The sequence below is a fragment of the Cellulomonas sp. ES6 genome (genome assembly GCF_030053835.1).
Classification (GTDB): domain Bacteria; phylum Actinomycetota; class Actinomycetes; order Actinomycetales; family Cellulomonadaceae; genus Cellulomonas.
This window is the reverse complement of the sequence record NZ_CP125655.1, coordinates 57051-114721: the sequence shown is the minus strand read 5'-3', so window position 1 is coordinate 114721 and position 57671 is coordinate 57051. Positions and strand designations below refer to the sequence as shown.

47 protein-coding genes (2 of these 47 cut by a window edge) are annotated in these 57671 nt (G+C 75.5%); 20 read left to right on the top strand and 27 right to left on the bottom strand.

Annotated elements, in window-relative coordinates; all coding sequences use genetic code 11:
• Window positions 1–2400, top strand: the 3' portion of a protein-coding gene (treY, locus tag P9841_RS00500; RefSeq protein WP_283320190.1) for a malto-oligosyltrehalose synthase. Its footprint begins 132 nt before the window's first position; the window shows 2400 of its 2532 coding nt (coding positions 133–2532); its start codon lies off the left edge, out of view; it ends in the stop codon at window positions 2398–2400.
• On the top strand, window positions 2397–4253 hold the full coding sequence (treZ, locus tag P9841_RS00495; protein WP_283320189.1) for a malto-oligosyltrehalose trehalohydrolase: 1857 nt from the start codon (window positions 2397–2399) through the stop codon (window positions 4251–4253). The genes treY and treZ overlap by 4 nt, the downstream gene beginning before the upstream one ends.
• 19 nt (window positions 4254–4272) lie before the next feature.
• Here treZ and zapE read toward each other — a convergent pair whose 3' ends face one another.
• Window positions 4273–5328, bottom strand: coding sequence for a cell division protein ZapE (gene zapE / locus P9841_RS00490; protein WP_283320188.1), 1056 nt, complete (start codon window positions 5326–5328; stop codon window positions 4273–4275).
• A 359-nt stretch (window positions 5329–5687) separates the two neighbouring features.
• Between zapE and P9841_RS00485 the strand changes: the two genes are divergently transcribed.
• The 3 genes from P9841_RS00485 to P9841_RS00475 all read left to right on the top strand — a co-directional run bounded on the left by P9841_RS00485 (window position 5688) and on the right by P9841_RS00475 (window position 9629).
• The gene (locus tag P9841_RS00485) at window positions 5688–6476 is read left to right on the top strand and encodes a dihydrofolate reductase family protein (protein ID WP_283320187.1); all 789 of its coding nucleotides are present in this window, start codon (window positions 5688–5690) and stop codon (window positions 6474–6476) included.
• Between the two features lie 10 nt (window positions 6477–6486).
• Window positions 6487–6972, top strand: a complete 486-nt coding sequence (locus P9841_RS00480; protein ID WP_283320186.1) for a hypothetical protein — start codon at window positions 6487–6489, stop codon at window positions 6970–6972.
• Between the two features lie 86 nt (window positions 6973–7058).
• Complete coding sequence (locus tag P9841_RS00475) at window positions 7059–9629, top strand: helix-turn-helix transcriptional regulator (RefSeq protein ID WP_283320185.1); 2571 nt, start codon at window positions 7059–7061, stop codon at window positions 9627–9629.
• A gap of 52 nt (window positions 9630–9681) precedes the next feature.
• Here P9841_RS00475 and P9841_RS00470 read toward each other — a convergent pair whose 3' ends face one another.
• The 13 genes from P9841_RS00470 to gnd form a co-directional block, all read right to left on the bottom strand.
• Window positions 9682–9969 (bottom strand): ferredoxin family protein, encoded by a 288-nt coding sequence (locus P9841_RS00470; protein ID WP_283320184.1) that lies wholly within the window; start codon window positions 9967–9969, stop codon window positions 9682–9684.
• Window positions 9966–11261 carry an FAD-dependent oxidoreductase gene (locus P9841_RS00465; RefSeq protein ID WP_283320183.1) on the bottom strand — a complete coding sequence of 432 codons (1296 nt, stop codon included), beginning with the start codon at window positions 11259–11261 and terminating at the stop codon, window positions 9966–9968. The genes P9841_RS00470 and P9841_RS00465 overlap by 4 nt, the downstream gene beginning before the upstream one ends.
• The gene (locus P9841_RS00460; protein WP_283320182.1) at window positions 11258–12199 is read right to left on the bottom strand and encodes an electron transfer flavoprotein subunit alpha/FixB family protein; all 942 of its coding nucleotides are present in this window, start codon (window positions 12197–12199) and stop codon (window positions 11258–11260) included. Before P9841_RS00460 ends, P9841_RS00465 begins: the two co-directional genes overlap by 4 nt.
• A gap of 16 nt (window positions 12200–12215) precedes the next feature.
• Complete coding sequence (locus P9841_RS00455; protein ID WP_283320181.1) at window positions 12216–12998, bottom strand: electron transfer flavoprotein subunit beta/FixA family protein; 783 nt, start codon at window positions 12996–12998, stop codon at window positions 12216–12218.
• Between the two features lie 31 nt (window positions 12999–13029).
• Entirely contained in the window at window positions 13030–14412 is a 1383-nt protein-coding gene (locus tag P9841_RS00450) for an MFS transporter (RefSeq protein ID WP_283320180.1), read from the bottom strand.
• On the bottom strand, window positions 14403–15275 hold the full coding sequence (locus tag P9841_RS00445; RefSeq protein ID WP_283320179.1) for a MaoC/PaaZ C-terminal domain-containing protein: 873 nt from the start codon (window positions 15273–15275) through the stop codon (window positions 14403–14405). The genes P9841_RS00450 and P9841_RS00445 overlap by 10 nt, the downstream gene beginning before the upstream one ends.
• A 48-nt stretch (window positions 15276–15323) precedes the next feature.
• On the bottom strand, window positions 15324–16934 hold the full coding sequence (locus tag P9841_RS00440) for an AMP-binding protein (RefSeq protein WP_283320178.1): 1611 nt from the start codon (window positions 16932–16934) through the stop codon (window positions 15324–15326).
• A gap of 42 nt (window positions 16935–16976) precedes the next feature.
• On the bottom strand, window positions 16977–18191 hold the full coding sequence (gene caiB, locus P9841_RS00435) for an L-carnitine CoA-transferase (protein WP_283320177.1): 1215 nt from the start codon (window positions 18189–18191) through the stop codon (window positions 16977–16979).
• Window positions 18188–19321: a crotonobetainyl-CoA dehydrogenase gene (caiA, locus tag P9841_RS00430; protein ID WP_283320176.1), complete on the bottom strand. Its 1134-nt coding sequence runs from the start codon at window positions 19319–19321 to the stop codon at window positions 18188–18190. Before caiA ends, caiB begins: the two co-directional genes overlap by 4 nt.
• On the bottom strand, window positions 19306–20331 hold the full coding sequence (locus P9841_RS00425; protein WP_283320175.1) for an alpha/beta hydrolase fold domain-containing protein: 1026 nt from the start codon (window positions 20329–20331) through the stop codon (window positions 19306–19308). Before P9841_RS00425 ends, caiA begins: the two co-directional genes overlap by 16 nt.
• Entirely contained in the window at window positions 20331–21695 is a 1365-nt protein-coding gene (locus P9841_RS00420; RefSeq protein ID WP_283320174.1) for an MFS transporter, read from the bottom strand. The genes P9841_RS00425 and P9841_RS00420 overlap by 1 nt, the downstream gene beginning before the upstream one ends.
• Window positions 21696–22092: 397 nt before the next feature.
• Entirely contained in the window at window positions 22093–23364 is a 1272-nt protein-coding gene (locus P9841_RS00415) for a carboxylate--amine ligase (RefSeq protein WP_283320173.1), read from the bottom strand.
• A complete protein-coding gene (gene gnd / locus P9841_RS00410) occupies window positions 23361–24803 on the bottom strand; it encodes an NADP-dependent phosphogluconate dehydrogenase (RefSeq protein ID WP_283320172.1) in 1443 nt (480 codons plus the stop codon). Before gnd ends, P9841_RS00415 begins: the two co-directional genes overlap by 4 nt.
• Before the next feature lie 123 nt (window positions 24804–24926).
• On the opposite strand from gnd, the gene P9841_RS00405 reads away from it, so the two are divergent.
• The 4 genes from P9841_RS00405 (at window position 24927) to P9841_RS00390 (ending at window position 29956) form a co-directional block, all read left to right on the top strand.
• Complete coding sequence (locus P9841_RS00405; RefSeq protein WP_283320171.1) at window positions 24927–25508, top strand: DUF3000 domain-containing protein; 582 nt, start codon at window positions 24927–24929, stop codon at window positions 25506–25508.
• 161 nt (window positions 25509–25669) lie between these two features.
• Window positions 25670–26278: a response regulator transcription factor gene (locus tag P9841_RS00400; protein ID WP_283320170.1), complete on the top strand. Its 609-nt coding sequence runs from the start codon at window positions 25670–25672 to the stop codon at window positions 26276–26278.
• A 77-nt stretch (window positions 26279–26355) separates the two neighbouring features.
• Window positions 26356–27606, top strand: coding sequence for an HRDC domain-containing protein (locus P9841_RS00395; RefSeq protein ID WP_283320169.1), 1251 nt, complete (start codon window positions 26356–26358; stop codon window positions 27604–27606).
• Window positions 27607–27709: 103 nt separating this feature from the next.
• A complete protein-coding gene (locus P9841_RS00390) occupies window positions 27710–29956 on the top strand; it encodes a 3-hydroxyacyl-CoA dehydrogenase NAD-binding domain-containing protein (protein WP_283320168.1) in 2247 nt (748 codons plus the stop codon).
• 30 nt (window positions 29957–29986) lie between these two features.
• On the opposite strand, the gene pflA is transcribed toward P9841_RS00390, so the two are convergent.
• From pflA to P9841_RS00370, 4 genes are all read right to left on the bottom strand, one after another.
• Window positions 29987–30916, bottom strand: a complete 930-nt coding sequence (gene pflA / locus P9841_RS00385; RefSeq protein WP_283320167.1) for a pyruvate formate-lyase-activating protein — start codon at window positions 30914–30916, stop codon at window positions 29987–29989.
• A gap of 89 nt (window positions 30917–31005) precedes the next feature.
• The gene (gene pflB / locus P9841_RS00380) at window positions 31006–33273 is read right to left on the bottom strand and encodes a formate C-acetyltransferase (RefSeq protein WP_283320166.1); all 2268 of its coding nucleotides are present in this window, start codon (window positions 33271–33273) and stop codon (window positions 31006–31008) included.
• Window positions 33274–33462: 189 nt separating this feature from the next.
• Window positions 33463–35367, bottom strand: coding sequence for a 1-deoxy-D-xylulose-5-phosphate synthase (dxs, locus tag P9841_RS00375; protein WP_283320165.1), 1905 nt, complete (start codon window positions 35365–35367; stop codon window positions 33463–33465).
• A 131-nt stretch (window positions 35368–35498) separates the two neighbouring features.
• Window positions 35499–37565, bottom strand: coding sequence for a glycogen debranching N-terminal domain-containing protein (locus P9841_RS00370; protein ID WP_283320164.1), 2067 nt, complete (start codon window positions 37563–37565; stop codon window positions 35499–35501).
• A gap of 200 nt (window positions 37566–37765) precedes the next feature.
• On the opposite strand from P9841_RS00370, the gene P9841_RS00365 reads away from it, so the two are divergent.
• Genes P9841_RS00365 through P9841_RS00345 form a run of 5 tightly spaced genes read left to right on the top strand, consistent with a single transcriptional unit; the run spans window position 37766 to window position 43735 of the window.
• A complete protein-coding gene (locus tag P9841_RS00365) occupies window positions 37766–38812 on the top strand; it encodes a LacI family DNA-binding transcriptional regulator (RefSeq protein WP_283320163.1) in 1047 nt (348 codons plus the stop codon).
• Between the two features lie 41 nt (window positions 38813–38853).
• Window positions 38854–40122, top strand: coding sequence for a sugar ABC transporter substrate-binding protein (locus P9841_RS00360; RefSeq protein WP_283320162.1), 1269 nt, complete (start codon window positions 38854–38856; stop codon window positions 40120–40122).
• A gap of 2 nt (window positions 40123–40124) precedes the next feature.
• Window positions 40125–41333: a carbohydrate ABC transporter permease gene (locus P9841_RS00355; RefSeq protein ID WP_283320161.1), complete on the top strand. Its 1209-nt coding sequence runs from the start codon at window positions 40125–40127 to the stop codon at window positions 41331–41333.
• Window positions 41330–42226, top strand: a complete 897-nt coding sequence (locus P9841_RS00350; protein WP_283320160.1) for a carbohydrate ABC transporter permease — start codon at window positions 41330–41332, stop codon at window positions 42224–42226. The genes P9841_RS00355 and P9841_RS00350 overlap by 4 nt, the downstream gene beginning before the upstream one ends.
• Before the next feature lie 54 nt (window positions 42227–42280).
• Entirely contained in the window at window positions 42281–43735 is a 1455-nt protein-coding gene (locus tag P9841_RS00345) for a GuaB1 family IMP dehydrogenase-related protein (RefSeq protein WP_283320159.1), read from the top strand.
• Window positions 43736–43813: 78 nt separating this feature from the next.
• On the opposite strand, the gene P9841_RS00340 is transcribed toward P9841_RS00345, so the two are convergent.
• Together P9841_RS00340 and P9841_RS00335 are read right to left on the bottom strand one after the other, a co-directional pair.
• On the bottom strand, window positions 43814–44905 hold the full coding sequence (locus P9841_RS00340; RefSeq protein ID WP_283320158.1) for an App1 family protein phosphatidate phosphatase: 1092 nt from the start codon (window positions 44903–44905) through the stop codon (window positions 43814–43816).
• Window positions 44906–44976: 71 nt separating this feature from the next.
• Window positions 44977–45393, bottom strand: a complete 417-nt coding sequence (locus P9841_RS00335) for an LbetaH domain-containing protein (RefSeq protein WP_283320157.1) — start codon at window positions 45391–45393, stop codon at window positions 44977–44979.
• 213 nt (window positions 45394–45606) lie between these two features.
• Between P9841_RS00335 and P9841_RS00330 the strand changes: the two genes are divergently transcribed.
• From P9841_RS00330 to P9841_RS00315, 4 genes are all read left to right on the top strand, one after another.
• Entirely contained in the window at window positions 45607–46368 is a 762-nt protein-coding gene (locus tag P9841_RS00330) for a DeoR/GlpR family DNA-binding transcription regulator (RefSeq protein ID WP_283320156.1), read from the top strand.
• A 47-nt stretch (window positions 46369–46415) separates the two neighbouring features.
• A complete protein-coding gene (locus tag P9841_RS00325; RefSeq protein ID WP_283320155.1) occupies window positions 46416–47456 on the top strand; it encodes a zinc-dependent dehydrogenase in 1041 nt (346 codons plus the stop codon).
• A 201-nt stretch (window positions 47457–47657) separates the two neighbouring features.
• The gene (locus P9841_RS00320) at window positions 47658–49166 is read left to right on the top strand and encodes a PTS mannitol transporter subunit IIBC (RefSeq protein WP_283322029.1); all 1509 of its coding nucleotides are present in this window, start codon (window positions 47658–47660) and stop codon (window positions 49164–49166) included.
• Window positions 49163–49600, top strand: a complete 438-nt coding sequence (locus P9841_RS00315; RefSeq protein ID WP_222169559.1) for a PTS mannitol transporter subunit IIA — start codon at window positions 49163–49165, stop codon at window positions 49598–49600. The genes P9841_RS00320 and P9841_RS00315 overlap by 4 nt, the downstream gene beginning before the upstream one ends.
• A 61-nt stretch (window positions 49601–49661) precedes the next feature.
• Here P9841_RS00315 and P9841_RS00310 read toward each other — a convergent pair whose 3' ends face one another.
• The 4 genes from P9841_RS00310 to P9841_RS00295 are packed head-to-tail and all read right to left on the bottom strand — an operon-like array spanning window position 49662 to window position 52527.
• Window positions 49662–50546, bottom strand: coding sequence for a LysR family transcriptional regulator ArgP (locus P9841_RS00310; protein ID WP_283320154.1), 885 nt, complete (start codon window positions 50544–50546; stop codon window positions 49662–49664).
• Between the two features lie 12 nt (window positions 50547–50558).
• Window positions 50559–51275, bottom strand: coding sequence for an ABC-2 transporter permease (locus P9841_RS00305; RefSeq protein WP_283320153.1), 717 nt, complete (start codon window positions 51273–51275; stop codon window positions 50559–50561).
• Window positions 51272–52141: an ABC transporter ATP-binding protein gene (locus P9841_RS00300; RefSeq protein ID WP_283320152.1), complete on the bottom strand. Its 870-nt coding sequence runs from the start codon at window positions 52139–52141 to the stop codon at window positions 51272–51274. Before P9841_RS00300 ends, P9841_RS00305 begins: the two co-directional genes overlap by 4 nt.
• The gene (locus P9841_RS00295; RefSeq protein ID WP_283320151.1) at window positions 52138–52527 is read right to left on the bottom strand and encodes a GntR family transcriptional regulator; all 390 of its coding nucleotides are present in this window, start codon (window positions 52525–52527) and stop codon (window positions 52138–52140) included. The genes P9841_RS00300 and P9841_RS00295 overlap by 4 nt, the downstream gene beginning before the upstream one ends.
• A 160-nt stretch (window positions 52528–52687) precedes the next feature.
• On the opposite strand from P9841_RS00295, the gene P9841_RS00290 reads away from it, so the two are divergent.
• On the top strand, window positions 52688–53308 hold the full coding sequence (locus P9841_RS00290) for a LysE/ArgO family amino acid transporter (protein ID WP_283320150.1): 621 nt from the start codon (window positions 52688–52690) through the stop codon (window positions 53306–53308).
• A gap of 11 nt (window positions 53309–53319) precedes the next feature.
• Here the strand turns inward: P9841_RS00290 and P9841_RS00285 are convergent, their stop codons facing one another.
• A complete protein-coding gene (locus P9841_RS00285; protein ID WP_283320149.1) occupies window positions 53320–55020 on the bottom strand; it encodes a BCCT family transporter in 1701 nt (566 codons plus the stop codon).
• 134 nt (window positions 55021–55154) lie between these two features.
• Between P9841_RS00285 and P9841_RS00280 the strand changes: the two genes are divergently transcribed.
• A complete protein-coding gene (locus P9841_RS00280; RefSeq protein ID WP_283320148.1) occupies window positions 55155–56516 on the top strand; it encodes a Fic family protein in 1362 nt (453 codons plus the stop codon).
• A 54-nt stretch (window positions 56517–56570) separates the two neighbouring features.
• Here P9841_RS00280 and P9841_RS00275 read toward each other — a convergent pair whose 3' ends face one another.
• Complete coding sequence (locus P9841_RS00275) at window positions 56571–57443, bottom strand: TrmH family RNA methyltransferase (protein ID WP_283320147.1); 873 nt, start codon at window positions 57441–57443, stop codon at window positions 56571–56573.
• Between the two features lie 25 nt (window positions 57444–57468).
• Window positions 57469–57671 carry the 3' portion of an amidohydrolase gene (locus P9841_RS00270; RefSeq protein WP_283320146.1) on the bottom strand. Its footprint extends 1099 nt past the window's final position, so only the last 203 of its 1302 coding nucleotides appear in the window; the start codon falls outside the window, past its right edge — the gene reads right to left on this strand; the stop codon is at window positions 57469–57471.

Sequence of the window (57671 nt, the reverse complement as noted above, 5' to 3'; positions counted from 1 at the left end):
GTGCCGTACCTCGCCGACCTCGGGGTGACGCACGTGTACCTGTCGCCGGTGCTGACCGCCGCACCCGGCTCCACCCACGGCTACGACGTCGTCGACCACGACACCGTCTCCCCCGTCCTCGGCGGTGAGGACGGGCTGCGCCGCCTCGCGGACGCGGCCCACGCCGCGGGCCTGGGGCTCGTGCTCGACATCGTCCCGAACCACATGGCCGTCCCCACCCCGGCGTGGCACAACCGCGCGCTGTGGTCGGTGCTCGCCGAGGGACCCGCGTCGCCGTACGCGTCCTGGTTCGACGTGGACTGGTCCGCGGGCGAGGGCGACGTGCTCATGCCCGTGCTCGGCGACCGGATCGGCGCCGTGCTGGCGTCCGGCGAGCTGCGGCTCGAGCACGAGGTCGTCCCGGGGCACGGCGAGGAGCCGCAGCCGGTGCTGCGCTACTACGACCACGTGTTCCCGGTCCGCCCGGGCACCGAGGCGCTGCCGCTGGCCGAGCTGCTCGAGCGGCAGCACTACCGGCTCGCGTACTGGCGGGTGGCCGACGAGGAGCTGAACTACCGCCGGTTCTTCGACGTCGGCACGCTCGCGGCCGTCCGCGTCGAGGACCCCGACGTGTTCGACGCCACGCACGCCCTGGTGCTGCGCCTGCTCGACGAGGGCGTCGTCGACGGGCTGCGGATCGACCACCCGGACGGCCTCGCGGACCCCGGCGGCTACCTGGACCGGCTGCGGGAGCGGTCCGGCGGCGCGTGGGTCGTCGTCGAGAAGATCCTGCAGGGCGAGGAGGAGCTGCCCGCGGACTGGTCGACGGCCGGCACCACCGGCTACGAGGCGCTGTGGCGCATCCAGCAGACGTTCGTCGACCCGGGCGGCGGCGCGCGCCTGGGCGCCCTGCTGCACCGGCTCTCCGGCGACACGTCCGACGCGCTGCCCGAGATCGTCGACACCGCCAAGCGGCAGATCGTCGACCGGGCCCTGTACGCCGAGGTGTACCGCCTGACCGAGCTCGCGGCGGAGGTCTGCCGCGACGACCTGCGGCTGCGGGACCACACCTGGCGGTCCCTGCACGACTGCCTGGTGGAGCTGCTGGTCGCGATGGACCGGTACCGGGCCTACGTGGTGCCGGGCCGGACGCCGCACCCGGCGGACGTCGAGGTGCTCGAGCACGCCGCGCGCACCGCCCGCGACCGGCTCTCCCCCGAGCGCGCCGCGACCATGGACGTGCTCGTGGACCTGCTGCTCGGGCGCGAGGTCGGCAGCGCCGGCCGGACGCGCGACCCGCGCCGGGACGAGCTGGTCGTGCGGTTCCAGCAGACCTGCGGCGCCGTCATGGCCAAGGGCGTCGAGGACACCGCGTTCTACCGCTGGACGCACCTGGTCTCGCTCACGGAGGTCGGGGGCGAGCCGGACCGGTTCGCCCTGTCGCCCACCGAGCTGCTCGCGTGGGCCGCCCGCGCCCAGCAGCAGACGCCGCTGGGGATGACGACCCTGTCGACGCACGACACCAAGCGCAGCGAGGACGTGCGCGCCCGCCTGGGGGTGCTGTCCGAGCTGCCGGTCGAGTGGGCGGACCTGGTGGGACGGCTGCGCGCCGCGTCCGCGCCGTACCGGTCGTCCCTGCTGGACGGCCGCACGGAGAACCTGCTCTGGCAGACGCTCGCCGGCACGTGGACCGCGGACGGGCCCCTCGCCGGCGACCGGCTGGCGGAGTACCTCACGAAGGCGGTGCGGGAGGCGAAGGACCGCACCTCCTGGACCGCGCCCGACGAGGCGTACGAGCGGGCCGTGCTGGACGCCGCGTCGCAGGCGCTGGCCGACGACCGCGTCGCCGGGCTGTTCGCCGAGTGGGAGCACCGCACCCGGACCGCCGTCCGCGCGGCGACGCTCGGGCAGAAGCTCGTGCAGCTCACGCTGCCCGGTGTCGCCGACGTGTACCAGGGCACCGAGGTCCCCGCGGTGGCCCTCGTCGACCCGGACAACCGGCGGCCCGTCGACGCCGAGGCGCTCGCCGCGCGGCTCGCCCGGCTGGACGAGGGTGCCGGCGCGCGCGACCTCGCGGACGAGAAGCTGCTGGTGACCTCGCGCGCGCTGCGGCTGCGCCGGGACGTGCCGGAGGCCTTCGTGGGGCCGGGCGCGGGCCTCGTGCCGCTCGCCCACTCGTCCGGCCACGTGCTGACCTACGCGCGCACCGCCGACGGGGAGCCGCGGGTCGCGGTGCTCGCGACGCGCCTGGCCGCGACGGTCGACCGGCTCGGCGGCTGGGACGACCACACCGTGGCGCTGCCCGAGGGCGAGTGGCACGACGTGCTCGCCGACCGCAGCGTGCCCGGCGGGGTGCAGCAGCTCGCCGGCCTGCTCGACCGGATGCCGGTCGCCCTGCTCGTGAGGAGGACGGACGCGTGAGCGCGACCACCCCGGCACCCTCCCCGCGGCCCGCTGGCGCCGTCTGGGCGCCGCACGCCGGCAGCGTGGCGCTGCACCTGCCCGCCGCGGACGACGGCGGCGCGGAGACCGTGCCCCTCACCCGCGGCGCGGACGGCTGGTGGACCCCCGACCGGGACCTGCCGCACGGCACCGACTACGCCTTCGTGCTCGACGGCGGGGACCCGCGCCCCGACCCCCGCAGCCCCTGGCAGCCGCACGGCGTCCACGGGCCCAGCCGGGTGTTCGACGCGACGCGCCACGACTGGTCCGACGCCGGCTGGGCCGGGCTCGACGTGCGCGGCGCCGTGCTCTACGAGCTGCACGTGGGGACCTTCACGCCGGAGGGCACGCTCGACGCGGCCGCCGCCCGGCTGGAGCACCTGGCGGGGCTCGGCGTGCAGGTCGTCGAGCTGCTGCCGGTCGCGCCGTTCAACGGCGTGCACGGCTGGGGCTACGACGGCGTCGGGCTGTACGGGGTGCACGAGCCCTACGGCGGGCCCGCCGCGCTGCAGCGCTTCGTCGACGCCGCGCACGCCGCGGGCGTGGCTGTCTGCCTCGACGTCGTCCACAACCACCTGGGGCCGTCCGGCAACTACCTCGGCGAGTTCGGCCCGTACTTCACCGAGGCGCACCACACGCCCTGGGGCGCCGCCGTGAACCTCGACGGGGACGACGCCGGCGAGGTGCGCCGCTGGATCCTCGACAGCGCGCTGCGGTGGCTGCGGGACTTCCACGTGGACGCCCTGCGGCTCGACGCCGTGCACGCCCTCGTCGACGAGTCCCCGCGGCACGTGCTCGCGGACCTGTCCGACGAGGTCGCCGCGCTGGCCGCGGAGGTGGGCCGGCCGCTGTCGCTGATCGCCGAGGTCGACCTCAACGACCCCGTGTCCGTGACGCCCACGGCGGACGGCGGCTGGGGCATGACCGCGCAGTGGGCCGACGACGTGCACCACGCGCTGCACGCGCTCCTGACCGGCGAGCGTCACGGGTACTACGTCGACTTCGGGTCGCCCGCGACGCTCCGCAAGGCGCTGCGCGACGTGTTCGTCCACGACGGGACGTACTCGACCTTCCGGGAGCGCGACTGGGGGCGCCCGGTGCCGCCGGACGTCGACGGGCACCGGTTCGTCGTGTTCGGGCAGGACCACGACCAGGTCGGCAACCGCGCGCTCGGCGACCGGCCGTCCGCCGCGCTGGACGACGGCGCCCTCGCCGCCGAGGCCGCGCTCGTGCTGCTGTCCCCGTTCACGCCGATGCTGTTCATGGGCGAGGAGTGGGGCGCGCGCACGCCCTGGCTCTACATGACCGACCACCCGGAGCCCGAGCTCGCCCAGGCCGTCCGCGAGGGCCGCGCCCGGGAGTTCGGCGGCCACGGCTGGGCCGCGATGTACGGCCGGGACGAGGAGACGTTCCGCGTGCCCGACCCGCAGGACCCCGCGGGCGTCGAGGCCAGCCGCCTCGACTGGGACGAGCCGGCGCTGCCCGGCCACGCGCGGATGCTCGACTGGTACCGGCGGCTGGTGGAGCTGCGGCGGGAGGTCCCGGACCTGGGGTCGGGCGACCGCGCCGCGACGGACCTCACGTGGGCGCCGGAGGGCGCGGACGCACCCGGTGGCGCCGACGGCCCCTGGGGCGACTGGCTCGTCCTGCACCGCGGGGGCGCCCGGGTGGTGGTGAACCTCGCGGGCACTGAGCGCGTCGTCCCCCTGGGCACCGACCGCGCGGACCTGCGCGTCCTCGCGACATGGGCGACGGCCCGGCTGCTGTCCCCCGCCCCGGACGGCACCGCCCAGGTCGTCGTGGGCCCGCGCTCGGTGGCCGTCCTGGCCTGACCCGGCCCGGGGGTCCGGGCTACGCGCGGGCCGCGGCCTCCTCGCGGCCGCGCTCCGCCAGGGCGCCCAGGCGGGACAGCGCGCGGAAGTACTTCTTGCGGTACCCGCCCGCGAGCATCTGCCCGGTGAACAGCGCCGACTCCCCCGCGCCGCCCAGCAGCACCGGGACGTCGCGGTCGTACAGCCGGTCCACCAGCACCACCAGGCGCAGGGCCACGTCCTGGTCCGGCACCGGCCCGACGCCCGTCAGGCCCACCAGGTCCACACCGTCCAGCAGCGCCCCGTACCGGGACGGGTGCACGGTGGCCAGGTGCCGCAGCAGCGACCCGAAGTCGTCGAGCGTCGCGGCCGGCGCCCCGGCGACCGCGTCCCGCACCGCCGCGTCGTCCAGCCCCGGGGCGTCCGTGACGACCGCGCGCTGCCGGTAGTCCTGCCCGTCGATGCGCAGCACCTCGAACCGCCCGGCCAGGTCCTGGATCTCCCGCAGGAAGTCGTCGGCGGCGAACCGGCCCTCGCCCAGCGACTCCGGCAGGGTGTTCGACGTGGCCGCCAGCGCCACCCCGCGGTCGGTGAGCTCGCGCAGCAGCCGGGACATGAGCACCGTGTCGCCGGGGTCGTCGAGCTCGAACTCGTCGATGCACACCAGGCGCCGGGTCGCGAGGGCGTCGACGGTCGGCCGGAACCCGAGGGCGCCGACCAGGTTCGTGTACTCGACGAACGTGCCGTAGGCCGAGGCCTCCGAGCCGACGGCGGTGGCCAGCGACGCCAGCAGGTGCGTCTTGCCGACGCCGAACCCGCCGTCCAGGTACACCGCGGGCACGGCCGCGGGACGGCGCCGCAGCCGGCGCAGCAGGCCCCCGCCGCCGTCGCCGCCGGCGAGCGTCCCCGCGACCTCGCGCAGCCGGTCGAGCGCCGCCTGCTGGCTCGGGTAGCGCGCGTCGGGCCGGTAGGTGTCGAACGACTCGTGCGCGAAGTGCCGCGGCGGGACGCGCTCCGCGAGCAGCCGGTCGGGTGCCACCTCGGGTCGGCGGTCGGCCAGGCTCGCGGTGGTCGGCGTGGCGGGGGTGGAGGTCACGGCCGCACAGCCTAAGCCGGGACCCGGCGCGCGGCGAGACCGCGCCCGCGGGCCGCACGCGGGCCGGGGCCACGCCCGGCTCACGCGGCCCCGGCCCACGCCCGCCCCGCCCGGCCAGCTCGCCCCTCCCGGCCCTCCCGCACCGCCCGGGCCCGCCCGCACCGCCCGGCCCCCCTTACGCCGAGAGGCCAGGACACGCCCGGGATCTCGCGCGACGCCCGGCGTGTCCTGGCCTCTCGGCGAGCATGCGCCCGCGGGGGGCTCGGGGGCGGGGCGGGCGGCGTCCACACAGGGGCACGCGGGCCGGACGGGCGCCGGGCGCGGTGGCCGGGCGGGGCGGCCCCGCTAGCCTGGCCGGCATGCCTCGCGAGCTTCCGCCCCTGGACGTGCTGCTGCCGCTCGACTGCGCCGGCGCGGTGCTCGCGCCCGGCGGCGACGAGCCGGAGCTGCACGCCCTGTACGCCCACCCCGACCCCCGGGACGGGCGCCCGGCGGCGGTGCGGGCGAACATGATCGCGACGCTGGACGGCGCCGCGCAGGGGCCCGACGGGCGGTCGCGGAGCATCAACGGCCCCGCCGACTGGCGCGTGTTCCGGGTGATGCGGGCGGTCGCGGACGTGGTGCTGGTCGGTGCCGGCACGGCGCGCGCGGAGGGGTACACGCCGCTGTCCGTGCCCGCGGACCTGCGCGCGGCGCGGGCGGCCCGGGGCCAGGACCCGGCCCTGGCGCTGGCGGTGGTGTCGGCGTCCGGCGTGCTCCCGGAGGGCCTGCGGGGCACGGACCCGCCGCCGTACGTCGTGACCTCGGCGGCGTGCCCGCGCCTGGACGCCCTGCGCGACGAGCTCGGGCCGGAGCGCGTGCTCGTCGCGGGCGACGACCACGTCGACCTGGCCGCAGCGCTCGCGGCCCTCGCCGGGCACGGCCTCACGCGCGTCCTCGCGGAGGGCGGCCCGCGGCTGCTGACGGACCTGGTGCGCGCCGGCCTGGTGGACGAGCTCTGCCTGACGACGAGCCCGCTCGTGGTCGCGGGTCCCGCGCTGCGCGCCGTACAGGGGCCGGACTGGGTCGGCCCGCTCGCCGCCCGCCCCGAGCACCTGCTGCACCACGACGGGATGCTGCTCGGGCGCTGGACGCTCGCGCGGCGATAGTCTCGACGGCGTGACCGACACCATCCTCGTCCTCACGGAGGACACCCTGGCCTCGGCGGACGTCGCCCACATCCTCTCGCTCCACGACGGCGAGACGCTGGCGTACCGCGTGCTCGTGCCGGCCGACACCGAGCGGAACGTGCTCGTGTCCCTCGTGGACCAGCTCAGCCTCGGCGAGCTCCGCGAGGCGCTCGACACCGTGCTCGGTCGCGAGCCGCAGCCGGCGGAGGCGACGGCGGACGCCGCCGAGCAGCTCGCCGACAGCCTCGCGGCCTTCGCGGCGGCCGGCGTGACCGCCACGGGCACCGTCGTCGACGACGACCCGCTGCCCGCCCTGCGCTCCGCTGTGGCGTCGGAGGGCGCCCGCGAGGTCGTCGTCGTGACCTACCCGCACGCGCTGGAGGACACGTTCCACCGCGACTGGGCCTCCCGGGCGCGCGACGAGCTGCACGTGCCGGTGCTGCACCTGTACTCGGGGACGTCCGAGCTGGGCTGAGACCCCGCCCGCAGCACCCGCACGCGACCGGTGCCCCGGACCTTGGACACGGTCCGGGGCGCTCCCCCGTCACTAGCGTGACGGGCGTGAGAGACGACGTCGTGCTTCACCCGGACACCGTGTCCCGCATCGTCGGCTACCTGCAGGACGGGACGCACGTCCAGGTGGTCGGGATGCGCGCGGCGGGACGCTCGTGCGTGCTCGACCAGGTGGCCGACCGGCTCGCGACGCTCGGGGTCGGCACGGTCCGGCTGCGCGGCGTGCGCGCCCTGCGGGACCGCACGCTCGGCGCCCTCGCCGTGGCCGGCGTCGCGCTGCCGAGCGCACCCCAGCAGCTGCGGGTGCTCAGCGCCGCGGTGGAGTCGCTGGAGCAGCTGCTCGCCGCACCCGGTGCGGTGCTGCTGGTCGACGACGCGGACGACCTGGACAGCGGCACGGTCGGCGCGGTGCTCGCGGCCCGGGCGCGACTGGGCACCCGCGTCGTCATCGCGTGCGGCCGGGGCGGCGGCACCGCGGCGGCGCTGCTCGCGGACGGCCTGCAGCCCGCGGCCCGCGTCACCGTCGACCCGCTGTCGTTCGCCGGCGTGCACCAGCTGCTGCACACGATGCTCGGCCGGGGCGTGGAGCCCGCCGCGGTGGCGCGCGTCGCCGCGGCCACGGGCGGGCTGCCCGGCCTGGTGCAGGCGCTGGTGGACACCGCCCGGCGCGAGAACCGCCTCGTCGTGCGCGACGGCCTCTGGGTGGCCCGGGGCGACCTGTGGACCACGTCGCTGGCGCAGACCGTCGAGCCGTTCCTCGCCGACCTCGACGACGACCTGCGCGACGCGCTGACGGTGCTGGCGTTCGCCGGGACGGTGTCGCTGGCCGCGGCGGGCCGGCTCGCGGGCACCGCCGCGCTCGTGCGGCTCGAGGAGTCCGGCCTGGTGCAGGTGGCCTCCGACGGCGAGCACGCGCTGGTCGGGGTGTTCCCGCCGCTGCTCGCCGACTACCTGGTGCAGGAGAGCGCCACGACGCGCGGCCTGCTGGTGCGGGCGCGCGTCGCCGAGGAGCTCCAGGGCGAGGACCCGGCCCCCGCCGGCGTGCGGACCGCCGCGCCGCTGGCCCGCCGGCTGATCGCGCAGCGCTGGGAGCAGCGCCGCCGCGACGCGCGCCGCCGCTGGGAGGCCGACCCGGACGCCGCGGCCGGCGCGGAGCTGCTGGAGGCGATGCTGCTCACCCACGCCCGCCCGCACCAGGTCGAGCACGTGCTGGAGCGCACCCGCGCCGACCGGGGCAACCCGGACGAGCGCGCGGCGTTCCTGGCCACCCACGCCGTCTACCGGGGACGCGAGTCCGGCTCCCCCGCCGCGGCCGCCCTGGTGGTCGCGGAGCACGGCGCCGACCTGCCCGAGCACGGGCCGGCGCTGGGCGCCGTGCTCGACCACCTGGCGCTGACGAGCGGCTCCCCGGTGTCCCCGGACGCCGGGCCGGCGCCGGTCGTGGCGGCCGCGACCGCCGCGGTCCGGGCGCCCGCTCCCTCGGACGGGCTCGCGCGCGCCGTGCGGGCCGAGACGCTCGTGGCCGCGGGACGCGCCCGGGAGGCGCTGGAGCTGCTGGACGGGCCCGAGCCGCGCGACCCGCGGGCCCGGTGGATCGCCGGCACCGCCCGCGGCCTGGCGCTGCTCTACACGTGCGACGTCTCCGCCGCCGCCGCGACCGCGCTGGCCGGCGTCGAGCGCGCGCGGCAGGAGCTGGACCCCGTCTCGCTGCTGGCGCACGCCTCGGTCGCGGGTCTCGCGCTCGCGGTGCAGGGGCGTGCGATGGAGCTCGACGCCCTGACCTGCGACGCCCTGGCGCTCAGCACCGCGTGCCCGCAGGAGCCGCAGCTCGTCACGGGCCTGATCGCCCTCGCGGCGGAGGCCGCGACCTGGCAGGGGCACCGGGAGTTCGCGGAGTCGCTGGCGGTGCAGGCGCGCTCGGTCCCGGCACGCCGCGGGCCGCACCCGTACCAGTCCAGCGACCTCGTCGCCCCGCTGATCCAGGACGAGGACGACCCGGCCGTCGCGGCCGGGACGGCGGACCGGATCTGGCAGGTGGCCGTCGAGCGGCTCGACGCGGGGTACCTGCCCGCGGGCGTCGTGGCGGGGGTCGCGGCGGTGGAGCGGCGCCCCGACCCGGCGCGCGCCGCCCACCTCGCGGAGGCCGCCTCGCGCAGCGACGCGCCGCTGCTCACGCACCTCGCGGGGTTCGCCACCGCCGTCGCGTCGGGCGACCCGGAGCGCCTCGCCGCGCTCGAGCCGGAGCTCCGGCGCGCGGGCCTGCGGCAGTTCGCGGTCCGCGCCGCCGTGGCCCGGGCGGTGCGGCTGCTCGCCGACGGGCAGCCGGCCGCGGCCATCGAGCGGGCGGACACCGCGTGGAGCCAGGGCGGGCTGCGCGGGCGCGACCTGTGCGGGCTGTTCCTGCCGTTCGACCGGGCGGTGCGGCTGACGTCGCGGGAGCGCGAGGTCGCGGTGCTGGTGGCGCGGGGCCTGTCCTCGCCCGAGATCGCGACCCGGATGGTGCTGAGCGCCCGGACGGTCGAGCACCACATCCTGTCCGCGTGCCGGAAGGTCGGTGTGAACTCCCGGGAGGGGCTCGCGCGGGCCGCGCGCACCTGGCTCACCTGCGCGCAGCGCTGAGCCCCCGGCCGGGGCGGGGCGTCCCCGCGACGAGACGCCCCGCCCCGGCTGCTCAGCCCTCCCGGAACGCGACGCCGAAGCCGCCGCGCGGGTAGGTCCACTCCAGGACGCCGGGGTCGGCCACCGCGAGGCACGCGCCGCACTCGAGGCACGCGGCGTGCTCGACGCCGATCGTGCCGTCCGCCTCGCGGGAGTAGACCTTCGCGGGGCAGACGGCGATCAGCCGGTCGCCGCAGCCGGTGCGGCGCGCGAGCTCCTGGTCGACGCGGATGTGCGGCTGCTCCTCGTCGGTGACGTAGCTGTTGGCCGCGAGACGGTCCGGGACCGAGGTCGTCCTCACAGCGCCCGCACCCCCGCCAGGCCGTCGCGGACCAGGTCCCGCACCCGCACGGGCGAGCGCCGGAGCTCGGCACGCGCCACGTCGAGCAGGTGCCGGCGCGGCGTCAGGTCGTGGTCGTACACGCGGTGCAGGACGTCGCCCAGCAGCGCTCCGTAGTCGTGGTACATCCGCTCCCTCTCCAGGAAGGCCGGCGCCTTGGCGTAGGTCTGCAGGTCGCGCCCGGCGGTCGAGCCGAGGAGCTCCCGCCGGTACCCCGCCAGTCCGTCCCGCGAGGTGTCGCCCGCGTCGAGGGCCCGGCCGACCGCCGACGCCGCCGCCACCCCGGACGCGACCGCGAGGTCCATCCCGCGGACGGTGAGGCCGGTGTTGATGGTCAGCCCCGCCGCGTCGCCCACGACGACCATGCCGTCGGTGACGACCTCGCCGAGCATGGCCAGGCCGCCCTCGGCGACCAGGTGGCTGCCGTACTCCACCACCTCCCCGCCCTCGAGCAGCGGCGCCACGAACGGGTGCGCCAGGAAGTGGTCGAACACCGCCGCGGAGTCCTCGCCCTTCGCGACCAGGTCGTCCAGGCGCAGCACCACCCCGACGGACAGCGACGCGCGGTTCGTGTAGAGGAACCCGCCCCCGCCGACCCCGCGCGTGCAGTCCCCGACGACGGCGTACGCGACGCCCTCGTCGCCGGTCAGGTGGAACCGCTCGCGCAGCCGCTCCTCGGGCAGCGCGACGACGGCCTTCACCCCGAGCGCCAGGTGGTGCAGCGGCTCGCGGCCGCGCAGGCCCGCGCTCCGGGCGAGGAACGAGTTCACCCCGTCCGCGGCCACGACGACGTGCGCCCGCAGCTCGTCCTCCCCGGCGCGGACGCCGACGACGCGGCCGTCCTCGCGCAGCACCCCGTCGACGCGGACGCCGCTCAGCAGGTCGGCGCCGGCCTCCTCGCACTGCTCGGCGAGCCACGGGTCGAACCGGGCGCGCAGCACGGTCACCGCGTTCACGGGCTCCGCGAGCCGGCGGTCCTGGTAGTCGATGCCGACCGCGGACTCCGCGTTGAGGAGCTGGAGGTAGTTGCGGGTGATGCGGCGCTCGATCGGCGCGCGCTCCAGCAGGTCCGGGAAGACCTCCTCCAGGCCGCGCGAGTACAGCACCCCGCCGGACAGGTTCTTGGACCCCGGCGCCGCGCCGCGCTCGACGAGCGCCACCGACCGGCCCGCCTGCGCCAGCCGGTAGGCCGTGACGCAGCCCGCGATGCCCGCGCCGACGACGACGACGTCGAAGTCCGGCTCGGCGGTCACGACGCGGCCCCCGGGCCGGGCGCCGCCAGCGCCGCGGTGAGCGCCGGCAGCACCTCGTACAGGTCGCCCACCACGCAGTAGTCGGCCTCGGCGAAGTACGGGCAGCCGGGGTCGGTGTTGATGGCGACGACGGTGCCCGCGCCGCGGGCCCCGACGACGTGCTGGAGCTGCCCGGACACGCCGGCGGCGACGTACAGCTCGGGCGCGACGTGCTGGCCGGTCACGCCGACGTACCGGTCGTGCGGCAGCCACCCGACGCCCTCCGCGAGCGGCCGGGAGCACGCCACCTCGGCGCCGAGCGCCGCGGCGAGGCCCTCCACGAGCGCCAGGTCCTCCTGGCGCCGCACGCCCCGGCCCGCCGCGACCACGCGCGGGGCGCGGGACAGGTCGACCGCCGCGCGCTCCGCGACCCTGGTGGCGGTCACGGTCACGGCCGGGTCGGCGGGTACGGCCCCGGCGTCCACGACGGGGGCGGTGCCGCCGTCCGCGCCGGTGCCGCCGTCCGCGGCGGTGCCGCCGTCGGTGACGACGACGGCCGGGCCCGTGACGCGCTCGGTCCGCTCGGCGATGCCGCCGAAGACCGAGCGCGTCACCTCGACGCCGCCGTCCGCGACCTCGACGGCCCGGACCATGGTGAGGACGGGCGCGGCCAGGCGGGCGGCGACGGCGCCCGCGAGCACGCGGTCCGCCGGGCGGGGCGCGGCGAGCACGAGCGCGGGCGCGGCGTCCGCGACGAGGCCGGCCACGGCGGCGGCGCAGGTCTCCGCGGGGGCGCCGGGAGCGGGCTCGACATGCAGCACCCGGTCGACGCCGGGCGTGCGGGCCACGGCGGCGGCGGTCCGACCGTCGCCGACGACGACGACGGTGGTCGGGCCGGCGGCGAGCTCCACCAGGCGGCCGATGCGGGCGTCGCCCGCGGTGAGGATGTAGGTGGTCACGATGGGTCTCCCTCGGTCAGATCACGGCGTCGGCGCGCAGCGCCGCCACGAGCTCGGCGGCGGCGGCGGGCGCGTCGGAGGCGTCGACCACCTGGCGGCGGCGGGCCCGCAGCGCGGGCGGGGCGGTGCCGACGACGTCCGGCCCGGCCGGCAGCTCGACGGGCAGGGTCTGCAGGTCGAGCTGCTCGACCGGCCGCTTGCCCGCCGCCAGGATGTCCTTCATCCCGGGGACGCGCGGGACGACGGCGTCCGCCGCGACGGCGAGCACCACCGGCCCGCGCACCGCGAGGTCCTCCGAGCCGGTCCCGGTGGCGCGCTCGACGGTCAGCGACGCGGTGCCGCCGTCGACCGCCGAGACCGCGCCGACGCCGAGCAGGGCGGGCCAGCCGAGCGCGCCGGCCAGCACGGCGGGGACGAGCTGCGCGCCGGAGTCGACGGACGCGTCGCCCGCGAGCACCACGTCCACCTCCCCGACGTGCCGCACGAGCGCCGCCAGCGCGAGCCCGGTCGCGGTGGTCCCCGCGGCGGCGAGCGCCGGGTCCGCCAGCACGACCAGCCGGTCCAGCCCGCGTGACAGCAGCGACTTGCGGGCCAGCGCGGACGCCACGTCGGGGCCGCCGACCGTGACGCCGACCAGCTCGGAGCCGGTGGCGTCGGCCAGCAGCCGGCCGACCTCCACGGCCACCGGGTCGTACTCGGACACCGCGGGCTTCGCGCGGCCCCAGTCCACGGCGCCGTCGGGTCCGACGGACGCGTCCTGGGGGTTCGGGGCCCACTTGCAGGCCACGACGATGGTCATCTGGTTCTCCTTGCGTCGGTGACCGCGGGGGTCACGGTCGGTGCGGCACGCCGGGGTCGGGGGCGGGCCGGCGGCGGCCGGGGGGTCCCAGCCGCAGGGCGGCGGACTCGGTGAGGGTCAGGCCGCGGGTCTCGGGCGCCGCGAGCACCGAGACGACGAGGCCGAGGCCGGAGATCGCGGCGCCGGCGAGCATGGTGGCGCGGGTCCCGTGCGCGAGCAGGAACCCCGGCAGCACGTACGTGGACACGACCGTGCCGATGCGGCTCACGGCCATCGCGGCGCCCACGGCGGAGGCGCGGATCTCCGTGGGGAACAGCTCGTTCGGGTACAGCCACTGCAGGTTGCCCGGCCCGCCGGAGAAGAACGCGTACAGCCCGAGGCACGCGACGACGGCCGGCAGCGCGGGCGACGGCAGGGCGCCGAGCACCGCGAGCGCCGCGGTCATGATCGCGAAGCTGACGACGAGCAGCCGGCGGCGGCCGAGCGAGTTCGCCCAGTGCATGGCGGGCAGGCAGCCCACGAGGAAGAACGTGCCGATGACGATCTCGCCGAGCGTCGCGACCTGGCGCTCGCCGAGCCCGAGCTCGCCCATGATCTGCGGCCCGTAGGTGTAGATGGCGAACATCGGTGCCGCCTGGCAGAGCCAGATGGTCCCGACGAACAGCACCTTTCCGAGGTAGCCGCGGCGGAACAGGGCGGCGTAGGACTCCGTCCGCTCGGGTTCGGGCTCGAGCTGCACGTCGGCGCCGAGCACCCGGTGCACGATGGCGCGCGCCTCCTCGCCCCGGCCGCGGCGGGCCAGCCACCGCGGCGACTCGGGGATGTCCCACCGCCCGATGAGGATGACCAGGCAGGGCACGACGGCGCTGGCGAGCATCCACCGCCAGCCGCCGTCGACGTCGAGCAGCAGGTACCCCACGAGGTAGGCGGCGTTGGCCCCGAGGTACCAGGCGGCGGCGATCAGCCCCATGGAGACCGAGCGGTGCCGGCGGGGCGTGAACTCGGCGACGAGCGACGTCGCGATCGGGTAGTCCGCGCCGATGACGACGCCGATGGCGAACCGCATGGCGACGAGCTGCCAGGGCTCCGCGACCAGGGCCGTCGCCGCGGAGATGACCGCGATGCCGATGATGTCGACCACGAACATCCGCTTGCGGCCGATGCGGTCGGTCAGGTAGCCGCCGACCGACGTGCCGAGGAACAGCCCGACGAGCGCCGCGACGCCGACGAGGGCGGTCCAGCGGGCGTCGAGGTCCAGGGCGGGCGTGAGCTGGATGAGCGCGACCCCGATGATCGACAGCACGTACCCGTCGAGGAACGGCCCGCCGGCGGAGAACAGCGTCACCCGCTTGAGGAACGGCGTCATCCCCACGTCGTCGAGCAGCACCGTCTGCCGCCCGGGGCTCAGCTCCACTCGACGACCCCCCAGTTGAGGTGCGGCTTGGCGGTCGGGTCGTCGGCGTCGACCAGGCGGAAGTGCGCCCGGTGCTCGTCCATGCGCCACAGCTCGGTGCGCAGCGTCGAGCCGGGCAGCACGGGCGCGGTGATGCGGGTCTTGAACCGCCGGAGCCGCTCGGGCTCGCCCGGGAACAGCGAGCGGATGGCGTGCCGGCAGACCACGCCCGCGAAGCTCACGGCGTGCAGGATCGGCCGGGGCTGGCCGTTCGCGGCGGCGTACTCCCAGTCCACGTGCTGCGGGTGGTAGTCCCCGGAGAGCCGGTAGATGAGCGCCTGGTTCTCGGGGATGCGCTCCTCGACGGCAATGTCGGCGGGGCGGTCGGGCATCTCCACGAGGTCCTTCGGCGCGGCCGGGCCGCCCCAGCCGCCGTCGTAGATGAGGCAGTCCCACGACTCGTTCGTGAACAGCAGCGTGCCGTCCTCGTCGCGGGTCTCGCCGACGTGCTGGGCGAGCAGGCCCTTGCCCGGGCCGCGGTCGTAGAGGCCCTTGAGCAGCACGCGGGTCGACAGCCGGCCCTCGAGCCGGGTGATCGGCTGGTGGAACGTCAGGTCGAAGCTCCAGTGCAGGGACCCGGCGTAGTCGTAGCCGTAGTCGATGGTGCGCGTGACCTCGGAGTCGACGATCGGCATGGCGCCGAACGTCGGCAGCACCTTCATGCCCTTCTCGTAGACGTACTCCAGGTCGGTGCGGCCGTCCACGGCGCACCCGGACCCGAGCGCGAACAGGCTGAGGTCCCGGGTGGTGTACTCGCGCTCGAACGGGCCGAACCACTGCCCGACCATCTCGGTCTTGATCGCCATGTCGTGCTGCTCCTCCATCGGTGCGGGTGGTGCGGGGACGTACGGGGTGGTGCGGGGTCGTGCGGGTCAGGACCGGGCGGGCCGGGCGCCCTCGGCGGGCCGGGCGCCCCGGGCGCGCCCCGCGGTGCCAGAGGCCCGGGCGGCCGCGCGGGCGGACAGCGCCCCGGTGGCGACCTTGTAGCTGGCGGTGCGCGGCAGCCGGTCCGCGACCTGGACGGTGCCGGGGACGGCGGGTGCCGGCAGGTGCGCGGCGCAGTGGGCGCGGACGTCCGCCTCGGTGAGCGCGACGCCGGGCCGCGGGACGACGACGGCGAGCACCGCCTCGTCGTAGACCGCGTCGGGGACGCCGACGACCGCGGCCTGCGCGATGCCGGGGTGCGCGAGCAGCACCGCCTCGACGCGCGCCGGGGAGACGTTCTCCGCGCCGCGCTTGATGATCCGCGAGCGCCGGTCCAGGAAGTAGTACCAGCCGTCGGCGTCCACGTACCCGAGGTCGCCCGTGCGCATCCAGCCGTCGGCGTCGTACGCCGCCGCGGTGGACTCCGGGTCGTCGAGGTACCCCGCCATGAGGCTGACGCCGGGCTCGCCGCGGAGCTGGATCTCCCCCGGCTCGCCGGGCGGCAGCGCGCGACCGTCCGGCCCCGCGACGCGCGCCTCGTAGCCCGGGCCGACGCGGCCGACGGACGGCCAGCGCCGCTCGCCGGCGGGCGGGTCCGTGATCGCCCCGACCAGGCACTCGCTGGTGCCGTACGAGTTGAGCAGCCGGACGCCGAAGCGGCGCTCGTACTCCAGCTTCTCGGCGTCGGGCAGCGGCAGGTAGTACAGGATCTCGCGGACGTCGTGGTCCCGCTCCCCCGGCTCGACGGGCCGGCACAGCTGGGTGCGCACGATCATCGCGATGGACTGCACGACGGTGGCGCGGTGCGCCTGCACCTGGTGCCAGAACCGCCGCGCCGAGTACCGCTCGACGACCACCAGGGTGGCGCCGGCCGCGACCACCGGCAGCAGCGCGTTGAGCTGGAAGTTCACGTGGCAGGCGGGCATGGTCGTCAGCAGCCGGTCGGCGGGGGTGAGCGCGGCCTGCCACTGCACGAACCGCCCGGAGAACACCAGGTTGGCGTGGGTGAGGACGACGCCCTTGGGGGTGGCGGTCGACCCGGACGTGAACACCACCCCGGCGGTGTCGCTCCCGGTCACGCCGGCGCCGAGGGGCTCCCCGGTCCCGGGTGCGCCCGCCGCGCCCACCGCGTCGACGCCCACCGCGCCCGCGGCCGCCGGCCCCACGACCCGCAGCCCGGGCACCCCCGCGTACCGCCCGGCCGCCTCCGGCGTGCAGACGGCGAGCCGCGCCCGGACCCGCTGCGCCACGTGCGCGCACTCCGGCGCCGGGCTGCCCGGGTCCTGCACCACCGCGACCGCGCCGGAGACCATGACGGCCAGCAGGTGGCGCACCAGCTCGGCGCCCAGCGGCAGGTGCAGCACCACGGCGTCCCCGGGGCCGACCCCGAGCCGGCGCAGCGCGGCGGCCGCGGACGCCACGAGGGCGTCGAAGTCGGCGTAGCCGAACGTGCGCACCGCGCCCGCGGCGTCCTCGGCCACCAGGAACGGGTGGTCGCCCCGCCGGCGCACCTGGGCGTGCCACAGGTCGCCGAGCGTCTCCTCGCGTGCAGTGTCCATGGTCGTGCCGGGCCCGGGGACGACGCCCCGGGCCCGCGTCGTTCACCCTCTCCGGATCGTCCCGTCGGCCGCCAGGCGCTCGATGCGCTCCGGCGCGTACCCCGCCTCGGCGAGCACGGTGTCGGTGTCCATGCCGAGCGTCGGCATGGGGCGCCAGATCCGGCCCGGGTGTCGGACGAACTTCGGCACGATGCCGACGCCGCGCACGGGGTCGCCGTCGTGCGTGCGCCAGTCGACGATCGCCTCGCGCTGCGCCACGTGCTCCTCGGCCAGCAGGTCGTCGAACTCCAGCACCGCGTTCGCCGCGATCCCGACGGCCGAGAGCTCGTCCTCGAGCTCCCGCGCCTTCTGGGTGAGGCAGAACGCGTCGAGGTGCTCCTCGATGAGCTGCGCCGCGGGCCCGTCGAGCCAGAGCGCCGCGGTGTCCTCCGGGTAGTCCTCGGTCCCCCACAGGTGCCCGAGGCCGATGCGCTCCAGCAGGTACTTGTTCTGCGGGACGCCGTAGACGCACAGCCCGATGAACCCGTCCGCGCACCGGTACTCGCCGATGCCGCACAGGTTGGGGTGCCGGGCGCCCGGGCGCGGGTAGCGGGTGCCGGCGTTGAGGTAGTCCATGAGGTAGTACGCGCCGACGCGCAGCATCACCTCGTACATCGCCACGTCGATGCTCTCGCCCTGCCCGGTGGTCCGGGCCTTGTGCAGGGCCGCGAGCGCCGACGCCGTGACCATCTCGGACGTGAAGTAGTCCCCCACGTACGGCAGCGGCGCCATGGGCTGCTCGGGGGTGCCGTTCTGCGCGAGGTAGCCGGAGTACGCCTGGACGGTGAGGTCGTAGGCGGCGCGGTTCACGCGCTCGGGCACGCCGTACTGGCCGAAGCCGGACACGTGCACGATGACGAGCGCGGGGTTGCGCTCCCAGAGCAGCTCGTCGGTGATGCCGCGCCGGGCGTACGTGGGTCCCTTGGACGACTCGATGAAGATGTCGGCGTCCGCGACCAGGTCCAGCAGCACCTCGCGGCCCTGGTCGGTGAACGGGTTCAGGGCGACGGACCGCTGGTTGCGGCGCTCCATCTCCTTGACCCAGGCGGTGTCGCGCATCGAGTCGCCCGTGCGGGTGTTCTCGATCCACACCACGTCGGCGCCCCACTCGGCCATCAGCGCGGCGGCCGTGGGCGCGGCGATCTCGACGGCCGCGTAGACGACCTTCACGCCGGACAGCACGCCGAACTCGGGGACGGCGCCCCCGGCGGCGCTCACCGGTACTCCTTGAGCGCCGCGCGGGCGACGGTGAGCACCATCATCTCGTCGGTGCCCCCGGAGATCCGCTCCACGCGCAGGTCGCGGTAGAACCGGGCGACCCGGTGGGCGCCGGTCACCGCGATGCCGCCCAGCACCTGGATCGCGTCGTCGACGACCTGCGCCGCCGCCTGCGTGCAGTACAGCTTGGCCATCGACGCGTCGCCCTTGCCGAGCAGGCCGTGGTCGGCCTTCCAGGCGGTCTCGTAGACCATCGCGCGCATGGTGGTGAGCGCGATGCGCATCCGGGCGATCTTGTCCTGCACGAGCTGGTAGCGGCCGATCGCCTGCCCGCCCTGCTCGCGCTGGTTGGCGTACCGCACGGCGTCCTCGAACGCGCACAGCGCCCAGCCGTAGTCGCACGCCGCCACGAGGAACCGCTCCAGGTCGAAGTCCGCGACGGTCCGCGCGAAGCCCTGCCCCTCGCCGCCGAACCGGTCCTCCTCGCGCAGCTCCACCTGGTCGAAGTAGATCTCGCAGCACGAGTCCATGCGCAGGCCCAGCTTGTCGAGCGGCTCGCGCGTGATCCCGGGCAGCGACAGGTCGACGAACCACTCGGTGTACTGGTCCATGTCGTCGGCGTCGCGCGCCATGACCACGAGCTGGTCCACGCCCAGGGACGAGGTGATGAACGTCTTGTGGCCGTTGAGGTAGACCTTGCCGTCGCGACGCGTGTACGTGGTGGACATCGCGGCGAAGCTGGAGCCGGCGCCCGGCTCGGTCATCGCGAAGTTCCAGATCTGCCTGCCGGTCCCGACGTAGGACAGGATCCGCTCGATCTGCTCGGGCGTGCCGACCTCGAGCACGGTGCGCAGCGTCGGCAGCTGGTACAGCACGTACGTGGGTGCGCCCAGGCGGCCTAGCTCCTCCCAGACCGCCGCGACGGTCGTCCAGCCGGCGTCGAGCCCGCCGTGCTCCTCGGGCAGCAGGATCGTGTCGACCCCCAGCCCGCACAGCGCGGCGACCCAGCGCTGCGGGTAGGCGTGCTCGGCGTCGCACTGCGCGAAGTACGGCTCCCAGCTCTCGCTCTCCATCAGCTCGCGGACGGCCTGGACCATCAGCTGCTGGTCCTCGGTCAGTCGGAAATCCATCGGTGGGCCTCTCGGTTCTCCAGGGGGTGGTGCGCGGGCAGGCGGTGCGCGCGCAGGAACGCGGCGCCCGCCGCCAGGGCCTCCCGGGCCTCGGGCAGCGTCCGGGAGCAGTGCAGGAAGCCGTGCAGCACGCCGGTCAGCACGTGCAGGCGGTGCGGCACGCCGTGGTGCTCCAGCAGCCCGGCGAGGGCCACGGAGTCGTCCAGCAGCGGGTCGAGGTCGGTCGCGGCCACGTAGGTCGGCGGCAGCGACGCGAGCAGGTCCGGGTCGGCGCCGAGGCAGTCGACCGCCGGGCCGGTGAGGTCGTCCGGGCCCGCGGTGTAGGCCGCGGTGTAGAACGCCAGGTCCTCCGGGGCGAGCCCGTCCCACGGGCCGCCCAGCAGGCGCCGCGATGCGGAGTCGCGCAGCCCGTACAGGCCGTACCAGAGCAGCAGCGCGGACGGTCGCGGCCCGTCGGCGGCCCGCAGGTGCAGGGCCGTCGCCAGGGCGATCGACGCGCCCGCCGAGTCACCGGCCAGGGCGACCGGCCCGGGCGGGACACCCAGGTCGCCGGGGTGGGCCGCGAGGTGCCGCACGACGGCCGCCGCCTCCTCGACGGCCTGCGGCACCTTGGCCTCCGGCGAGAGGCTGTACGCGACGCCGACCACCACCGCGCCGCCGGCCGCGGCGAGCTCGCGCAGGATGCGGTCGTAGGAGTCCAGGTCCCCGAGCACGAACCCGCCGCCGTGCAGGTAGACGACCGTGCCGGCCGGACCCGGGTCCCCGGGGACGGGCTCGGGGTGGTGCACCCGGACGGGCACCGGCCCGTGCGGGGTGGCCACGACGGCCGACGTGCTGCGCGCCATCCGCGGCCCGCCCTCGTTCCACCAGCGGTGCTCAGCGGCGTAGTTCGCCCGCAGCACCTCCAGGTCGGACCCGGGCCGGGCCAGCCGGGCCGCGAGGTCGGCCTGGATCTCCAGGACCTCCCGCATCCCCGGGGTGAGGCGCGCCAGCACGTCGACCGCCGCCATCAGGCCGCCGCCCCCACCGCCGCGGCGCCCGTGGTGTCCCCGGCGCCCGCGGCGTACGCGGCCTCCAGGCGGCCCCGGTGCGAGCGCACGTAGAGCTGCAGGGCGAGCGCGGCCAGCGCGGCCACCACGGCGATCGCGGCGAGGATGAGGAACACCGTCGGGTACGCGGTCGTCACGTCGCCCGCGGCCTCCGCGTCGTCCAGGATCGAGCCGAGCCAGATCGAGGAGAACGTGTCGGGCAGGAACCCGATGACCGACAGCACGCCGGTGGCCGCGCCGAACGCCGCGAGCGGCACCTTGCCCTCGGTCAGCATGCCGGAGCAGATGCCGAACACGCCGTTGGCGATGAACCCGAGCGCGACCGCCAGCACCGCGATCGCGACGATGCTGCCCTCCTCGCCCGGCAGCGCCGCGACGACGCCGAACGCGACGGCGGCGAGCGCCGAGCCGATCCAGATCACCAGCGAGGACTTCTTCGCCTTGTGGGCGAGCATCCCGAACAGCGGGCCGGCGAGCAGGGTGATGCCGTAGGTCCGCACGACCGAGACCGCGTTGGTGACCGTGGCGTCCGCGCCGAGCGCCGTCATGTACGGCGCCGTGTAGGACGTGCAGGTGTAGAAGAAGTAGACGAAGAACAGGCAGCCGGACGTCAGCAGCACCACCGGGTTGGCCAGCGCCCGCCAGGCGTCGACGAGCACGGCCCGCACGGAGCCCTCGCCGCTGATCTCACCCTCGAACCGCGGGATGAACACCAGCGACAGCACGCCGAGCAGCGCGATCATCGCGCCGATGACCAGCAGGAAGGTCCGGAACGCGCCCTGCGCGTCGTCGGCGAATGCCGACAGCACCCACGTGCCGATGACGCCGATCAGCAGGCCGGCCGCGCCGTAGAACCCGTAGCTGATGCCGATCGAGCGCGAGTAGTCCTCCTCGGTGGAGACCAGCCGCACGAGCTTGTACCGCACGCCCCACCACAGCAGGATCGTGGACAGGCCCATGCCGATGAAGATCCCGATCAGCACGCCGAACGACGGCAGCATCGCGTACCAGAACGTCAGCGCCGCGGTCGTGAAGAAGCCGGTGGCGGACAGCGTGCGCATGCGCACCCGGTCGGCGATGAGGCCGGAGAACAGGTAGACCGCGACGGCGGTCCAGGCGTACGCGCTCATGAGCTGCCCGACCTGCGTGTTGGTCAGGTGCAGCGACTCGAGCTGCGCGTCGTAGAAGGTGTTCTTCAGGTAGGCCGGGGCATAGATGGTGGAGCTGCCCATGCTGACCAGGATCAGCACGATCCATCGACGGGCCGGGCTGAGCCCCGCCGCCCCGACCTCCCGGTCGGCCGAGCCGATAGTCCTGCGCGACATCCGACGCCCTCCTCAGCGAGCCCCGACTCCCGTGTCGGGGCGATCACGGGACAACCTGCCGGGTCCGCGGGGCCGCTCGGGGCGCTCGCGCGCCGCCCGGTCGCGCTTGGGTAGGCCGCCCCTCGGCCTTGCGTACCGCGCGCGACGGGTTCGGTACCGGCGCCGGACGACTTTGCGAACCGAGTCACAAGGTAGTGCGCCGTGGGGCGCCGGACCTGGGACCGGGCCTGGGCCCGGGGCCCCGGGCGGAGCAGGTCCGGGGCGGAGCAGGTCCGGGCGCAGCGGGCACGCGGCGCGAGGGGCCCGGCGCGCGAGGTGGCCGCACGCAGCACGCCCCGGCCCCGACGCGGGTGGCGTGCCTAGCGTCGGGACCGGGGCGTGCCGGCCGGGTCGGGGCTCAGAACCCCGTGCCGGTGACCTCCGGGTAGTACCGGCGGAACTTGCGCACCTGGTTGAGCGCGGCCGCGAACGCGTACCAGCGCCGGCGCGGGCCGGCGTCGCCCCGGTAGCGCAGCGGGTGCGCCACCCGGCGGGACCGGATGAGCTCCCGCACGCGCCCGGCGAGCGCCGGGTCGAGCACGTACCGCAGCAGCAGCCGGTGCGGGAGGATCGAGTAGAGCACCTCGGTGTCCACGACGACGGGCTCGACGGCGCGGCCCAGCACGCGGTCCTCCACGAGGAACCGGGCGACGTTCGCCCCGGCGGCGGTCACGTAGTAGTTGTTGCGCCCGATGCGGGGGTTGACCTCGAAGAACCGGTACGTCCCGTCGCGCGGGTCGACCTTCACGTCGAAGTTCGCGAACCCGACGTAGCCGACGCCTCGCAGGAACGCCGCCGCCTGGTCGAGCATCCCCTGCTCGCGGCTGACCACCATCGCGGCGGGGTTCCCGAGGCCCGACGGGGTGTGCTCCTCGAGCAGCACGTGCGCGGAGCACAGCAGGGTGATCTCCCCGCGGCTATCGACGTACGCGGTGACGGACCGCATCTGCGTGTCGTCGCCCGGCACGAGCTCCTGCACCACGAACCGGCCCCGGAACCCGGCGGCGCGCAGCGAGTCCCACAGCGCGTCCAGCTCGGACGGGGTGCCGATCTCGAAGACCTTCTTCTTCCCCGGGAACGACACCTCCTGGTAGTCCGCGCTGCTCGCCGCCTTCGCGATGAGCGGGTACGGCACGTCCACCGGCACGGGCGCCCACGCGGGGTCGTCCGCACCCGCGAAGTCCTGCACGATCGTGCGCGGCACGTCCAGACCGAGCGAGGTCGCGACCTCGGCGAAGGTCGCCTTGTCCGACAGCCGGTCCAGCAGGTCCTGCGACAGGAACGGCACCACGTAGTGCGGCTCGAGCTCTGCCCGGTGCTGGACGACGACGCGCACCAGCCAGTCGGAGTTCGCGAGCAGCACCAGCCGGCGCCCGGCCTGCTCGCGGGCGACGCGCAGCAGGGCGTCGACGAGCTGGCGGGGGTCGTGCCCGTCGGCGACCAGGACGTTGTCGAGGATCGCCGAGTGCGCGACGGGGCCGAGCGCCGCGCCGCTGACGACGATGCTCCGGACCCCGTACTCCTCGTGGAACGCCCGGGCGAGCGCGTACACGCCGATGTCGGCGCCGAGGACGACGGGCTGCAGGTCGCGCAGCGCGTCGTCCCCGGGCGCGGGGACCGCGGCGCTCACGCGGGCTGCTCGGTGCGGTCGCCGGACCAGTCGGTGTGGAACGTGCCGTCCTTGTCGGTGCGCCGGTAGGTGTGCGCACCGAAGAAGTCGCGCTGCGCCTGGATCAGCGCCGCCGGCAGCCGCTCGGCGCGCACGCCGTCGTAGTACGCCAGCGACGACGAGAAGGCGGGCACGGGGATGCCGGCGAGCGCGGCCTGCGCGACGACCCGGCGCCACGCCGCGACCCCGTTCGCCACCGCGCCGGTGAAGTACTCGTCGGCCAGCAGCAGCGGCAGGTCGGCGTCGCGCTCGTACGCCTCGGTGATCCGGTTGAGGAACCGCGCGCGGATGATGCAGCCGCCCCGCCAGATGCGGGCCATCGCACCGCGGTCGATGTCCCAGCCGTTCTCGGCGGACGCCGCGGCGATCTGGTCGAAGCCCTGGGAGTACGCGACGACCTTGGACGCGTACAGCGCCAGGCGCACGTCCTCGACGAACGCGTCCCGGTCGGCCACCGCGATCGGCTCGGCGTGCGCGGGCAGCGTGCCGCGGGCGGCCGTGCGCTGCGGGACGGAGCCGGACAGCGCACGGGCGAAGGTCGCCTCGGCGATCCCGGTGATCGGCACGCCCAGGTCGAGGCCGTTCTGCACCGTCCAGCGGCCGGTGCCCTTCTGCTCGGCCTGGTCCAGCACGACGTCCACGAACGCCGACCCGGTCTCCGCGTCGACCTGGGACAGCACCTCGGCGGTGATCTCGATGAGGAACGACTCCAGGTCGCCCTCGTTCCAGGTCCGGAAGATGTCCGCGATCTCCGCCGCGCCCGCGCCCAGCCCCTGCTTGAGCAGGTCGTACGCCTCGGCGATCAGCTGCATGTCGGCGTACTCGATGCCGTTGTGCACCATCTTGACGAAGTGCCCCGCGCCGTCCGGTCCGACGTACGTGCAGCACGGCACGCCGTCCACCTTGGCGGAGATGTCCTCGAGGATCGGCCCGAGCACGGCGTACGACTCGCGCGAGCCGCCCGGCATGATCGACGGGCCGTTCAGGGCGCCCTCCTCGCCGCCGGACACGCCGGTCCCGACGAAGTGCAGCCCCTTCTCGCGCAGGGCGGCCTCGCGCCGGCGGGTGTCGGGGAAGTGCGCGTTGCCGGCGTCGACCACGATGTCGCCCTCGTCCAGCAGGGGCACGAGCTCGTCGATGACGGCGTCGGTCGCGGGGCCGGCCTTCACCATGACGATGATCGTGCGCGGGCGCTGCAGCGACGCGACGAACTCCTCGGTGGTCGCCGACGGCACGAACGTGCCCTCGTGGCCGTGGTCCGCGACCAGCGAGTCGGTGCGGGCCTGCGAGCGGTTGTGCACCGCGACCGCGTAGCCGTGCCGGGCCAGGTTCCGGGCCAGGTTCCGGCCCATGACGGCCAGGCCGGTGACGCCGATCTGTGCGGCAGGTGCGTCGGACATGCGCGGGGGCTCCTTCGGGAGGCGGTCGGCGGCGGTGCCAGGGACCCTTCACCCTAGTGCGGGCGCCGGCCGACCGGCGTGGCTCGCCCACCCTCCGGGCGCCCGCCCCTACGCTCGGCTGCTGTGAGCACCGGCCCCCGTGACGCGCCACCGGAGTTCCTGCGCGCCCTGCGCTCGCTGCGCGGCGTCACGCTGCGTCCCGAGGTCTCGCTGGAGGAGGCGCCCGGGCCCAGCCGCATCGCCCCGTACACCGCGGCGCTGGTCGCGGAGGTCCGCAGCAGCCGGCGCGACCCGGAGGCCGACGCCCTGGCCACGGGCCGCTTCGTCGTGCTGCACGACCCGGCGGGCCAGGAGGCGTGGGAGGGCGCGTTCCGCCTGGTGACGCTCGTGCGGGCGACGCTCGAGCCCGAGGTCGGCCAGGACCCGCTGCTCGCCGAGGTGGCGTGGAGCTGGTTCTCCGACGCCCTGGCCTCGGCCGACGTCGACGCCCACGCCGCGGGCGGGACCGTGACGCGGGTGCTGTCGCAGTCCTTCGGCGCGCTGGACGAGCGCCCCGAGCTGTGCGAGCTCGAGCTGCGGGCCTCCTGGACGGCACGCGAGCCCGACCTGGCCCCGCACCTGCGGGCCTGGGGGGTGCTCCTGTGCACCGTCGCGGGGCTCCCTCCGCTGCCGGACGGCGTCGTGTCGCTGGGCCTGCGGCACTGACCTCGCACGGCGCCACGACACGCCGTCGCGCCGCTCACGTGACCGCCGATCACGTGACAAGGCACCCGGGCGCACGACACGATGTCACCCGTTCCGCTCAAGACACGGGCGCGACGGGCCGATAAAGGGGGCAAGTGATGGACCGTCGAGGGGGCGCAGCAGTGAGCTTCGAGCCGATCAGACAACGGACGGGCGCGCCGAGCGCGCCCGCCGCCGGCCGCACCGGTCCGGGCGCTCCCGCGACCCACGCCGCGCCCTCCTCGCGCGTGGCGGCGCTCGCCCCGCAGACCCGCCGCCCGGCCGCCCCCGGCGCGGACCCCCGCCGGCGCGGTCTCGGCCAGATGTGCGTCGTCGTCACCGAGCTCGCGGAGGGCGACGGGCAGGCGCTCGTGCGCAACCTGCGACGCCGCGGCTCCGGCCGGGTCATCCTGCTCGCCCGGCGCGCGGGCCGCCGCGACCTCGTCGGCCTGCTCACCGGCGGCCTGCGGGGAGCCGTCGCCACCGACCCGAACGCGGTCGTCGGGCTGCCCGGCACGGCACCCGGCGCCGTGCCGTCGCCGTTCGCCCGCAGCCGGCCCGACCTGACCACCCGCGAGCTGTCCGTGCTGCGGCTGGTGGCCGACGGCTTCAGCAACCGCGCCATCGGCGAGGAGCTCGGGCTGTCCGCGCTGACGGTCAAGAGCCACCTCGCGCGCATCTCCCGCAAGCTCGGGACCGGCGACCGCGCCGCCCTGGTGGCGATCTCGATCCGGACCGGGCTGCTGTCCTGACCCGACGGCCCGAGGCCGCCCGGCCCCGCAGCGTGCCGTACCGCGGGGCGGGGGCGGCGACGGCCTACGGTTGACCCATGCAGTCCGTCCCCCAGCCGGCCGGCGCCCCGGCCGAGCCCGACGTGGTCCCCCTGACCGAGCCCGCCGAGGGCGTCCCCGCGGTCGTCGACACGCCCGAGGCGTTCGCGCGCGTGGTCGAGGCGTTCGGCGCGGGCACCGGCCCCGTTGCGGTCGACGCCGAGCGGGCCTCCGGGTACCGCTACGGCCAGCACAACTACCTGGTGCAGCTCCGGCGCGAGGGGGCCGGCACCGCGCTGATCGACCCGGTCGCGCTGCCCGACCTGTCCCCGCTGTCGGACGCCCTCGTCGGCGTCGAGTGGGTGCTGCACGCGGCCTCGCAGGACCTGCCCGCGCTCGCCGAGCAGGGCATGCGTCCCTCGCGGGTGTTCGACACCGAGCTGGGCGCGCGCCTGCTCGGCCTGGAGCGCGTCGGGCTGGCGGCGGTGGTCGCCGAGCTGCTGGGCCTCGGCCTGGCGAAGGAGCACTCGGCCGTCGACTGGTCGACCCGGCCCCTGCCCGAGCAGTGGCTGCGCTACGCGGCGCTCGACGTCGAGGTGCTGGTGGAGCTGCGCGAGGTGCTGGCCGAGCGGCTCGCCCTGGCCGGCAAGGCCCAGTGGGCCGCCGAGGAGTTCGAGGCCGTCCGGCTCGCGCCCCCGCCGGCGCCCCGCGTGGAGCCGTGGCGTCGGGTCTCCGGGGTGCACGCGATCCGCGACCCGCGCCGGCTGGCCGTCGTCCGGTCGCTGTGGGAGACGCGCGACGAGAACGCCCGGCAGCGGGACATCTCCCCCGGCCGCGTGCTTCCCGACGCCGCGATCGTCGCCGCCGCGCAGGCGCTCCCCCGCTCGGTCCCGCAGCTCGTGGCGCTGCCGCCGTTCTCCGGCAAGGGCACCCGGCGGCGCGCCGCGCTCTGGCAGCGCGCCGTCGACGCCGGCCTCGCGCTGCCCGACGACCAGCTCCCGTCCTCCCGCGGCCCGCGCACCGACGCCCCGCCGCCGCCCCGCGCGTGGGCCGACCGCGACCCGGCGGCCGCCGCGCGCCTCACCGCGGCCCGGGCGGTCGTCGCGGAGCTGTCGGAGACGCACCACGTCCCCGCGGAGAACCTGCTGCAGCCCGACCTGCTGCGGCGGGTGTGCTGGACGCCGCCCGAGCCCGCGGACGCGGCGCACCTCGCCGAGCGGCTGGCCGCGGGCGGGGCGCGGCCGTGGCAGGTCGGGCTGCTCGCCGAGCGGCTGGCCGCGGCGTTCGCGGAGCAGGGCGCCCCGGCGTAGCCCGGCCGACCTCACGCCGCGGTCGGGCGTCCCGCGACAGCGCCGGGGTGCGCGGTTAGGGTCGCGGGTGTTCCGCCGGACACCGACGTCCCAGGGAGACCGCATGCGCCACGCCGCCGAGGCACCGTCCACGACCAGCTCCGCCCCGCAACGCGCCGGGGGCGACGCGCCGTCCGGCCGCCGTGCGGCACCGGCCGCGCCGACCGGTCCCGGCCCCGCGGCACCGCCGGCCGAGCTGCTGGCGTCGCTGCCCGCCGAGCCGGCGGACCACGTGCTGCGGGTCGACGCGCGCGACGTGGCGCTGCCGGACGACGGCGGCGTGCTCGCGGTCCTCACCCTCACGGCGGCCGACGAGCGGCGGCCGACGACGCTCGGCCCGCGGGGGCTCGTCGCGTTGCACGAGGCGCTGGTCGCCGTGCGCGGGCGGGCGGAGCGCGGCGAGGTCGCCGCCGTGGCGGTCACCGGCCGGCCGGGCTGCTTCGTCGCGGGCGCCGACCTCGGCGTGGCCCGCACCCTGCGCGACCGGTCGGACGGCCACGCGCTGGGGGCGGCCGGGCACGCCACCCTGCGGCTGCTCGGCGAGATGCCCGTGCCCACGGTCGCGTGGATCACCGGCCACGCGCTCGGGGGCGGGCTGGAGCTGGCGCTGCACTGCGACCACCGCGTCGTCGCCGCGGGGGTGCGGTCGCTCGGCCTGCCGGAGGCCTCGCTCGGCATCGTCCCCGGCTGGGGCGGGTGCTGGCTGCTCCCCCGGCTGGTCGGCCTCCCCGCGGCGGTCGAGCTCGCCGTCCTGCGCCCGCTCGCCGGGAACCGGCTGACCACCGCCGAGCAGGCGCTGGCGACCGGGCTGGTGGACGCCGTGCTGCCCGCCGACGGGTTCGACCGCCACGCGCTCGCGTGGACCGCGGGGACGCTGCGCGCCGGGGACGCGGTGCCCGACCGGCGTGGCGCAGCCGTCCCGCCGGTGCCGCCCGGGGAGGCGGACCCGGTCGCCCGGGCCGCGGCCGTGCTGGACGCCCGGCTGCACGGCGCCGCCCCGGCGTACGCCCACGTGCTGGACCTGCTCGCGCGGGCGGGCGCGCGCGACCGGGACGCCGGCTTCCGGGCGGAGGACGACGCGCTCGCCGCGCTCCTGGTGTCCGACCAGGCGCGCGCCGCCCTCTACGCGGCGGAGCTCACGGGCCCCGGCTCGCGCCGGGCCGCGCGCACGGACGGGCCCGGCGCCGACCCGCGTCCCGTGCGGTCCGTCGGCATCGTCGGCGCCGGCCTGATGGCGGCGCAGCTCGCCGTGCTGCTCGGGTCCCGGCTGGACGTGCCGGTCGCGATGCGCGAGGTGGACGACGAGCGCGCCGCGGCCGGGCGGCGGCGCGTCGAGGACCTGGTGGCGCAGGCCGTGGACCGGGGCCGGCTCGACGAGGACGCGGGCCGCCGGCTCGTCGACCGGGTCCGCGTCGGCACCGACCTGGCGGACCTCGCGGGCGCGGACCTCGTCGTCGAGGCCGTGACCGAGGTGCTCGACGTGAAGCGGGCCGTGTTCGCCGAGCTGGAGCAGCGGGTGCGCCCGGACTGCGTGCTGGCCACGAACACGTCCGCGCTGTCGGTGACCGCGATGGCCGACGGGCTCGCCCACCCCGGGCGCGTCGTCGGGCTGCACTTCTTCAACCCCGTCGCGCAGATGCCGCTGGTCGAGGTCGTCGCGGCCGGCGCGTCCGACGCCGCGTCGCTCGCCACCGCGGTCGACGTCGCCCGGCGCGCCGGCAAGACCGTCGTGCGGACCACCGACCGGCCCGGGTTCGTGGTCAACCGCGTGCTCCTGCGGATGCTCGCGGACGTCCTCGCCGCGGTCGCGGACGGCACGCCCGTCGAGGTCGCGGACGCCGCTCTGCGGCCGCTCGGCCTGCCGATGTCCCCGTTCGCGCTGCTGCAGCTCGTGGGCCTGCCCGTGGCGCGGCACGTGCTGGTCACGCTGCACGACGAGCTCGGCGACCGCTACCCCCTGTCGCCCGGGCTCGACCGCCTCGTCGAGCAGGGCCGCACGGTCACGCGCACCGGTCCGGCCGGGCTCCCCGAGGTGGACCCGGCCGTGCAGGACGCGTTCGGCCCGGCCGGGGGCGGCGACGGCCACGCGGTGCTGGAGCGCGTCGCCCGCGGGCTGGCCGAGGAGATCGGCCTGCTGCTCGCCGAGGGCGTCGTCCCCGGGCCGGAGCAGGTCGACCTGGCGATGCTGCTCGGTGCGGGCTGGCCGGCGCACCTCGGCGGCATCTGCCCGTGGCTGGACCGCGAGGGGTGGTCCGAGCGGGTGCTCGGGCGGCGGCTGCTGGCGCCGGGCGTCGCGTCCGCGCCGGCGTGAGCGCGGGCCCGGCCGTTCCGCAGCTGCGGCTCAGAAGACGGTGAGGCCCCGGTCCCGGAACTGCTGGCGCACGCGGGCGACCAGCTCGGGGCTCGGGGGCTGGGTGTCCTCGAGCTCGTAGGCCATGCCGAGGCTCGCCCACTTGTCGCGGCCCATCTGGTGGAACGGCAGGACCTCCACCCGGGTGACCGTGTCGAGCGTCGCGACGTAGTCGGCCACGGCGTCCACGTTCTCCGGGGCGTCGGTGAGCCCGGGCACGAGCACGAACCGGACCCAGATCTCCGTGCCGCTGGCCGCGACCCGGCGGCCGAAGTCGAGCGTGGGCTGCAGCTCGCGGCCGGTGGTCCGCTTGTAGGTCTCGGGGATGCCGGACTTCACGTCCAGCAGCACGAGGTCGATGTCCGCCAGCATCTCGTCCGTGCAGTGCGCGCCGAGGTAGCCGGAGGTGTCGATCGCCGTGTGGACGCCGAGCTCCTTCGCGCCGCGCAGGATGCGGGCGACGAACGCCGGCTGCATGAGCGGCTCGCCGCCGGAGATCGTCAGCCCGCCGCCCGTGACCTCGAACACCGCGCGGTACCGGGCGATGCGGCGCAGCAGCTCCTCGGCGAGCACGGGCTCACCGCGGCGCATCTCCATCGTGTCGGGGTTGTGGCAGTACAGGCAGCGCAGCGGGCAGCCGGCGAGGAACGTCGTGAGCCGCGTCCCGGGGCCGTCGACAGCGGTGACGAGCTCCCACGAGTGCAGCGAGCCGAGCTCGCCGGCGCGCATCTGCGCGAACTTCTCGCTGCGCTCGGCGGCCGAGACCTCGAGCCCGGCGGTGCCGGCGGAGGACCGGTGGTGCGAGCCGCCGACCACCGGCACGCCGAGCTGGATCACCGGGGCGCCGACCTCGCCGCGGACGTCGCCACCGTCGGGGGCGGACGCGCAGGCCGGGACCTCGTGCTCGACGGTGCTGGTCATCTCGGCCTCCTCCGGTGCGGTCGTGCGGGGTGGTGCGGGGCGGGTGCCCGGCCGGGTCTGCTCCCCCGGCCGGGCACCCCGCGTGGGGGTCAGAGCCCGCCGTGGAACGTCCGGGACAGCACGTCGAGCTGCTGCTCGCGCGTCAGCCGGACGAAGTTCACGGCGTAGCCGGACACCCGGATGGTGAGCTGCGGGTACTTCTCGGGGTGCTCCATGGCGTCCTCGAGGGTGTCCCGGTTGAGGACGTTGACGTTCAGGTGGTACCCGGAGGACACGTTGTACGCGTCCATGAGGCCCACCAGGTTCGCCACCTGCTCGTCCTTGGTGCGGCCGAGGCCCGAGGGCACGACCGTCGAGGTGAGCGAGATGCCGTCCATCGCCTCGGAGTACGGCAGCTTCGCGACCGACATCGCGGAGGCGAGCATGCCGTGCGAGTCGCGCCCGTTCATCGGGTTGGCGCCCGGGGCGAACGGCTCGCCGGCGCGGCGGCCGTCGGGGGTGTTGCCCGTGGCCTTGCCGTAGACGACGTTCGACGTGATGGTCAGCACCGACTGGGTGTGCAGCGCGTTCCGGTACGTCTTGTGGTGGCGGATCTTCTCCATGAAGGCCTTGGTGATGCCCACGGCGATGTCGTCCGCGCGGTCGTCGTCGTTGCCGTACTTCGGGTAGTCGCCCTCGATGACGTAGTCCGTCACCAGGCCGTCCTCGTCCCGCACCGGCGTGACCTTGGCGTACTTGATGGCCGACAGCGAGTCCGCGACGACCGACAGGCCGGCGATGCCGCACGCCATGGTCCGCAGGATCGTCCGGTCGTGCAGGGCCATCTCGAGGCGCTCGTACGCGTACTTGTCGTGCATGTAGTGCACGCAGTTGAGCGCGTCGACGTAGGTCTCGGCCAGCCAGTCGAGCAGCTTGTCGTACTTCGCCGCGACGTCGTCGTAGTCCAGCACGTCGCCCTCGACCGGGGCGCTGACCGGCGCGACCTGCTTGCCGGAGACCTCGTCGCGGCCGCCGTTGATCGCGTACAGCAGCGCCTTGGCGATGTTGACGCGGGCGCCGAAGAACTGCATCTGCTTGCCGACCCGCATCGGGGAGACGCAGCACGCGATGGCCGCGTCGTCGCCCCAGGAGGTGCGGATGAGCTCGTCGGACTCGTACTGGATCGCCGAGGTGTCGATCGAGACCTGCGCGCAGAACTTCTTGAAGCCCTCGGGCAGCCGGTTGCTCCACAGCACGGTCAGGTTCGGCTCCGGGGCCGGGCCGATGTTGTAGAGCGTCTGCAGGAACCGGAACGACGACTTGGTGACCAGCGGCCGGCCGTCCTCGCCGATGCCGCCGATGGACTCGGTGACCCAGGTCGGGTCGCCGGAGAACAGCGAGTCGTACTCGGGGGTGCGCAGGAACCGCACGATGCGCAGCTTGATGACGAAGTCGTCGATGAGCTCCTGCGCGAACTCCTCGGTGATCGCACCGGAGGCGAGGTCGCGCTGGATGTAGACGTCGAGGAAGGTCGAGACCCGGCCCAGCGACATGGCCGCGCCGTTCTGCTCCTTCACGGCGCCGAGGTAGGCGAAGTACAGCCACTGCACGGCCTCGCGGGCGTCGGTGGCCGGCTTGGAGATGTCGTAGCCGTAGGAGGCGGCCATCTGCTTGAGCTCGACGAGCGCGCGGATCTGCTCCGCGTTCTCCTCGCGGTCGCGGATGATGTCCTCGACCGACGGCTCCATGTCCATCTCGTGCCGCTCGAGGCGCTTGCCCTCGATCAGCGCGTCGATGCCGTAGAGCGCGACGCGGCGGTAGTCGCCGATGATCCGGCCGCGGCCGTAGGCGTCCGGCAGGCCGGTGATGATGTGCGAGGAGCGGGCCGCGCGGACGTTCGGCGGGTAGACGTCGAACACGCCGTCGTTGTGCGTCTTGCGGTACGTCGTGAAGATCTTGGCGACCTCGGCGTCGACCTCGTAGCCGTAGGTCTCGAGCGACTTCTCGACCATGCGCCACCCGCCGTTGGGGATCATGGCGCGCTTCAGCGGGGCGTCGGTCTGCAGGCCGACGATGAGCTCGTTGTCCTGGTCGATGTAGCCCGGGGCGTGGGACACGATGGTCGACGGGGTGTGGTTGTCGATGTCGTACACGCCCTTGGCGCGCTCCTCCGGGAACATCGCGCTGAGCTTCGCCCAGATGCCCGTGGTGCGCTCCGTCGGGCCGGCGAGGAACGCCGAGTCGCCCGTGTACGGGGTGTAGTTGCGCTGGATGAAGTCGCGGACATCGATCCCGTCACACCAGGGTCCGGTGACGAAACCGCTCCAGGCACCCGCGGTGGCGTCGGTGCCGGACTGGGGTACTGCGGTGGTGGACATGTGATGCTCCCTCGCTGAGGACGTCGTACTCGTGACGCTATTCACGAGGTCATGGGATGTCTTGGGACCGAGGTCCCAACCCGCGCCCGACCAGCGGGAACACGGACGTGACGGTGCTCACGTGGGCGCGCGCGACGCACCCGGCCCTGTCACGTCACCCGTTCCCGGCCCCGCGCGCGCGGGGAGCGGTCAGGGGGTGGCGAGGGCCGCGAGGACGTCCCGCGCGATGTCCGGGGCCGTGAGGCGCAGGGACGTCAGGAGCTCGTCGCGGGACGCGTGCTCGAGGAACCGGCGCGGGACGCCGAACGCCTGCACGGGCGTGCCGATGCCGGCGTCCCGGGTGCGCAGCGCGAGGGCCGAGCCGATGCCGCCCTCGCGGACGCCGTCCTCCAGGGTGACCGCGTGGTCGTGCTCCCCCACCAGCTTGACCAGGGCGGCCGGCACGGGCAGGACCCACCGCGGGTCGACCACGGTCACCCGCAGCCCGTGGGCGGCCAGCAGCTCGCCGAGCGCGAGCGCGGTGGGAGCCATCGCCCCGACGGCGCACACCAGGACGGACCGCGACGCCGGGTCGCCCGGCACGGCCGGGTCCGCGGTGCCGCCGTGGCGGGCGAGCACGTCCACCCCGTCCACCTCGTCGACCGCCGGCAGCGGGTCCGGCAGCGCGCCCTTCGGGTACCGCACGACCGTGGGGGCGTCGTCCACGTCCACGGCGGCGCGCAGGGCGGCCCGCAGCGTGTCGCCGTCGCGCGGCGCGGCCAGGCGCAGCCCCGGCACGACGCCGAGCACCGCCAGGTCCCACATGCCGTTGTGGCTGGCGCCGTCGTCCCCGGTGAGCCCCGCGCGGTCGAGCACGAACGTCACGCCGGCGCGGTGCAGCGCGACGTCCATGAGCACCTGGTCGAACGCCCGGTTGAGGAACGTGGCGTACACCGCGACCACGGGGTGCAGGCCCGCGTAGGCCATCCCCGCGGCGGTCGTGACGGCGTGCTGCTCGGCGATACCCACGTCGAACGTCCGGTCCGGGAACTCGGCCGCGAACGGCGCGAGGCCGACCGGGTTGAGCATCGCGGCGGTCAGGGCGACCACGTCGGGGCGCCGGCGCCCGATCCGCACCACCTCGTCCGCGAACACGCCCGTCCAGCCGAAGCGCGACGGCGCCACCGGCAGGCCGGTCTCCGGGTGGATCTGCCCGACCGCGTGGAACCGGTCCGCCACGTCCTGCTCGGCGGGGCTGTAGCCGCGGCCCTTCTCCGTGATGACGTGCACGATGACGGGGCCGCCGAACGCCCGCGCGCGCTGGAGCGCGAACTCGACGTCCGCGACGTCGTGCCCGTCGACCGGGCCGATGTACTTGAGGCCGAGGTCCTCGAACATGCCCTGCGGCGCGACGACGTCCTTGATGCCCTTCTTCAGGCCGTGCAGGGCGTCGTACGCGAGCCGCCCGGGCGGCCCGGAGCGCTTGAGGGTCCGCTTGCCCCAGGACAGGACGGTCTCGTACCCGCGGGTGGTGCGCAGGGCGTCCAGGTGCAGGGCCAGGCCGCCGATGGTCGGCGCGTACGAGCGGCCGTTGTCGTTCACCACGACCACGAGCCGGCGGTCCGTGCCGTCCGCGATGTTGTTGAGCGCCTCCCAGGCCATGCCGCCCGTGAGGGCGCCGTCGCCGATCACCGCGACCACGTGCCGGTCGTCGCGCCCGGCGAGCGCGTCGGCCCGCGCGATGCCGTCCGCCCAGGACAGCGCCGTGGACGCGTGCGAGTTCTCGACGACGTCGTGCTCGGACTCGGCGCGGCTCGGGTAGCCCGACAGCCCGCCGCGGTGGCGCAGCCGGCCGAAGTCGCGCCGGCCGGTCAGCAGCTTGTGGACGTACGCCTGGTGCCCGGTGTCGAACACCAGGGTGTCCCGCGGCGAGTCGAACACGCGGTGCAGCGCCAGCGTGAGCTCGACGACGCCGAGGTTCGGGCCGAGGTGCCCGCCGGTCCGCGACACCTGGTCGACCAGGAACGCGCGGATCTCGGCGCTGAGCGTGCGCAGCTGCGGGTGGCTCAGGGCGCGCACGTCCGCGGGCGAGTCGATCCGGTCCAGCAGTCCCATCCGTCCACCGCCCCGTCGCCGTCGTGCCGCGCAGGGGGGTCCGCGGGCACGAGGGGTCCACGATACGACGCCCCCGCGGCCCGGGGCCGCCCCCGCGCCGCGCCCGTCGCCGGACCGGCCCCGGCGCCGGCTCAGGCCGTGCGGACCTCCACCGGCGCGTCGGTCGCGACCTCGGCCCGGCCGTCCGCGCCGACCCGCACGGCGAGCGGCCGCCCGGCCAGGCGGAGCCCCTCCACGGCCACGGCCCCCAGCGGCGCGGGCGCGGGCGGCCGCACGTCGAGCCGCCCGCCCGGGACGTCGGGCCGCAGCCCGAGGGCGGCGCCCAGCACGGACACCGCGGCGGCCGCGGACCACGCCTGGGGCCGGCACGCGGCCGGGTACGGGACGACCTGCGGGACGGTGCCGCGCGGGTCGCCGCCGTACAGCTCAGGCAGCCGGTCGTCGAAGCCCTGGGCGGCGGCCAGCAGGCCCTCCGCGAGCGCGGCGGCCTCGCGGGCGTGCCCGGCGCGGGCGAGCCCCTGCACGACGATCGCCGTGTCGTGCGGCCACACCGCTCCTCCGTGGTAGCGCAGCGGCCAGTAGCCGGCGGAGTCCGTCGACATGGTGCGCAACCCGTACCCGGAGTCCATGTCCGGCCCGGTGAGCCGCGCCGCGACCAGCGCCTCCTCCTCGGCGGTGAGGATCCCGGTCCCGAGCAGGTGCCCGATGTTCGAGGTGACCGTGTCGACGACCCGCTTGTCCGCGTCGAGCGCGATGCCCGGGTAGCGCCCCCGCTCGTCCGCGGTCCAGAAGGACGCCCGGAACCGGTCGGCCAGCCCCGCGGCCCAGGCGCGCCAGCGGGCCGCCCCCGGCCTCCCGAACGCGTCGAGCAGCGCCGCGCCCGCCAGCGCCGCCTCGTGCGCGTACCCCTGCACCTCGGCCAGGGCGATCGGCCCGGTCGCGAGCTCGCCCGTGCGCCACTGCACGGAGTCCCCCGAGTCCTTCCAGCCCTGGTTCGCCAGCCCGTGCCCGGTCTCGTCCGCGTACTCGAGGAACCCGTCGCCGTCGGAGTCGCCGTGGTCCGACATCCAGGTGAGGGCCCGCTCCAGCGCGGGCAGCAGCGCCTCGACCTCGGCGTCCGGCATCCCCCAGCGCCAGGCGTCGTGCAGCAGGCACACCCACAGCGGGGTCGCGTCCACCGTGCCGTAGTAGACGGGGGGCAGCACGGTGCCCTCGCCGGGCATCGACAGCTCGGCGCGCCGGACCTCGTGCAGGATCTTGCCCGGCTGCTCGGCGGTCGCCGGGGCGGTCGTGGTGCCCTGCAGCGCGGCGAGCGTGCGCAGGGTGCCCGCCGCGAGCTCGGTCCCGAGCGGCAGCAGCATCCGGGCGGCCCAGATCGAGTCGCGTCCGAACAGCGTGAAGAACCACGGCGCACCGGCGGCGAGGAACACGTCGTCGGGGGCGAAGCGCGCGGACATCCGCAGCGTCGCCAGGTCGCCGAGCGCCTGGTCGAGCAGCGCCGGCAGGCGGCGGTCGGCCGCCTCGACGTGCAGCGGGGCCCACTCCGGCTCCGCGCGGCGCGGCGCCGTCACCACACCGCCCGCGTCGGTGACGGTGACGGTCCAGCCCACGGTCGCCGGCGCGCCGGTGGTCGCCTCGACGTCCCACGCCAGGCGGACCGTGCCGTCCGCGGCGACCTCGACGCGGGCGCCCGGCGCGACCAGCTCGGCGGTCACCTCGTCGTCGGCCCGCCAGCGCACGCCGCCCGCGACCGGCTCGGCCGCCGGCGGCGCGGTGACGGCGGCGCCGGACTTGATGCGGTCCATCGGCGTGCCGTCGGGCGTGACCACGATCTCCAGCCGTGCCGCGACGGGCGCGGGCGTCGAGCAGCTCAGCGTGAGCGTCTCGGTCACGGCGCCCGGCGACACCTCGCGCAGGCGCTCCAGCCGGGCCGTGGGGTCCGCCCCGGGGCCGTCCACGGTCCGCGGCAGGAGCACCGCGCGCGCCCGACCCGGCCCGTCAGCGCCCGAGGAGACCGCCTCCGGCACGGCGCCCGAGACGGTGAGCCGGGCGCCGGAGACCACCCGGACGTCGCCGTGGTAGACGCCCTGGGCGCCACGTCCTCCGACCAGGCCGATCTGTCCGTCCCGGTCGGACCACGCCTGCGTCGGGGCGTGCACCGCGACCAGCAGGTCGTGCAGCAGGGGCTGGAGCTCCATGGAGTACCTCGTCGTTCGTCCGGTCGGGCGGGGGTCGGGCGTGGGCCGGGTCGTGCGCAGGAGGTGCCGAGACCTGATCGTGACCCTGCGTCACCGTGCCCCGGCTTGACACGCCCGGGGCCGCTGGCAACTCTAGAGCCCATCGTTTGATCGCTCCAATCCGACTTGGAACGATCATATGGCCCGCGAAGGAGCGCAGGATGGACAGCACGACGAGGCCGACGCTCGAGAGCGTCGCGCAGCGCGCCGGCGTCTCCCGCCAGACCGTGTCGAACGTCCTCAACGCGCCGCACCTGGTCCGGCCCGAGACGACCGACCGCGTGCGCAGCGCCATCGACGAGCTCGGCTACCGGCCGTCCGCCGCCGCACGCCAGCTGCGCACCGGCCGCTCCCGCGTCGTGGGCCTGCGGCTGGAGCCGGTGCGCGACGGCATCAACGGCGCCGTGCTCGACCGGTTCCTGCACGCGCTCACCGAGAGCGCCCAGGCGCGCGGCTACCGGGTCATGCTGTTCACCGCCCCCGACGACGAGCGCGAGATCGCCCAGTACGGCGAGCTGCTCGACACGGCGGACCTCGACGCGTTCGTGCTCACCAGCACGCACCGCGACGACGCGCGCGCCGCCTGGCTGGCCGAGCGCGAGGTGCCGTTCGTGACGTTCGGCCGCCCCTGGACGGCGCCCGGCCAGGCCCACGACGACCACCCGTGGGTCGACGTCGACGGCGCCGCGGGCACCCGGGCCGCCGTCGAGCACCTGCGCCGGCTCGGGCACGAGCGCATCGCGTACCTCGGCTGGCCCGACGGCTCCGACACCGGCGAGGACCGCGCGTCCGGCTGGGCGGCGGCCATGGTGGACGCCGGTCACGACGGCTCGCTGCTGCGCCGGCTGCGCGCGCGGGTCCCGGACGGCGTCGCCGCGGGCGCGCAGGCCACCGAGCGCGTGCTCGCCGACGCCGCCCCCACCGCGGTCGTCTGCGCCTCGGACTCGCTCGCGCTCGGCGCGCTCACGGTCGCGCGCTCGCGCGACACCCCGCTCGCCGTCGTCGGGTTCGACGACACGCCCGTGGCGGCCGCCGTCGGCCTGACCTCCGTCGCCCAGCCCCTCACCGAGGCCGCGCACCGCGCGCTCGACCTGCTGCTCGACCAGCTCGACGGCGGCGGTGGCACGCGCAGCCGCACGGTCCTGCTCGCCCCGCACCTCGTCGAGCGCGCCTCGTCCCACGGACCCGGCGCCCCGCACACCCCCTGACCCCGCAGCCCCCGCACCACCCCCTCGAAGGAGAGACCCTCATGCACAGCACCCCCACGCGAGGACGGCGCCTGCTGGCGTCCACCGCCGTCGGCGTCGCCGGCGTCCTCGCCCTGGCCGCCTGCGGCGGATCCGGGTTCGACGACAGCGGCGACGAGGAGACCGCATCGGGCGGCGGCGGCCCGCTCAGCATCCTCATCGGCTCGTCCGGCGACGCCGAGACCGACGCCGTGAAGGCCGCCGTCGCCGACTGGTCCGAGCAGTCCGGCGTCGAGGCGACCGTCCAGGTGGCGTCCGACCTCACCCAGGAGCTCAGCCAGGGCTTCGCCTCCGGCGACCCGGCCGACGTGTTCTACGTCAGCGCCGACCAGTTCCGCACCTACGCCGCCAACGGCTCGCTGTACCCCTACGGCGACCAGCTCGACAACGCCGACGACTTCTACCCGAGCCTCGTCGACCAGTTCAGCACCGACGGGCAGCTCGTGTGCGCGCCGAAGGACTTCTCGACGCTCGCGCTCATCATCAACACCGCCGCGTGGGAGGCCGCGGGCCTCACCGACGACGACGTGCCCACGACGTGGGACGAGCTGACCGACGTCGCCGGCCGGCTCACCACCGGCGACCAGGTGGGCCTCGGGTTCTCCGGCGAGTACGCCCGGGTCGGCGCGTTCCTCGCGCAGGCCGGCGGCACCATGACGAACGCCGACGGCACCGAGGCGACCGTCGACTCCTCCGAGAACCTCGAGGGCCTGACGTACGTGCAGCAGCTCCTCGCGTCCGGCAGCGCCGCCTACGCCGCGGACCTCGGCACCGGCTGGGGCGGCGAGGCGTTCGGCACCGGCGCCGCCGCCATGACGATCGAGGGCAACTGGATCACCGGCGCCATGACCAACGACTACCCGGACGTCGACTACCGCGTGGTCGAGCTCCCCGCCGGCCCCGCCGGCCAGGGCACCCTGCAGTTCACCAACTGCTGGGGCGTCGCCGCGGACTCCGACAACCAGTCCGACGCCGTCGACCTGGTCCAGCACCTGACGAGCACCGACCAGCAGCTCGCGTTCTCCGAGGCGTTCGGCGTCATGCCGTCCGTGCAGTCGGCGGCCGACGGCTGGAAGGAGCTGTACCCGGAGATGACCGCGTTCATCGACTCGGCGGACTTCGCGCAGAACGTCGTCAACGCCCAGGGCGCCGCCGACGTGATCACCGACTTCAACGCCCAGCTCGAGAGCCTGAAGACCGGCGACCCGGCGGCGATCCTCGCCTCCGTGCAGACCAACCTGCAGGCCGTCCTCGACGAGAACGCGTCCTGACGATGTCCGCAGCGGTCACGTCGCCGGCGTCCGCGCCGGTGCGCCGCCGCCGTCGCCCGCACGGCCCCGGGTCAGCCCGGGGCCGTGCGGCCGCGTCGGGGTGGCTGTTCCTCGCCCCGATGCTCGTCATCCTGGGGCTGTTCCTCGTCGTCCCCGTCCTGATGGCGCTGTGGGTCAGCATGTCCGACTGGACCGGGCGCGGCAGCCCGCTGTCGTCCGACGTGTCGTTCGTGGGGGTCGAGAACTACCGCAGCCTGCTGCTCGGCGGCGGGCTCGCGACGCAGGACTTCGGCACCGCCATGCGCAACAACGCGTACTACGTGCTGCTGGTCGTGCCGCTGCAGACGGCGCTCGCGCTGTTCCTCGCCACGATGGTCAACCGGCGGGCGCTGCGCGGGCGCGGGTTCTTCCGCACCGCCTTCTACTTCCCCTCCGTGACCTCGTCCGTCGCGATCACGGTGCTGTGGCTGTTCCTCTTCTCGGCGTCGGGGACGATCAACGCGATCCTGGCGCGGCTGTCGATCAGCGGACCGAACTGGTTCAACGACCCCCGCGGCGTGCTGCACCTGCTGCTGGGCGCGGCCGGCCTCGACACCGCGCCGGAGTCCCTCGCGCAGCACGGGTTCCTCGGCATCCCGCTGTGGGAGTGGCTCGCCGGGCCGTCCGTGGCGATGTCCGCGCTGATCCTGCTGGCGATCTTCACCACGTCCGGCACGTTCATGCTGCTGTTCCTCGCGGCGCTCCAGGCGATCTCCTCGGAGGTCGAGGAGGCCGCCGTCATGGACGGCGCCACCGCCTGGCAGCGGTTCCGCCGGGTGACGCTCCCGATGCTGCGGCCGACGGTGTTCACGGTGGTGACGCTGGGGCTGATCGGCACGTGGCAGGTGTTCGACCAGATCTACACCGGCACCCAGGGCGGCCCCGCCAAGACGACGATCACGCCCGCCTACCTGTCCTACAGCGCGGCGTTCCAGAACAACCAGTGGGGTCGCGGCGCCGCGATCGCGTTCGTGCTGTTCGCGATCATCGTGCTGCTCACCGTGCTGCAGCGGCTCGTGCTGCGGGAGCGCGACACCGTGCCGCGGCGCAAGCGGTTCTACCGCACCCCGGCGGCACCACCCGCCGCCCTCGCCGGCACCGCCGGCACCGCGCCGGCCGCCGGCGCCCCGGGCACCGGGACCGCGAGCCCCACCGAGGGGGACCACCGATGAGCGCCACCACCGCCCTCCCCGCGCCCGCCCGCCCCGGCGCACCGGCACCCCGGGCCCGCCGCAGCAACCGCCGCGTGGTCGCGACGTCGTTCACCTACGCGGTGCTCGTCGTCCTGGCAGTGCTGTACGTCTACCCGTTCCTCATCCAGGTCGCGACGTCGTTCAAGACGGACGCCGAGGCCGCGCAGAACGCCGTCTCGCTGATCCCGCAGACGTGGAGCACCGCGGCGTACGAGCGGCTGTTCCTGCGCTCGGACTTCCCGCTGTGGTTCCGCAACTCCGTGATCGTCACGGTCGTGGTGACGCTGGGCCGGGTGTTCATCAACTCGCTCGCCGGCTACGCGCTGGCACGGCTGCGGTTCCGCGGGCGCGGCCTGGTGTTCGCCGGGCTCGTGGCCGTCATGGCGGTGCCGAACGTCGTGCTGCTCATCCCGAAGTTCCTCGTCATCAAGCAGGTCGGGATCTACAACTCGTTCGCCGGGCTCATCGTGCCGCTGCTCGCGGACGCCGCCGGCATCTTCATCATGAAGAACTTCTTCGAGTCCATCCCGCCCAGCGTCGAGGAGGCCGCCCGCCTGGACGGCGCCGGCACGTTCCGGGTGTTCTGGTCCGTCGTCCTGCCGATGGCCCGGCCGGCGGTCGTCACGCTGGTGATCCTGTCGTTCCAGGGGTCGTGGAACGAGCTGTCGCACTTCATCGTCGCGTCGCAGGACCCGGATCTCGTCACCCTCACCAAGGGCGTCGCCCAGCTCGCGTCCGGGCAGCTCAGCCAGGGGACGCAGTACCCGCTGAAGCTCGCGGCGGCGGCGATCATGACGGTCCCCGTGGCGGTGCTGTTCTTCGTGTTCCAGAAGCGGATCATGAACCAGAGCGCGGGCGCCGTGAAGGAGTAGCGCCGGGGCCGGCGGCGGCGCGGCGGGTAGACTCAGGCGGAAAGGGGAACTCTCATGCGCTTCCTGCCCGGGCACTCGCCCTCGTCCGACCTCACGTACGGCGACGTCTTCCTCGTCCCGTCCCGATCCGAGGTCGCCTCGCGGTTCGACGTCGACCTCGCCGCGCCCGACGGCACCGGGACGACGATCCCGGTGGTGGTCGCGAACATGACCGCGGTCGCCGGCCGGCGCATGGCGGAGACCGTCGCCCGGCGCGGCGGCCTGGCCGTGCTGCCGCAGGACGTGCCGGGCGAGGTGGTCGCGGACGTCGTGGCGTCGGTGAAGGCGAAGCACACGGTCGTCGAGAGCGCCGTGGTCGTCTCCCCCCAGGACACGGTGCACACGGCGCTGACGCTGATCGGCAAGCGGTCGCACGGCGCGGCCGTGGTGGTCGAGGGCGCGCGGCCGGTCGGCGTCGTGACGCCGGCGGACTGCGAGGGCGTCGACCGGTTCACGCAGGTCGCCGAGGTGATGACCCCGGAGCCGACGACGGTCGACCTGTCCGTGGTGGAGTCCGGCGGCGTCGCGGGGCTCCAGGCCGCGTTCGAGCGGCTGCACGCCTCGCGTCGCCGGTTCTCCCCCGTCGTCCGGGACGGCGAGCTGGTCGGGGTGCTCACCCAGGTCGGCGCGCTGCGCTCGTCGATCTACGCCCCCGCCGTCGACGCGCGCGGCCGGCTGCGGGTCGCGGCGGCCGTCGGCGTCAACGGCGACGTGAAGTCCAAGGCCGCGGCGCTGCTCGAGGCCGAGGTGGACGTGCTGGTCGTCGACACCGCGCACGGGCACCAGCGCAAGATGCTCGACGCCCTTGAGGCCGTGCGCTCGCTCGACCCGCAGGTCCCCGTCGTGGCGGGCAACGTCGTGACCGCGGAGGGCACGCGGGACCTGATCGCCGCGGGCGCGGACATCGTCAAGGTCGGCGTCGGCCCGGGCGCCATGTGCACCACCCGCATGATGACCGCGGTGGGCCGCCCGCAGTTCTCGGCCGTGCTGGAGTGCGCGACCGAGGCGCGCCGGCTCGGCAAGCACGTGTGGGCCGACGGCGGCGTGCGGCACCCCCGCGACGTCGCGCTCGCCCTGGCGGCCGGCGCGTCGCAGGTCATGGTCGGCTCGTGGTTCGCCGGCACGCACGAGTCGCCCGGTGACCTGCACGCGGACGGCGACGGGCGGCTCTACAAGGAGAGCTTCGGCATGGCGTCGGCCCGCGCGGTCGCCGCCCGGACCCGCGGGGGCTCGGCGTTCGACCGGGCCCGCAAGGCCCTGTACGAGGAGGGCATCTCGTCCTCCCGGATGTACCTGGACCCGGAGCGCCCCGGCGTGGAGGACCTGCTGGACCGGATCACGTCGGGCGTGCGGTCGTCCTGCACCTACGTGGGCGCCACGACGCTGGACGAGTTCGCCGAGCGCGCCACCGTCGGCATCCAGTCCGCCGCCGGCTACGACGAGGGACGGCCGCTGCCCGACGGCTGGTGACGGGCCCGGCGGTGCGGGTGCCGCGCGCGGTCCGGGCCGTCCGGTGCGCGCGGCGCCGGCGGCGCACCGGCCGCGTGCTCAGATGACGCCCGCCCGCGCGAGCTCGGCGGCCAGCGCGCGGCCGTCGGCGCCGCGGGCCAGCGCCACGTCCGACGCGTCGAGGCCCTCGACCGCCCGCCGGGTCGCCGGCGACACGGCGGGCAGGCCGTTCTGCGCGACCTGCTCCCCCAGGGACAGCTCGCGCACCGCGATGGCCGCGACGCGACCCGGGTGCTCCCGGGCGAACGTCTCGTACACCTGCGGGTCGTGCTGGCCGTCGTCCCCGACGAGGATCCAGCGCAGGTGCGGCAGCTCCTCGGCGAGCGCCCGCAGGGTGGCGGCCTTGTGCGCCGGCCCGGAACGCAGGAGCGCCGTGCCGGTCGGCCCCAGGTCGGTCAGCAGGAGCGACCCCTGCGGCAGCCCCACGCGCTCGAGGAACCGCGCGAGGGCGCTGGCGGTGTTCCAGGCGCCCGTCGACAGGTAGAACACCGGCGCGTCCGGGTGGGTCGCGGTGAGCCGGGCGTACAGCTCGGGCATGCCGGGGACGGGCTTGCGCCGGGCCTCGGACCGGACGAGGAAGTTCCAGGCCGCCAGGTGGGGCCGCGGCACCATCGTCACGAGCACGGTGTCGTCGATGTCGCTCACGATGCCGTGCGTGGCGGCGGGGTCCACCACCTGCACGGGCGCGGGCACCGGCGGGGACGACGCGGGGGCGGCCCCGCCGTCGGTGCGGTCCCCCTCGGCGTCGGCGGCCGCCACGTCCACCACCGCGACGTGCAGCGTGCGCCAGCCGGGCTCGAGGCGCAGGTCGACCCACGCGTCGACGTACCCGCCGCGGTCGGAGCGCGTCTCCAGCAGGACCGGCCCGTCCGGGCCGGCGGTGACCCGGACGGACGCCCCGGCGACCTCGGCGGAGAACAGGTTGCGCCAGCCACGCCGGGCCACGCTGCCCGGGGTCGGGGCGTCGGGCGGCGTGAGGAGGACGCGCGCACGCACCCGCGACCGGGTGGTGGTCCCGTAGGACGGGTAGGTGACGACGCGCGGACGGTACCCGCGCCGGGTGAGCACCCGCACGACGGCGGCGTTGAACCGGTCCTCGGCGCGGGCGGCGAGCGTGGCGATCCGGGGCATCGCCCCAGTATCGGCCGGGCCCGCGCCGGCCGCGCGGCGGGTGCGGCGGGTGCGCGCCTGCTGCGGGCGGGCTACGCGACCAGGTGCCGGTCGAGCCGCCGCGGGGTGCCGCCGCGCACGACGGAGCCGGGCGCGACCCGCGTCTCGGGCTCGACCACCGCGCGGGGCTCCAGGCGCGCCTCGGCGCCGACGTCGCTGCGGGTGCCGACGGTCGATCCCGCGCCGACGCTGGCTCCGCGGCCGACGTGGGCGTGCGAGCCGACGGTCGCGGCCACCTCCACGCGGGCGCCGGGCTCCACCCAGCAGTGCTGGCCGATGCGCGCGCGGGCCTCCACGCGCGCCCCGGGGTCCACCCACGCCGTGTCGGCGACGTAGGCGCTGTCGTCGACGACGGCTCCCTTGGCGACGAGCCCGCCGCCGTTGTCGTGGCGCTGGTAGCGCACGACGGTGCCGTCGTCCTGCTCGAGGTCCTCGTATCGCTTCTTCATACCGCCCCGTACAACGCCGCGGGGCACCCCCGTGTTCCCGGTCCGGTCGCGTCGCGCCCTGTGTTTGGCTCCGTATGTATGCCCGTTTGGCTCCGGATTTCTGTGTTCGTGTTGACTTCGGGCCTGTGCTGTTGCCAGAGTGTGACTCGCGCGACAGCGATGTCGCGGTGCGGGCACCGACCGCACCCACCCCGAGGACAGGACGTCGACGTCATGTACCCGCCCGAACGCCAGCAGCTCATCGTGACCACCGCCCGCGCGGCGGGCCGGGTCGAGGTGCAGCAGCTCGCCGCCGAGCTCGACGTCACCGCCGAGACCGTCCGCCGCGACCTCACCGCGCTCGAGCGGATGGGCCTGGTGCGACGCGTCCACGGCGGGGCCGTCCCCGTGGAGCGCCTGGGCTACGAGCCCGCCCTCCCCCAGCACGAGCAGGTGCTGACCGCCGAGAAGGAGCGGATCGCCAAGGCGGCCCTGGACGAGCTGCCGGCCGGTGGCTCCGTGCTCATCGACGCCGGCACCACCACGGTCCGGTTCGCCGAGCTGCTGCCCCCGGACCGCGAGCTCATCGTCGTCACGCACGCGCTGCCCGTCGCGATGGTGCTCGCCCCGCTGCCGTCCGTGACGCTGCACCTGCTGGGCGGGACCGTGCGGCGGCGCACGCTGGCCGCGGTCGGGACGTGGGCCGTGCGCGCGCTCGCCGACGTCCGCGTCGACGTCGCGTTCCTCGGCACCAACGGCCTGACGGTCGAGGACGGCCTCACGACGCCCGACCTCGCCGAGGCCGCGGTCAAACGCGCGTTCGTCGCCGCGTCCGCCCGCACGGTGGTCCTCGCGGACCGCACCAAGGTCGGCCGCGCGGAGCTCGCGCGCGTCGCCCCGCTCGCGGCGGTCGACGCCGTGGTCACCGACTCCGGCATCGAGCCCGAGCTCGCCGACGAGATCGAGACAGCCGGCCCGCGCGTCGTGCGGGCCTGACCACCGAGGGCCACGCGCCCCGCGCGGCCCCGAACCCGAGGAGAGAGATGAAGGTCTTCCGCTTCTACGCACCCGGTGACGTCCGGCTGGAGGACGCGCCGGAGCCGTCGCCGAGCGAGGGCGAGGTCAAGATCCGCGTCCGTGCGACGTCGATGTGCGGCACCGACGTCAAGATCTCTACGTCGGGGCACCAGCGCATCCGCCCGCCGCGCGTCATGGGCCACGAGATCGCCGGCGAGGTGGTCGAGGTCGGCGCCGGCGTCGAGGGCTGGGCGCCCGGCGACCGGGTGCAGGTCATCGCGGCCATCCCGTGCGGCGAGTGCGAGTACTGCCGCGCCGGCGCCATGACGATCTGCCCGAACCAGGTCTCGATGGGCTACGACTTCGACGGCGGGTTCGCGCCGTACATGATCGTGCCCCGCGAGGTGCTCAAGGTCGACGGCCTCAACCGGATCCCCGAGGGCGTCTCGTACGCGGAGGCCTCGGTCGCCGAGCCGTTCGCGTGCGCGATCAACGCCCAGGAGATCATCGACGTGCACGACGGCGACGTCGTCGTGGTCGTCGGCTCCGGGCCCATCGGCTGCCTCCACGTCCGCCTGGCGCGGGCCCGGGGCGCGAAGCAGGTGCTGCTCGTGGAGCTCAGCCGCGAGCGCCTCGACCTCGCGGCGGCGGTCGTGCAGCCGGACGCGGCGATCTGCGCGTCGGAGGTCGACCCGGTCGCCGCCGTCAAGGAGGCCACGGACGGCCGCGGCCCGTCGGTCGTCATCACCGCCGCCGCCTCGGGGGCCGCGCAGGAGCAGGCGCTGCAGATGCTCGCCCCGCAGGGCCGGCTCAGCCTGTTCGGCGGCCTGCCCAAGGACCGCCCCACGATCACGTTCGACTCGAACCTCGTGCACTACCGCGAGCTGGCGGTGTTCGGGGCGAACGGCTCCAGCCCGGAGCACAACCGCCAGGCCCTGGCGCACATCGCCGACGGCAGCGTGCCGGTCGCGGACCTCATCACCCACAGGCTGCCGCTCGAGCGGGTGGCCGAGGGCATCGACGTGGTCCGCTCCGGGGCGGGCATCAAGGTCACCATCGAGCCGTGACCGGCCACGCGCCGGCACCCGACCAGCAAGGAGCAGGTCAATGACGACCCTTTCCCTCCCGGCCCGCGCGGGCCGGCCGACCACCGAGACGGAGGCGTGACGACCGTGTCCGCGACCACAGCCGCCCCGGGCGCCACGAGCCCGACGCGCGCCAAGCAGGCGCAGGTCCGCATCCAGCGGTTCGGCGCGTTCCTCAGCGCGATGATCATGCCGAACCTCCCCGCCTTCCTGGCGTGGGGGCTCATCACCTCGATGTTCATCGCCGTGGGCTGGACGCCCAACGGCATCCTCGGGGGCTTCGGGAACGCCGACGCGATGAGCTGGCAGGGCGCCGCCACCCAGCTCGCGCAGGCCGACGACGGGACGACGTTCCGGCAGTACCTGGGGCTCGTCGGCCCGATGGTGACCTACCTGCTGCCGATCCTCATCGCCAACGCCGGTGGCCGCATCGTCTACAAGGAGCGCGGCGGCGTCGTCGCGTCCATCGTGGCGGTCGGCATGATCACCGGCTCCACGGTGCCGATGTTCCTCGGCGCCATGGTGGTCGGCCCGCTGTCGGCCTGGGTCATGAAGAAGGTCGACTCCCTGTGGGCCGGCAAGATCAAGCCGGGCTTCGAGATGCTCGTCGACATGTTCTCCGCGGGCATCCTCGGTGCCGCGATGGCGGTCGGGGCGTTCTTCGGGTTCGCGCCGATCATCACGCAGGTGTCGAGCTGGCTGGGGAGCATCGTCTCCTGGATGGCGGACAACCACCTGCTGCCGCTGATGTCGGTGATCGTCGAGCCGGCGAAGGTGCTGTTCCTCAACAACGCCATCGGCAACGGCGTCCTGGTGCCCCTCGGCGCGCAGGAGGTCGTGGAGTCCGGCAAGTCGCTGCTGTTCCTGGTGGAGGCCAACCCGGGCCCCGGCCTCGGGATCCTCATGGCGTACACCGTGTTCGGCGTCGGCGCGGCGCGGATGTCCGCCCCGGGCGCGGCCGTCGTGCAGTTCATCGGCGGCATCCACGAGGTCTACTTCCCGTTCGTGCTCATGAAGCCGGCGCTGATCCTCGCGGCGATCGCGGGCGGCGCCACGGGCATCGCGACGAACGTCGTGTTCGGCTCGGGCCTGCGCGGGCCGGCCGCACCGGGGTCGATCCTCGCGGTGCTCGCGGCGACGCCACGGGACTCGTACGTCGGTGTCGTCCTGTCGGTGGTGCTGTCGTTCGCCGTGACGTTCCTGGTCTCGGCCGTGATCCTGCGGGCGTCCCGCAAGCGGGACCTCGCGGCGGGCGGCGGGGACCTCGAGGCGGCGATCGCGCAGACCGAGGCGAACAAGGGCAAGTCGTCCTCGGCGCTCGGCGCGCTGGCCACCCAGGCCGCGCCGGTCTCCGGTGCGACCCCCGCGGTCGGCGGCGACGCGCTCCCCGACCGGCCGCTGCGGTCGATCGTGTTCGCGTGCGACGCCGGCATGGGGTCGTCCGCGATGGGGGCCAGCATCCTGCGCGACAAGCTCAAGAAGGCGGGCCGCGGCGACATCACCGTGGTCAACCGGGCCGTCGCGCAGCTCGAGGACGACGTCGACCTGGTCATCACGCAGCGCGAGCTGACGGACCGGGCCCGGCGGCACGCCCCGTCCGCCCGGCACGTCTCGGTGGACAACTTCCTCAGCAGCCCGGTCTACGACGACGTCGTGCGCGAGGCGCAGGCGGCGGAGAGGACCCAGTCGTGAACGCCGTGCTCAGCGACGACCTGATCGTCCCGGCGGGGCGGGCGACCACGAAGGAGGAGGCGATCCGCGAGGCGGGCGGCCTGCTCGTGGCGTCCGGCGCGGTGGAGCCGGAGTACGTGGACGCGATGCTCGACCGCGAGCGGACCGTCTCGACGTACATGGGCAGCCACCTCGCCATCCCGCACGGCACCGAGGAGGCGAAGGGCCGCATCCGGCGGTCCGCGATCTCCCTGGTCCGGTACGAGCAGCCGGTCGACTGGGACGGCAACCCCGTGCGCGTGGTGGTCGGCATCGCGGGCGCGGGCGGGGAGCACCTGGAGCTGCTGTCCCGGATCGCGCTGGTGTTCACCGACGCGGAGCGGGTGCAGCGGGTGCTCGACGCCACGACGCGGGAGGCCCTCGCGGGGATCCTCGCGGAGGTCGAGCCGGCCTGACGGGCGGGTGGCGCCGGCGGCGCGGGTGCGGTGCTCACGGGCCGCACCCGCGCCGCCGGCGTCAGCGCAGGGCGGCCGCCGCGGCCTCGCGCACCGCGTCGCCGGTGCGGCGCAGGGCGGCGGTCGGCAGCGTCCACTGCTGCCAGTACAGCGTCACGTCCACGTGGCGCCCCGGGTCGAGGTCCACGAGCACGCCCTCCCGCTCGCCCGCCGCGGCGTCCGCCTCGGGCAGCAGACCCCAGCCGAACCCGAGCCGGACCGCGAGCGCGAAGTCCGCGGTGGCCGGCACGTGGTGGCGGGGAGGGACGGCCGGGTCGACGCCGCGCTCGCGCAGGTAGCGGTCCTGCAGGTCGTCCTTGCGGTCGAACACCACCAGCGGGGCGGCGGCGAGCGCCTCGGGGGTCGGGCCGTCCGGGAAGTCGGTCACGACGCGCGCGGCGGCCACCACGGGCCGGTACCGCAGCACGCCGAGCCGGTGGGACGTGCAGCCCTGGACCGGGCGGGCGGCCGTGGTGATCGCGGCGACCACCACGCCGTCGCGCAGCAGGTCCGCCGAGTGGTCCTGGTCCTCGCGGTGCAGCTCGAACCGCACCTCGTCGGCCAGCGGCGCGAGCGCGGGCAGCACCCAGGTGCCGAGCGAGTCCGCGTTCACGGCCACTGGCAGCACCGGACGCCCCGGGCCGGGGGTGGCGCTCACCGCGGCGCGCGCCTCCGCCGTCAGCCCGAGCACCTGCCGGGCCAGGCGCAGGTAGACGGCGCCGGCCTCGGTCACGCCGGCGGGCCGGGTGCGGCGGACCAGCACCTGGCCGACGGCGGTCTCGAGCGCCCGGATCCGCTGGCTGACCGCGGACTGCGTCAGGTGCAGGGCGTGCGCGGCGCCCTCGAACGACCCCTCGTCCACGACGGCGAGCAGCGCGCGGAGCTGGGGCAGGTCGACGTCCGGCATGGTGGCGCCACGCTACCGCGCGCCCCCGGCTCCCCCGCGTCCGCGGCCCCCGGGTCCGCCGGCACGCTCCCAGCGCCGCCGGTCGGCCCGCCACGAGACCGCGGCCGACGCCGCGAGCACGGCTGCCCCCGTCACGAGGGCCAGCGGGGCGAGCCGGTCCGTCGAGCGCGCGAGCCAGGCGTCGAGGTCCGGCAGCCGGTCGCCGAGCACGCTCACCGCCGCGCCGGCGGCGCTGCACAGCAGGACGAGCGGCACGATGGCGACCATCCGCCCGCGCGTGTAGCCGAGCGCGTAGTAGACCGGCAGCTGCGTCCCGGCGAGCAGCGCGTACACGCCGAACCCGACGGCGACGGACGTCGCGACGTCCCCCGGCGAGGTCTGCACGACGACGTCGCGCATCTCGGCCCCCAGCACCGCGAGCGGCACCGCGACCAGCGCGGCGGCGAGGTACAGCACCAGCGTGAACGCGTAGCGCCCGGCGACCAGCGTCCCCCGTCCGACGGGCAGCACGGCGCGCAGCGTGTCGAGCCCGTCCCGCTCGCCGATCGCGAACGGGTAGGACGCGCCGAGGGCGGCGAACACCGCACCGGCGAGCACGACCGCCTGCGGCCGGCCGGCGACGACGGCGATGACGCCGACCGCGCCGGCCAGCGGCACGAGCTGGCGGGCGAACGGCCGGACGGTCCGCAGGTCCAGCCCGAGAGCGGCCCCGACCTCCCGGGCGCTCACGCCGGCACCGCCGTCCGGCGGCGCGCCCCGAGGTGCACGACGATCTGGTCGAGCGTCGGGCGCTCCACCACCACGCCGGTCCCCAGCAGCGGCACGTCGTCGGCCGCCACGAGCGCCTCCACGCACACCCCGGTGCGCCGGGCGCCGAGCAGCGGGACCAGGCCGTCGGGCGGCAGGTCGTCGGGACCGCCCCGCACCAGGCAGTACGCGTCCATCAGCTCCTCCTTCGTGCCGGTCCGCAGCACGCGGCCGCCGGCGAGCAGGGTGAGGTGGTCGGCGATGCGCTCCAGGTCCGCGGTCAGGTGCGTGGAGAACAGCACGCTGCGGCCCTCCGTCACCAGGTAGTCGCCGAGGATGCCGATCAGGTCGTCGCGCGACACGGGGTCGAGGCCGCTGGTCGGCTCGTCCAGCACGAGCAGCCGCGCGCCGTGCGACAGCGCCACGGCGATCTGGAGCTTCATCGTCATGCCGCGGCTGAGCTCGGAGACCCGCGACCGGGGGTCGAGCTCGAACTCGGCGAGCAGGCCGGTGTACCGCGTGGGGTCCCAGCGGTCGTAGAACGGCCGCAGCGCGCGCTCCACGTCCCGCAGCCGCCACTCCCCGACCAGGCTCGGCCGGTCGAGGACGACCCCGATGTCCTGCCGTAGTGCCGCCGGCGCGGGCAGCGTGCGCCCGAGCACCTCGACCCGGCCGGACGCGGGACGCAGCATGCCGAGCAGCGTGCGGATCGTCGTCGTCTTGCCCGCGCCGTTGGGGCCCACGAGGCCCATGACGTAGCCGGTGGGCAGGCGCAGGCTGACGTCCTGGAGGGTGAAGGCGCCGACCGGGACCGTGACGTGGTCCAGCACGACCGCGTCGCCGCTCACCGCCGGGCCCCCTCGGCCTCGGCGAGCACGACGTCGAGCATCTCGACCAGGCCGTCCCGGTCCACGCCCGCGAGCCGGGCGGCGTCGGCGGCCGCGCCGAGGGCGTCCTCGACGCGGCGCAGCACCTGCTCGCGGACCAGCGCGGTGTCCACCGGCAGCACGTACGCGCCCTTGCCGGGGACGGTCGTGATGAAGCCGGCGGCCTCGAGCTCGGCGTACGCCCGCGTGGTGGTGATGACGGAGATCCGCAGGTCGCGGGCCAGCGCCCGGACGGACGGCAGCGCGTCGCCGTCGTGCAGGTCGCCCGCGAGCACCGCGACCTTGATCTGCTCGGCGACCTGCTCGTACAGCGGCGCGTCGGCGCTGTTGGAGACCACGATCCGCACGGAGCCACCTCCTCTACTGTTCATATGCAGTATGAACAGTAGACCCCGCCCGCCCCGTGCGTCAGCGGGACCTCCGGCCCACGTCGTGCATCAGTCGCGCTGATGGAGCATCGCGGACAGTCGTTGGACTGATGCGGGCGCGCGCGCCTACCGTCGGCGCGTGCCCGCCGCCCTCGCCACCGCCCTGACGGGGCTCCTCCTCGGCCTGTCGCTCATCGTGGCGATCGGGGCGCAGAACGCGTTCGTCCTCCGGACCGGGCTGCAGGGCACGCACGTGCTGCCCGTCGTCGCCGTGTGCGCCCTGTCGGACGCGGTGCTCATCGCCGCGGGTGTCGCCGGGCTCGGCGTGCTGGTCGACCGCGCGCCCGTCGTCCTCACGGTGGCTCGGCTCGCCGGTGCCGCGTTCCTGCTCGGCTACGCCGCTCTCGCGGCGCGACGCGCGTGGCGGCCGGCCGGGGACGCGCTCGACGCCGCCGGAGGCAGCGCCCCCGCCCGGCTGTGGCCCGTGGTCGCGACCTGCCTCGCCCTGACCTGGCTGAACCCGCACGTCTACCTGGACACGGTCGTGCTGCTCGGGTCCGTGGCCGGCACGCACGGCGGGCTGCGCTGGTGGTTCGCCGCGGGTGCGGCGGCCGGCAGCGTGCTGTGGTTCACCGGCCTCGGCTACGGCGCACGCCTGCTGCGGCCGCTGTTCGCCCGGCCCGGCGCGTGGCGGGTGCTCGACGCCGCCATCGCTCTCGTCATGGCCGCGATCGCGGTGAGCCTGCTGCGCGGGCTCTGAGGACGCGGGGCTCAGCGCTCCGGGCGGCCCTGCTCCCGCGTCCGGCGCCAGCGCCGCAGCCGCTCGTCGACCCGCCGGTCCACGTGAGCGCCGACCTGGGCCGACACCTGGGCGTCGATCAGCGCCCGGAGCTGGCGGCGCTCGGCCCGCAGGAACGCCATGTGCTCCAGGTGCAGCGACCGCGACGTCGCGACCACCATCCCGATCATCACCACGCTGAACGGCAGGGCGATGAGGATCGCCGCCGTCTGGAGCGCGCCCAGCCCGCCCGCCAGCAGCAGCGCGATGGCCAGCACACCGCCCAGGCCCGCCCACACGACGCGCAGCGCGGTGCGCGGGTGCGGGTCCCCGCCGGCCGCCAGCATGGCGACCACCAGCGCGCCGGAGTCCGCGGACGTGATGAAGAACAGCGCCACCAGGATGATGGCCCCGATCGACAGCGCCGCCCCGCCCGGCAGCCCCGACAGCACGTCGAACAGCGCGTTCTCCGGCACCACCTCGCCGTCGGCGCCCACCAGGCCGCCGCCCCCGAACAGCTCCCGGTACAGGGCCGTCCCGCCGAGCACGGAGAACCACAGGAAGCACACCAGCGTCGGGACGAGCAGCACGCCGCCCACGAACTCGCGCACCGTACGGCCGCGCGAGATCCGCGCGATGAACACCCCGACGAACGGGGACCAGGAGATCCACCAGCCCCAGTAGAACGTCGTCCAGGCCGCCTGCCACTCCTGCCCCGCCTCGCCGGCGTACGCGGACGCGTTGAACATCAGCGGGACCACCGACGCCAGGTACGCGCCGATGGACTGCACGAACTCGCGCAGCAGGAACAGGGTCGGCCCGAGCACGAGCACGGCGACCAGCAGCACGCCGGCGAGCGACACGTTGATGTTGGACAGCCACTTCAGCCCGCGGTCCAGGCCGGAGACGACCGACAGCGTCGCCAGCGCCGTGATGCCGACGATCAGGGCGATCTGCAGGCCCGTCGAGGACGTCGCGATGCCCGTGTGCTCCAGTCCCGCCGTGATCTGCAGCACGCCGAGGCCCAGGGAGGTCGCGACGCCGAACACCGTGCCGACGACGGCGGCGACGTCCACCGCGTCCCCGATCGGACCGCGCGCCCGCCTGCCCAGGATCGGCTCGAGGGCCCACCGGATCGACACGGGGTGACCCTTGCGGTGCACCGAGTACGCGATCGCCACGCCCACCACGACGTAGATCGCCCAGGCGCTCAGGCCCCAGTGCAGGTAGGTCTGCGTCATCGCCTGCTGCGCCAGCTCCTCCGGGGTGCCCGTCACCCCGGGCTTCGGGCTCGCGTAGTGGCTCAGCGGCTCCGCGACGCCCCAGAACACCAGGCCGATGCCCATGCCGGTCGCGAACAGCATCGCGAACCAGCTCCCCAGCGGGTACTCCGGCTCGTCGTCGTCCTTGCCCAGCGTGATGTCGCCCCACCGCCCGACGCCCAGCCAGATCGCGAACGCGACGAAGCCCGCCACCAGGGCCACGTAGTACCAGCCGAACGCGCTGATGACGTCGGACTGCACCCGCCCGATCACGTCGCCCGCGGTGTCGGGGAACGCGATCGTCAGGCCCGCCACGAGGGCGACCACCGCGGCCGAGCCCCAGAACACCGCGGGGTTGGTCCCCCAGGGGCCGCGGCGTGACCCGTCCGCGCCGGGCGGCCCCTGCTGGGTCTGCGTGGTCGACGTGCTCACGTCGGGCTCCTCTCGCGGGCTGCTTCGCGCGGTGCTCACCCTAGCCAGGGCCACCCGACCCGGCCTGCCGTGCGGACGCGCACCGCACGACCTGCGGGACCGCCGCCCGGCGAGGCGGGTCCACCGCGCCCGGCGTGCTCGTGCTCGTCGTCGCACAACCGAGAACAGGACGGTTGCTGTTCTCGTTTGCTAGGATAAGCGAGAACAGTGACGAGGATGTTCTCGCTGAGGAGCACACGATGGCGCAGCCGCGGTACCCCGCAGGCACCTCCGCCGGCGACCGGCTCACCGCCTCCGCTCGCGGCGGGGCGGACCTGGTGTCGCTCGCCGGCGTCGCGAGCGTGCCGGCGCACGGGCACGAGGTGCTGCCGTGGGTCCCGCGCTCCGGACGCCGCTCCGAGATCGAGGAGTACACCGCCTCGATCCCTCCCCTGATCGCCGGCCTCCCTCTGGCCGCCACTCCCGCCCTGACCGATGCAGCCCGCGCCGCACTGGTCGACATCGCCGTGCTCGAGCGCACGTACGCCGATCAGGTGGCCACCCTCGAGCCGTTCCTCCTGCGCACCGAGGCCATCGCCTCCTCGCGGATCGAGGAGGAGCTCACGACCGTCGACCAGCTCGCGCGCGCTCAGTACGGCATCAACGCGCCGAAGACCGCGCGGACCGTCAAGGGCGCGATCGACGGTCTCAGCCTGCTCGTCGAGCGGTCCGTCGACGGGATCGACCTCGCCGACATCCTCGCCGCACACCGCCCGCTCATGGCCGACGACGCCGAGGAGAAGTGGGACGCCGGCACGCTGCGCACCGTGCAGAACTGGATCGGCGGCTCCAACCGCTCGCCGCTCGGCGCTGTCCACGTGCCGCCTGCGCCCGGGCGCGTGCCCGAGCTCATGCAGGACCTGGTCGTGTTCATGCGGCGCACCGACATCGACCCGATCCTGCACGCAGCGGTGGCGCACGCCCAGTTCGAGTCCATCCACCCCTTCACCGACGGCAACGGACGGGTCGGCCGCTCGCTGATCAACGGGGTCTGGCGCTACCGCGGTGTGACCACGAGCATGGCGGTGCCGGTAGCCTCCGCGATCGTCGCCGACCGCGGGCACTACTTCGACCTCGTCAACAGCTACCGGACCGGCGACATCGAACCCTTCACCGCGTACCTCGCCGATGCGACGTCGCGCGCCGCCACCGAAGCCGCTGTGTCCGCCCAGCGACTCATCGCCCTGCCCGCGCAGTGGCGGGAGCGCGTGCGGCCGCGTGGCGGTTCTGCTGCCGCGGCGCTGCTGCCGCTGCTGCCCAGCCGCCCGATCGTGGACGCCCATGACGTCATGGCGATGACCGGCACCTCCCAGGCCCGCGCGTACGCCGCGATCGAGCGCCTCGTCGACGCCGACGTCCTCCGCCCGATCACCCAGTCCAGGCGGGACATGACCTGGGCAGCCGGCGAGGTGCTGGATGAAGCCGACCTGATGGTCGAGCGACTCCGCCTGCGCTGAGCGGGTGCCCCGGTCGAGGCAGGAGGACGCCGGTGCAGTCCGGGGATCCCGGGCTCACGGACTCTCCGTGCGGCTCCCGACGCGCCGGGTCGCCCACGTCGCCACGGCCACCGCGGACGCGACGTTGAGCGAGTCGACCCCGCCCGCCATCGGGATCCGCACCGTCAGGTCGCACGCCGCGATCGTCTGCCGCTTCAGGCCGTCGCCCTCGGTGCCGAACACCAGGGCCAACCGGGCCGGCGGGTCCGCCGCGAGGTCGTCCAGACCGACCGACTCGTCGTCCAGCGCGAGCGCGGCGACGGTGAAGCCCCGCTCGTGCAGCAGCTCGACACCGTCCGCGGCGCCCCCGCGCGGACCGTGCGGCCAGTGCTCGAACCGCGTCCACGGGACCTGGAACACCGTGCCCATCGACACCCGGATCGCCCGGCGGTACAGCGGGTCGGCGCACGACGGCGTGACGAGCACCGCGTCGACGCCCATCGCCGCGCACGCCCGCATCGCCGCACCGACGTTCGTGTGGTCGACGACGTCCTCCAGCACCGCCACCCGCCGGGCGCCCTCGAGCACCGACGCCACGGACGGCAGCGGCGGCCGGTGCATCGCGGCGAGCGCGCCCCGGTGCACGTGGAAGCCGGTGATGGCCTCCAGCACGGGCGGGTCCGCGACGTACACGCGCACGGGCTCGCCGTCCGGGTCGCGAGCCTCGAGCATCGCCCGCAGGTCCGGCAGCCAGCGCGGGGACACGAGCACCGACCGCGGCCGGTGCCCCGCGGCGAGGGCCCGGCCGAGCACCGTCGAGCTCTCCGCGATGTACAGGCCCTTCTCGGGCTCGTGCCGCGAGCGGAGCGCGACGTCGGTCAGCGCGACGTAGTCGGCGAGCCGCTCGTCGTGGGGGTCGGTCAGGGGGACGAGGTCGAGCGCGGGCACCCGCCCATCCTCCCCGACGACCGGGTCAGCCGAGGAACGCGAGCGCGGCGGCGACCAGCAGCCGGCGCCCGGCCGCGATCGTCGGGTCGTCGAGCGGCGCGAACTGCGCGCTGTGGTTGCCCGGCACCTCCGGCGAGAGCCCCGAGTCGATGCCGTCGGGGAACAGCGCCGGGTCGGGGCCGCCCCAGAACCAGAACGCGTAGGGCACCGGGTCGCCGTCGTACCGGC

Bases quoted from the DNA above. Each gene is read 5' to 3' on its own strand.
- P9841_RS00485 (WP_283320187.1), top strand. From the start codon at position 5,688: ATGCCTCGCGAGCTTCCGCCCCTGGACGTGCTGCTGCCGCTCGACTGC.
- P9841_RS00455 (WP_283320181.1), bottom strand. From the start codon at position 12,998: ATGACCATCGTCGTGGCCTGCAAGTGGGCCCCGAACCCCCAGGACGCG.
- P9841_RS00445 (WP_283320179.1), bottom strand. From the start codon at position 15,275: ATGGAGGAGCAGCACGACATGGCGATCAAGACCGAGATGGTCGGGCAG.
- P9841_RS00440 (WP_283320178.1), bottom strand. From the start codon at position 16,934: ATGGACACTGCACGCGAGGAGACGCTCGGCGACCTGTGGCACGCCCAG.
- caiA (WP_283320176.1), bottom strand. From the start codon at position 19,321: ATGGATTTCCGACTGACCGAGGACCAGCAGCTGATGGTCCAGGCCGTC.
- P9841_RS00425 (WP_283320175.1), bottom strand. From the start codon at position 20,331: ATGGCGGCGGTCGACGTGCTGGCGCGCCTCACCCCGGGGATGCGGGAG.
- P9841_RS00420 (WP_283320174.1), bottom strand. From the start codon at position 21,695: ATGTCGCGCAGGACTATCGGCTCGGCCGACCGGGAGGTCGGGGCGGCG.
- gnd (WP_283320172.1), bottom strand. From the start codon at position 24,803: ATGTCCGACGCACCTGCCGCACAGATCGGCGTCACCGGCCTGGCCGTC.
- P9841_RS00395 (WP_283320169.1), top strand. From the start codon at position 26,356: ATGCAGTCCGTCCCCCAGCCGGCCGGCGCCCCGGCCGAGCCCGACGTG.
- P9841_RS00390 (WP_283320168.1), top strand. From the start codon at position 27,710: ATGCGCCACGCCGCCGAGGCACCGTCCACGACCAGCTCCGCCCCGCAA.
- pflA (WP_283320167.1), bottom strand. From the start codon at position 30,916: ATGACCAGCACCGTCGAGCACGAGGTCCCGGCCTGCGCGTCCGCCCCC.
- pflB (WP_283320166.1), bottom strand. From the start codon at position 33,273: ATGTCCACCACCGCAGTACCCCAGTCCGGCACCGACGCCACCGCGGGT.
- dxs (WP_283320165.1), bottom strand. From the start codon at position 35,367: ATGGGACTGCTGGACCGGATCGACTCGCCCGCGGACGTGCGCGCCCTG.
- P9841_RS00370 (WP_283320164.1), bottom strand. From the start codon at position 37,565: ATGGAGCTCCAGCCCCTGCTGCACGACCTGCTGGTCGCGGTGCACGCC.
- P9841_RS00365 (WP_283320163.1), top strand. From the start codon at position 37,766: ATGGACAGCACGACGAGGCCGACGCTCGAGAGCGTCGCGCAGCGCGCC.
- P9841_RS00360 (WP_283320162.1), top strand. From the start codon at position 38,854: ATGCACAGCACCCCCACGCGAGGACGGCGCCTGCTGGCGTCCACCGCC.
- P9841_RS00355 (WP_283320161.1), top strand. From the start codon at position 40,125: ATGTCCGCAGCGGTCACGTCGCCGGCGTCCGCGCCGGTGCGCCGCCGC.
- P9841_RS00350 (WP_283320160.1), top strand. From the start codon at position 41,330: ATGAGCGCCACCACCGCCCTCCCCGCGCCCGCCCGCCCCGGCGCACCG.
- P9841_RS00345 (WP_283320159.1), top strand. From the start codon at position 42,281: ATGCGCTTCCTGCCCGGGCACTCGCCCTCGTCCGACCTCACGTACGGC.
- P9841_RS00340 (WP_283320158.1), bottom strand. From the start codon at position 44,905: ATGCCCCGGATCGCCACGCTCGCCGCCCGCGCCGAGGACCGGTTCAAC.
- P9841_RS00335 (WP_283320157.1), bottom strand. From the start codon at position 45,393: ATGAAGAAGCGATACGAGGACCTCGAGCAGGACGACGGCACCGTCGTG.
- P9841_RS00330 (WP_283320156.1), top strand. From the start codon at position 45,607: ATGTACCCGCCCGAACGCCAGCAGCTCATCGTGACCACCGCCCGCGCG.
- P9841_RS00325 (WP_283320155.1), top strand. From the start codon at position 46,416: ATGAAGGTCTTCCGCTTCTACGCACCCGGTGACGTCCGGCTGGAGGAC.
- P9841_RS00320 (WP_283322029.1), top strand. From the start codon at position 47,658: ATGATCATGCCGAACCTCCCCGCCTTCCTGGCGTGGGGGCTCATCACC.
- P9841_RS00310 (WP_283320154.1), bottom strand. From the start codon at position 50,546: ATGCCGGACGTCGACCTGCCCCAGCTCCGCGCGCTGCTCGCCGTCGTG.